Source organism: Massilioclostridium coli, from assembly GCF_900095865.1.
Taxonomy (GTDB): Bacteria; Bacillota; Clostridia; order Oscillospirales; family Ruminococcaceae; genus Massilioclostridium; species Massilioclostridium facile.
In genome coordinates, this window is the sequence record NZ_FMIZ01000005.1 from 115,343 (window position 1) to 173,013 (window position 57,671).

General features: G+C 39.1%; 52 protein-coding genes and 1 pseudogene (2 of these 53 running past the window's edge). 35 read left to right on the forward strand and 18 right to left on the reverse strand.

What is annotated here, in order from left to right:
* On the forward strand, positions 1 to 883 hold the 3' portion of the coding sequence (locus BQ2683_RS01070) for an AraC family transcriptional regulator (RefSeq protein WP_069986880.1). 128 nt of this gene lie to the left of the window's left edge; only the last 883 of its 1,011 coding nucleotides appear in the window; the start codon falls outside the window, past its left edge; it ends in the stop codon at positions 881 to 883.
* Positions 884 to 1,059: 176 nt separating this feature from the next.
* On the opposite strand, the gene BQ2683_RS01075 is transcribed toward BQ2683_RS01070, so the two are convergent.
* Both BQ2683_RS01075 and BQ2683_RS01080 read right to left on the reverse strand, forming a co-directional pair.
* Entirely contained in the window at positions 1,060 to 1,752 is a 693-nt protein-coding gene (locus BQ2683_RS01075; RefSeq protein ID WP_069986881.1) for a DUF2461 domain-containing protein, read from the reverse strand.
* A gap of 269 nt (positions 1,753 to 2,021) precedes the next feature.
* Positions 2,022 to 3,119 (reverse strand): glycerol dehydrogenase, encoded by a 1,098-nt coding sequence (locus BQ2683_RS01080; RefSeq protein ID WP_069986882.1) that lies wholly within the window; start codon positions 3,117 to 3,119, stop codon positions 2,022 to 2,024.
* A gap of 235 nt (positions 3,120 to 3,354) precedes the next feature.
* On the opposite strand from BQ2683_RS01080, the gene BQ2683_RS01085 reads away from it, so the two are divergent.
* From BQ2683_RS01085 to BQ2683_RS01165, 17 genes are all read left to right on the forward strand, one after another.
* Positions 3,355 to 3,831, forward strand: coding sequence for a deoxycytidylate deaminase (locus BQ2683_RS01085; protein WP_069986883.1), 477 nt, complete (start codon positions 3,355 to 3,357; stop codon positions 3,829 to 3,831).
* A gap of 331 nt (positions 3,832 to 4,162) precedes the next feature.
* Positions 4,163 to 5,530 (forward strand): hypothetical protein, encoded by a 1,368-nt coding sequence (locus BQ2683_RS01090; RefSeq protein ID WP_069986884.1) that lies wholly within the window; start codon positions 4,163 to 4,165, stop codon positions 5,528 to 5,530.
* A gap of 4 nt (positions 5,531 to 5,534) precedes the next feature.
* Complete coding sequence (locus BQ2683_RS01095; protein ID WP_069986885.1) at positions 5,535 to 6,236, forward strand: response regulator transcription factor; 702 nt, start codon at positions 5,535 to 5,537, stop codon at positions 6,234 to 6,236.
* 31 nt (positions 6,237 to 6,267) lie between these two features.
* Positions 6,268 to 7,737, forward strand: coding sequence for a sensor histidine kinase (locus BQ2683_RS01100; protein WP_235843871.1), 1,470 nt, complete (start codon positions 6,268 to 6,270; stop codon positions 7,735 to 7,737).
* Positions 7,738 to 7,742: 5 nt separating this feature from the next.
* On the forward strand, positions 7,743 to 8,681 hold the full coding sequence (locus BQ2683_RS01105) for a DUF1385 domain-containing protein (protein ID WP_069986886.1): 939 nt from the start codon (positions 7,743 to 7,745) through the stop codon (positions 8,679 to 8,681).
* Between the two features lie 5 nt (positions 8,682 to 8,686).
* Entirely contained in the window at positions 8,687 to 9,535 is an 849-nt protein-coding gene (prmC, locus tag BQ2683_RS01110) for a peptide chain release factor N(5)-glutamine methyltransferase (protein ID WP_069986887.1), read from the forward strand.
* A gap of 15 nt (positions 9,536 to 9,550) precedes the next feature.
* On the forward strand, positions 9,551 to 10,720 hold the full coding sequence (recA, locus tag BQ2683_RS01115) for a recombinase RecA (protein ID WP_076939101.1): 1,170 nt from the start codon (positions 9,551 to 9,553) through the stop codon (positions 10,718 to 10,720).
* The gene (locus tag BQ2683_RS01120) at positions 10,717 to 11,346 is read left to right on the forward strand and encodes a regulatory protein RecX (protein WP_069986888.1); all 630 of its coding nucleotides are present in this window, start codon (positions 10,717 to 10,719) and stop codon (positions 11,344 to 11,346) included. Before recA ends, BQ2683_RS01120 begins: the two co-directional genes overlap by 4 nt.
* 4 nt (positions 11,347 to 11,350) lie before the next feature.
* Positions 11,351 to 12,691 (forward strand): 30S ribosomal protein S12 methylthiotransferase RimO, encoded by a 1,341-nt coding sequence (gene rimO, locus BQ2683_RS01125; RefSeq protein WP_069986889.1) that lies wholly within the window; start codon positions 11,351 to 11,353, stop codon positions 12,689 to 12,691.
* Positions 12,688 to 13,251, forward strand: a complete 564-nt coding sequence (pgsA, locus tag BQ2683_RS01130) for a CDP-diacylglycerol--glycerol-3-phosphate 3-phosphatidyltransferase (protein WP_069986890.1) — start codon at positions 12,688 to 12,690, stop codon at positions 13,249 to 13,251. The genes rimO and pgsA overlap by 4 nt, the downstream gene beginning before the upstream one ends.
* Before the next feature lie 144 nt (positions 13,252 to 13,395).
* Positions 13,396 to 14,217 carry a Cof-type HAD-IIB family hydrolase gene (locus tag BQ2683_RS01135; RefSeq protein ID WP_069986891.1) on the forward strand — a complete coding sequence of 274 codons (822 nt, stop codon included), beginning with the start codon at positions 13,396 to 13,398 and terminating at the stop codon, positions 14,215 to 14,217.
* A 441-nt stretch (positions 14,218 to 14,658) separates the two neighbouring features.
* Positions 14,659 to 15,336, forward strand: a complete 678-nt coding sequence (epsC, locus tag BQ2683_RS01140; RefSeq protein WP_069986892.1) for a serine O-acetyltransferase EpsC — start codon at positions 14,659 to 14,661, stop codon at positions 15,334 to 15,336.
* A complete protein-coding gene (cysS, locus tag BQ2683_RS01145) occupies positions 15,333 to 16,730 on the forward strand; it encodes a cysteine--tRNA ligase (protein ID WP_069986893.1) in 1,398 nt (465 codons plus the stop codon). Before epsC ends, cysS begins: the two co-directional genes overlap by 4 nt.
* Before the next feature lie 49 nt (positions 16,731 to 16,779).
* A complete protein-coding gene (locus BQ2683_RS01150) occupies positions 16,780 to 17,727 on the forward strand; it encodes a 1-phosphofructokinase family hexose kinase (RefSeq protein WP_069986894.1) in 948 nt (315 codons plus the stop codon).
* 129 nt (positions 17,728 to 17,856) lie between these two features.
* Positions 17,857 to 18,588 carry a peptidylprolyl isomerase gene (locus tag BQ2683_RS01155; protein ID WP_083256318.1) on the forward strand — a complete coding sequence of 244 codons (732 nt, stop codon included), beginning with the start codon at positions 17,857 to 17,859 and terminating at the stop codon, positions 18,586 to 18,588.
* A 99-nt stretch (positions 18,589 to 18,687) separates the two neighbouring features.
* Positions 18,688 to 19,260, forward strand: a complete 573-nt coding sequence (locus BQ2683_RS01160) for a sugar O-acetyltransferase (RefSeq protein WP_069986895.1) — start codon at positions 18,688 to 18,690, stop codon at positions 19,258 to 19,260.
* 75 nt (positions 19,261 to 19,335) lie between these two features.
* On the forward strand, positions 19,336 to 20,826 hold the full coding sequence (locus BQ2683_RS01165) for a bifunctional ADP-dependent NAD(P)H-hydrate dehydratase/NAD(P)H-hydrate epimerase (protein WP_069986896.1): 1,491 nt from the start codon (positions 19,336 to 19,338) through the stop codon (positions 20,824 to 20,826).
* A 468-nt stretch (positions 20,827 to 21,294) separates the two neighbouring features.
* On the opposite strand, the gene BQ2683_RS01170 is transcribed toward BQ2683_RS01165, so the two are convergent.
* The 4 genes from BQ2683_RS01170 to ptsP all read right to left on the reverse strand — a co-directional run bounded on the left by BQ2683_RS01170 (position 21,295) and on the right by ptsP (position 26,358).
* Complete coding sequence (locus BQ2683_RS01170) at positions 21,295 to 22,065, reverse strand: DeoR/GlpR family DNA-binding transcription regulator (protein ID WP_069986897.1); 771 nt, start codon at positions 22,063 to 22,065, stop codon at positions 21,295 to 21,297.
* 410 nt (positions 22,066 to 22,475) lie between these two features.
* Positions 22,476 to 23,738, reverse strand: a complete 1,263-nt coding sequence (locus BQ2683_RS01175) for an AI-2E family transporter (RefSeq protein WP_069986898.1) — start codon at positions 23,736 to 23,738, stop codon at positions 22,476 to 22,478.
* A gap of 408 nt (positions 23,739 to 24,146) precedes the next feature.
* Positions 24,147 to 24,692, reverse strand: coding sequence for an inorganic diphosphatase (locus BQ2683_RS01180; RefSeq protein WP_069986899.1), 546 nt, complete (start codon positions 24,690 to 24,692; stop codon positions 24,147 to 24,149).
* 19 nt (positions 24,693 to 24,711) lie between these two features.
* Complete coding sequence (gene ptsP, locus BQ2683_RS01185) at positions 24,712 to 26,358, reverse strand: phosphoenolpyruvate--protein phosphotransferase (RefSeq protein WP_069986900.1); 1,647 nt, start codon at positions 26,356 to 26,358, stop codon at positions 24,712 to 24,714.
* A gap of 562 nt (positions 26,359 to 26,920) precedes the next feature.
* Between ptsP and BQ2683_RS01190 the strand changes: the two genes are divergently transcribed.
* The 7 genes and pseudogenes from BQ2683_RS01190 to BQ2683_RS01220 all read left to right on the forward strand — a co-directional run bounded on the left by BQ2683_RS01190 (position 26,921) and on the right by BQ2683_RS01220 (position 32,870).
* The gene (locus BQ2683_RS01190; RefSeq protein ID WP_069986901.1) at positions 26,921 to 27,181 is read left to right on the forward strand and encodes an HPr family phosphocarrier protein; all 261 of its coding nucleotides are present in this window, start codon (positions 26,921 to 26,923) and stop codon (positions 27,179 to 27,181) included.
* 21 nt (positions 27,182 to 27,202) lie between these two features.
* The gene (locus BQ2683_RS01195) at positions 27,203 to 28,018 is read left to right on the forward strand and encodes a PRD domain-containing protein (RefSeq protein ID WP_069986902.1); all 816 of its coding nucleotides are present in this window, start codon (positions 27,203 to 27,205) and stop codon (positions 28,016 to 28,018) included.
* Between the two features lie 283 nt (positions 28,019 to 28,301).
* Positions 28,302 to 28,784, forward strand: a complete 483-nt coding sequence (locus tag BQ2683_RS01200) for a PTS sugar transporter subunit IIA (protein WP_141720165.1) — start codon at positions 28,302 to 28,304, stop codon at positions 28,782 to 28,784.
* Positions 28,785 to 28,812: 28 nt separating this feature from the next.
* Positions 28,813 to 30,456 (forward strand): annotated as a pseudogene (locus BQ2683_RS01205) (PTS transporter subunit EIIC); the annotation flags it as partial.
* 257 nt (positions 30,457 to 30,713) lie between these two features.
* Positions 30,714 to 31,361, forward strand: coding sequence for a flavin reductase (locus tag BQ2683_RS01210; RefSeq protein WP_069986905.1), 648 nt, complete (start codon positions 30,714 to 30,716; stop codon positions 31,359 to 31,361).
* Positions 31,362 to 31,859: 498 nt separating this feature from the next.
* Complete coding sequence (locus tag BQ2683_RS01215) at positions 31,860 to 32,264, forward strand: Hsp20/alpha crystallin family protein (protein WP_069986906.1); 405 nt, start codon at positions 31,860 to 31,862, stop codon at positions 32,262 to 32,264.
* Between the two features lie 156 nt (positions 32,265 to 32,420).
* Complete coding sequence (locus tag BQ2683_RS01220; protein ID WP_338061259.1) at positions 32,421 to 32,870, forward strand: DUF6560 family protein; 450 nt, start codon at positions 32,421 to 32,423, stop codon at positions 32,868 to 32,870.
* 82 nt (positions 32,871 to 32,952) lie between these two features.
* Here the strand turns inward: BQ2683_RS01220 and BQ2683_RS01225 are convergent, their stop codons facing one another.
* Positions 32,953 to 36,198 carry a family 78 glycoside hydrolase catalytic domain gene (locus BQ2683_RS01225; RefSeq protein WP_069986908.1) on the reverse strand — a complete coding sequence of 1,082 codons (3,246 nt, stop codon included), beginning with the start codon at positions 36,196 to 36,198 and terminating at the stop codon, positions 32,953 to 32,955.
* Positions 36,199 to 36,388: 190 nt separating this feature from the next.
* Here BQ2683_RS01225 and BQ2683_RS01230 point away from each other — a divergent pair, with 190 nt between their 5' ends.
* Complete coding sequence (locus tag BQ2683_RS01230; RefSeq protein WP_069986909.1) at positions 36,389 to 37,372, forward strand: AraC family transcriptional regulator; 984 nt, start codon at positions 36,389 to 36,391, stop codon at positions 37,370 to 37,372.
* A 241-nt stretch (positions 37,373 to 37,613) separates the two neighbouring features.
* Here BQ2683_RS01230 and BQ2683_RS12790 read toward each other — a convergent pair whose 3' ends face one another.
* The 8 genes from BQ2683_RS12790 to BQ2683_RS01265 form a co-directional block, all read right to left on the reverse strand.
* The gene (locus BQ2683_RS12790; RefSeq protein WP_076939102.1) at positions 37,614 to 37,976 is read right to left on the reverse strand and encodes a DUF2752 domain-containing protein; all 363 of its coding nucleotides are present in this window, start codon (positions 37,974 to 37,976) and stop codon (positions 37,614 to 37,616) included.
* Positions 37,963 to 38,472 (reverse strand): DUF4234 domain-containing protein, encoded by a 510-nt coding sequence (locus tag BQ2683_RS01235; protein ID WP_069986910.1) that lies wholly within the window; start codon positions 38,470 to 38,472, stop codon positions 37,963 to 37,965. The genes BQ2683_RS12790 and BQ2683_RS01235 overlap by 14 nt, the downstream gene beginning before the upstream one ends.
* A gap of 118 nt (positions 38,473 to 38,590) precedes the next feature.
* The gene (locus BQ2683_RS01240; RefSeq protein WP_069986911.1) at positions 38,591 to 39,106 is read right to left on the reverse strand and encodes a heme-degrading domain-containing protein; all 516 of its coding nucleotides are present in this window, start codon (positions 39,104 to 39,106) and stop codon (positions 38,591 to 38,593) included.
* Positions 39,107 to 39,390: 284 nt separating this feature from the next.
* Positions 39,391 to 40,362 (reverse strand): P1 family peptidase, encoded by a 972-nt coding sequence (locus tag BQ2683_RS01245; protein WP_069986912.1) that lies wholly within the window; start codon positions 40,360 to 40,362, stop codon positions 39,391 to 39,393.
* A 91-nt stretch (positions 40,363 to 40,453) separates the two neighbouring features.
* Positions 40,454 to 40,852 carry a 30S ribosomal protein S9 gene (rpsI, locus tag BQ2683_RS01250; RefSeq protein ID WP_069986913.1) on the reverse strand — a complete coding sequence of 133 codons (399 nt, stop codon included), beginning with the start codon at positions 40,850 to 40,852 and terminating at the stop codon, positions 40,454 to 40,456.
* A gap of 24 nt (positions 40,853 to 40,876) precedes the next feature.
* Positions 40,877 to 41,305, reverse strand: a complete 429-nt coding sequence (rplM, locus tag BQ2683_RS01255; RefSeq protein WP_069986914.1) for a 50S ribosomal protein L13 — start codon at positions 41,303 to 41,305, stop codon at positions 40,877 to 40,879.
* 300 nt (positions 41,306 to 41,605) lie between these two features.
* Positions 41,606 to 43,027 (reverse strand): spore germination protein, encoded by a 1,422-nt coding sequence (locus BQ2683_RS01260; protein ID WP_069986915.1) that lies wholly within the window; start codon positions 43,025 to 43,027, stop codon positions 41,606 to 41,608.
* 407 nt (positions 43,028 to 43,434) lie between these two features.
* Positions 43,435 to 45,204 (reverse strand): LTA synthase family protein, encoded by a 1,770-nt coding sequence (locus tag BQ2683_RS01265; RefSeq protein ID WP_159427340.1) that lies wholly within the window; start codon positions 45,202 to 45,204, stop codon positions 43,435 to 43,437.
* 598 nt (positions 45,205 to 45,802) lie between these two features.
* Here BQ2683_RS01265 and typA point away from each other — a divergent pair.
* The 4 genes from typA to BQ2683_RS01285 all read left to right on the forward strand — a co-directional run bounded on the left by typA (position 45,803) and on the right by BQ2683_RS01285 (position 49,732).
* Positions 45,803 to 47,617, forward strand: coding sequence for a translational GTPase TypA (gene typA / locus BQ2683_RS01270; protein ID WP_069986917.1), 1,815 nt, complete (start codon positions 45,803 to 45,805; stop codon positions 47,615 to 47,617).
* Positions 47,618 to 47,686: 69 nt separating this feature from the next.
* Positions 47,687 to 48,406 carry a tRNA1(Val) (adenine(37)-N6)-methyltransferase gene (locus BQ2683_RS01275; RefSeq protein ID WP_069986918.1) on the forward strand — a complete coding sequence of 240 codons (720 nt, stop codon included), beginning with the start codon at positions 47,687 to 47,689 and terminating at the stop codon, positions 48,404 to 48,406.
* Entirely contained in the window at positions 48,406 to 49,236 is an 831-nt protein-coding gene (gene rsmI, locus BQ2683_RS01280) for a 16S rRNA (cytidine(1402)-2'-O)-methyltransferase (RefSeq protein WP_069986919.1), read from the forward strand. Before BQ2683_RS01275 ends, rsmI begins: the two co-directional genes overlap by 1 nt.
* Positions 49,237 to 49,297: 61 nt before the next feature.
* The gene (locus BQ2683_RS01285) at positions 49,298 to 49,732 is read left to right on the forward strand and encodes a PPC domain-containing DNA-binding protein (RefSeq protein ID WP_069986920.1); all 435 of its coding nucleotides are present in this window, start codon (positions 49,298 to 49,300) and stop codon (positions 49,730 to 49,732) included.
* A gap of 588 nt (positions 49,733 to 50,320) precedes the next feature.
* Here the strand turns inward: BQ2683_RS01285 and pyk are convergent.
* Entirely contained in the window at positions 50,321 to 52,081 is a 1,761-nt protein-coding gene (gene pyk, locus BQ2683_RS01290) for a pyruvate kinase (protein ID WP_069986921.1), read from the reverse strand.
* Between the two features lie 257 nt (positions 52,082 to 52,338).
* On the opposite strand from pyk, the gene BQ2683_RS01295 reads away from it, so the two are divergent.
* The 5 genes from BQ2683_RS01295 (at position 52,339) to BQ2683_RS01315 (ending at position 56,068) form a co-directional block, all read left to right on the forward strand.
* On the forward strand, positions 52,339 to 53,100 hold the full coding sequence (locus BQ2683_RS01295) for an ABC transporter ATP-binding protein (protein ID WP_141720166.1): 762 nt from the start codon (positions 52,339 to 52,341) through the stop codon (positions 53,098 to 53,100).
* Positions 53,090 to 53,905 carry an ABC transporter permease gene (locus tag BQ2683_RS01300; protein ID WP_235843874.1) on the forward strand — a complete coding sequence of 272 codons (816 nt, stop codon included), beginning with the start codon at positions 53,090 to 53,092 and terminating at the stop codon, positions 53,903 to 53,905. Before BQ2683_RS01295 ends, BQ2683_RS01300 begins: the two co-directional genes overlap by 11 nt.
* An 83-nt stretch (positions 53,906 to 53,988) precedes the next feature.
* Positions 53,989 to 54,990, forward strand: a complete 1,002-nt coding sequence (locus BQ2683_RS01305; protein ID WP_069986924.1) for an ABC transporter substrate-binding protein — start codon at positions 53,989 to 53,991, stop codon at positions 54,988 to 54,990.
* Positions 54,991 to 55,075: 85 nt separating this feature from the next.
* The gene (locus BQ2683_RS01310; RefSeq protein WP_069986925.1) at positions 55,076 to 55,291 is read left to right on the forward strand and encodes a hypothetical protein; all 216 of its coding nucleotides are present in this window, start codon (positions 55,076 to 55,078) and stop codon (positions 55,289 to 55,291) included.
* A gap of 108 nt (positions 55,292 to 55,399) precedes the next feature.
* Positions 55,400 to 56,068, forward strand: a complete 669-nt coding sequence (locus tag BQ2683_RS01315) for a Crp/Fnr family transcriptional regulator (protein WP_069986926.1) — start codon at positions 55,400 to 55,402, stop codon at positions 56,066 to 56,068.
* A gap of 230 nt (positions 56,069 to 56,298) precedes the next feature.
* Here the strand turns inward: BQ2683_RS01315 and trxA are convergent, their stop codons facing one another.
* Both trxA and eno read right to left on the reverse strand, forming a co-directional pair.
* Positions 56,299 to 56,607: a thioredoxin gene (trxA, locus tag BQ2683_RS01320; protein ID WP_069986927.1), complete on the reverse strand. Its 309-nt coding sequence runs from the start codon at positions 56,605 to 56,607 to the stop codon at positions 56,299 to 56,301.
* Positions 56,608 to 56,688: 81 nt separating this feature from the next.
* Positions 56,689 to 57,671, reverse strand: partial view of a phosphopyruvate hydratase gene (eno, locus tag BQ2683_RS01325; protein WP_069986928.1) — the 3' portion only. 292 nt of this gene lie beyond the right edge of the window; 983 of the gene's 1,275 nt are visible here — the last part of the coding sequence; its start codon lies beyond the right edge, outside the window — the gene reads right to left on this strand; the stop codon is at positions 56,689 to 56,691.

Below are 57,671 nucleotides of genomic sequence, written 5' to 3' on the forward strand. Positions count from 1 at the left end.
AGCAGTGTTTGGGACACAACGGATTTTTCGGGGAGACCATTTGAGGATTTATCTCCATCCTTATAACGCCCCTTTATATGGGCTTTCTCCAAAACACTACCATAATTATTTTGAAATGGGGTATCTATTTCGAGGAAAAGCTGTCAGTATCAGTGATGGGGTGGAAACAGAACTAAACGCAGGGGATCTGTTTATTTGTAATTTACAGTCCCTCCATCAATGTAAAACTTTTGGTACAGACGATTATCTATTTAATATCATGATTATGCCAAGTATGTTTGATGATAGCTTTTTGCAGATGATTGAAGGGAACCATCTGTTTACATCGTTTTTTATGAATTCCATCATGAATGTAAATAATGAGAACAGCTGTATGGTTTTTCATTTGCAGCCAGAAAGTTCCCTGCAGTTTTTCCTGCATAAATTGATGGTAGAATATCTGTCTCATCCAGAGCAAAAAGACCCTGTTTATTTACGGCTGCTATTGGCATGTTTTTTTCGGGAATTGGGGAGGAATTATGGGGACAAAATGGAACAGGAAAGCCAGCAGGAACAAAAAGATTTGTCTATTTCCCAGGTAATTTCCTACTTAACAGACCATTTTTCTACCGCTACCCTGCAATCTACTGCGGAACATTTCCACTATACTACTCGGTTTATGACAGGGTATATTTCCCGTTATACCAACCAGTCTTTTTCTGATATCATGAAAGAATTAAAGTTGCGAAAGACCTGTGAGTATATTTTGAATACTGATGATACTTTTGAGGTTATTGCGGAAAAAGTGGGATATAGTAGTAGCGGTTATCTAAACTCTGTCTTTCGCAAAAAATTTGGAATGAGCATGGGGGAATACCGAAAGTACCATCGTGGAAAAAAATAATGTTTTATGATATGTTCATCTTAGAAACTAATGAGAACAACTATTGAATTTATATACAAAAAGAGAAATCCGTAGAGTTGGATTTCAATGGCATCTTCAAAATGAATACCCTAGTAAGTATCTAAAGAAAAAACGCCCTATTTTTATAGGGCGTTTTTAAAGGTTCAGCTATAAAGTTAATCTTCCCGGTTGTTATGGCTTCTTCTCGTTTCCACTGCCATGAGAAAATCATAAACAGGTTTTAGTTGTTCAAAACCTTTGGCAATTGTTTGGTATAAATCTTCCGAGAAAACCAGGTCGAAATCTGTAATGGTATTGGAAACTCCAATCTGCTTCCGATCTAGCCAGTTTTTGATATCCTCTGGTTCATTTGGCGCTTTGCTCCGTTTCAATGGTTCCCCATATAAGGAGAAGATTTTTGCTTTTTCCACTGCCTGTTTTGCCTGTAAAAAAGCAGGTTCTTTCTTTAAAATCATATCCCGGTAGCACAGCATAGATTCACTGGATACTTTGTAGTATCCCACTCCATATTCAAGACCATTGGCGGAAATATCAGCAAAATATGCAGGTAATCCATGGTACAGTTTTTTATCTCGGATAAACAAAATCCACATATTATCTCGGTACAAAGATTTATCTTTGGAAAAACGAGTGTCCCGATAAATACGTGAAATCGCTTTTGTGGGCTTTGGAATTGTAATAAATTGAGGGTCAATTTTCAGTACAGTTGGAGTTAATTTTTCTACCAAATCGACCAGAGGGTCTAATACTAGTTCCTGATATTCCTGCTTGTGGGAATGGAACCATTCTTTGTTATTATTGAGTTTGTTTTCAAATAAAAAGTCCAGTGTTTGAGGGGTAAAACGCATCCAATCATTCCTCCTTAGAAGATCTGCCTCATCCAAAATAGAAATGGTACGATTGATAAGATTATTATACCGTTATTTTAGAAAAAAGACAAATCTATTTTTTCGACAATATCAGATTCTAGTATAGAAGGAATGGAAGATAGAAAAACAGAATGATCAAAATATAGGATAGATACAAGTATGAATTTTTGTAGATTATAGTAAAATAGAGTAAGGATTATATTTTAGTGTGATAAAAGGGTACAGAATGTTATCTGTACCCTTTTGGATTATTCTCCTAAGAAATAATGGCCATATGCGTCCGCTGCCAAAATAGCGGATTTTACTTTTTCCGGTGTTACTTCAAATGGCATATTATGTAGCGTATCATTTTCTGCACAGGCGGCTGTTGCTACTGCCATGATTTTTTCATCGGTTACTTCTTGGACACCCAACTGTTTTAAGGTGACAGGAAGGCCGACTTCAATACAGAAGTCAATAATATCCGCTAGTTCTTCCATTGGAATGTTTTCCAGAATCAATTGTGTAATCGTACCAAACGCTACTTTTTCCCCGTGGTACATATGGTGGCATTCTTCCAGTACAGTAAATCCATTATGAATTGCATGGGCACCAGCAAGTCCACCGCTTTCAAAGCCTAAACCAGAAAGTAAGGTATTAGCTTCAATCACCTTTTCAACGGATTCTGTACAAGCACCAGCTTCCAACGCGATTTTTGCTTTCACACCTTCTTCCATCAAGGTATCAAAACAGAGTTTTGCAAGTGCCATAGCAGCTCCAGTTGCCTTTCCGCCAGCACATGTAGCAGCATCGGAGCGTTGGCATGCCCTTGCTTCAAAATAGGTAGCCAAAGCATCCCCAATCCCTGCAACTGTTAAACGGACAGGGGATTTTACAATAATATCAGTGTCCATTAATACTAGGTTTGGATTAGAAGGAAGGAATAAATATTCCTCAAACACCCCTTCATCGGTATAGATAACAGAAAGGGCACTACATGGAGCATCGGTAGAAGCAATGGTCGGACAGATTAATACAGGTGTGTTTTTATAATAGGCAACTGCTTTTGCAGTATCAAAGATTTTTCCACCACCAATACCAATTACAAAATCACAGTTTTCCTGCTCCATTACGGCTACCAAACGGTTGATTTCGTTTTTACTACATTCTCCGTTGAACAAGTCAAATTGATAGGTGCAATCCTGGTTTTGGAAACTCGCTTCAATTTCCGCGCCAATTCGTTTTTTTCCACCACTGCTAATCAGGATTAAAGCTTTTTTTCCGTATCCAGCAGCATATTCTCCAATTTTTTTCATTTCTCCAGAACCCTGTATATATTTTCCAGGGCTAATTAAAACTTTTGCCATGATAAAAACCTCCTTACTTTACAAAAGACACGTCTTTTATTTATTCAAATTATAACATAGCCAAAAGATAAAATACAGCGATTTATAAAAATATTTTTCGGTTGTTTTGTAAAGAAGAGTCTGGATAAAATTTGTATAAAAAAGCAAAAATAACCTTCCTTTTTTCTTGCGGTTATGGGCTTTGTTGTGATATAATAAAAAATAAAAAGAATTGTATTTTAGGAGGCGAATCGGTTTGAAACGGAAGGACTACCTTTCTTGGGATGAATATTTTATTGGGATTGCAATGCTCTCCGCACAACGCAGTAAAGACCCTAATACACAAGTAGGGGCGTGTATTGTAGATGGGGATCATAAAATTTTATCATTGGGCTATAACGGCATGCCAGTAGGGTGTAGTGATGACCGGCTTCCTTGGAATAATCAAGGGGATGCTTTAAATACAAAATATATGTTTGTGTGCCATGCAGAACTAAATGCTATTTTAAATAGTGGGAAAGATTTAAAAGGTTCTACTATTTATACCACCTTGTTCCCCTGTAACGAGTGTGCCAAGGCAATTATCCAGGCAGGAATTCGGCATGTGGTATACTTATCGGACAAATATGCAGAGACTGATGCTACTATTGCTTCTAAAAGAATGTTTGATATGGCAGGAGTCACCTACCATGAATATAATCTTCATGGCAAGACGTTAGAGTTGAATTTATAAAATTAATTATCTTACTTTAATAGAAATTCTATCCCAATAGAAAGATAACTAGAACATTTTTCAAACAACGGTTTTTTGATTGGATTCCCTTAATATATCAATTGAAACAGATTTTAGAATCAATAGTATTTTAATGGTATAATGTAATAAAAATTGCCTATCTGAGTTCACAGATTCAGATAGGTTTTTTTATTTGTTTTGTTTGTTACAGTTTGGAAATAAATTATTCACTGGTTTTTTTGGCTGCCCGATTGTAAATTGGAAAGTAATATGATAAAATAAAAATGATTATCATGGATGATTATGTGGTTTTTCAGAGAGGGGGATAAGATTGAAAAGGATCATTGCGGTTATCTTGGCTTGTTTATGTTGTATTTCCTTAACGGGATGCGACTATGTCCAAACAGATATTGATAGCATGATCTCCCCACCGAAAATGACAGAACAGCAAGCGGATATTTACAAGGCAATGAAAAAGTCTTCCCTAGTCGAGGATGATGTTGTACTAAAATACCCACAGAATGGGACCAACCGCTCCGCAATTGTGATGCAGGATATTGATACCGAGATTTCTGAGGAAGCAATGGTATTTTATAAAAATGTAAGTAAAACAACATCCAGCGATATGGGGCTAAAAATTTGTTTGTTGGACCAGATAGATGGAAACTGGAAGGCAAAATGGACCGTTCCCCTCAGCGGGACCTCGATTGACCAAGTTTCTTTTTTAAAGGAACCGGATACTAACCAGAAATTTGTGATTGTAGGGACATCTGATGAGAAAAAAACGCAAAAGCAATATCAGGTATTCTCCTACACACAGCAGGGCTTTTACGAAGTATACACCAACTCTTACCAAGTGTTGGAAGTATATGATTTAAACCAAGATGGTAGAGATGAGATCATTACTGTAGTACAATCAGGGGATTTACAGGATAGCAAGGCCACTGTAAAAGAAAAAACACAAATTGAAACCATGGCGGTGGTAACAGAATATCTTGGAGGGCAATTCCATCAAACATACCAAACGCCCATGAATCAAATTGTTGCGGATTATATTAAAATTACAAAAAATGAGGATTCGTTTGGCCGGCCTGCCTTATTCTTGGATGAACTGATTGGAAGCTCTACTTATGCAACCGAAATTTTAACTTTTTCGGATGGACAACTGGTGAATTTAACCTATGGTTCGGATATTTTTAGCCAAACAGTAAGGACGCAAGTGCCTTCCTGTTATGATATTAACAGGGATGGGAAAATCGAGATCCCGAATACCAGCTTTATGCCTGGTTATAACGAGGAAAGTGAAAATCCAGTGTATTTGACAAAATGGTACCAACTGGAAAATGGAGTATTCCAACTGGTAAGTAACACCTATATTAACTACGCACAAGGATTTGGAATTATTTTGCCCCAAACCTGGGAGCAAACAGTAAGCGCCAACTCTGTTGTGGAAAAAGATGAGATCGATTTTTATATTTATCAGGATAATACAGAACAACAGGAAAAGATTTTTACTTTAAAAATGGATACTTCTGCCAACATCCGAAGTACCGGGATGCCAACGGGGTATTTTGAAATTATGACAATGGGGCAGATTGTATTTTTGGCGAAATTGTACCAAACTTCTGACCCACAATACAATTTGACAGAACAGCAATTAAAAGAAAATTTTATTGATTTACATTTAATGGGGGAATAGAAGGATGAAAAGAATTTTAGTCTGTGAGGACGAAGACGCAATCCGTGATTTTGTGGTGATTAATCTGGAGCGTTCTGGCTATACAGTAGTGGATGTTAGTTGTGGGGAAGATGCCCTGCGGGTATTTGAGGAGCAACATGGCGATTTTGACATTGCCTTATTGGATATTATGATGCCAGGAATTGATGGCTTTGAGGTATGCAAAAAACTCCGAGAAAAAAGTAGCACCATTGGGATTATTATGCTTACCGCAAAAACGCAAGAGATGGATAAGGTACGTGGCTTAATGTTGGGCGCAGATGATTATGTGGCAAAACCATTCAGCCCTTCTGAACTGGTTGCGAGGGTGGATGCTATTTACCGCCGTGTCAACATGATGGTAAATCAGCCTCAACAGATTAAAACCATTGTATCTGGTCCATTTGAATTGAATCCGAAAAGCCGGATTCTCAGTAAAAACGGGGTGCCGATTGACTTGACCCAGGTGGAATACCAGATTATGGAGATGTTTTTGAAAAATCAAAATATCGCTCTTGATCGCACTCAAATCCTCAACCAGATTTGGGGGGATAACTACTATGGCGATGTAAAAATTGTGGATGTAAATATACGCCGTTTGAGAATGAAGGTGGAGGATGAACCATCTTCCCCCAAATATATCCAGACTATCTGGGGTTTTGGGTATAAGTGGAGTAATGGAAACTGATTTTAACTGAAAAAATGAGGAGGTGTAATTTTTGTCTGTAAAAAAAAGCATCACCCAACGGTGGATGGTCAATACATTAGGGTTGATTTTATTATTGTTGATCGTCCTTAACATCGGGTTTGCGTACAGTATCAAAAATTATTACTACTCCGGAGTTCGGCAGGCGGTTATTTCCAGCGTGGATTCCAATTTCAAACTGATCCAGCTCTACTCGAATGATCCGACCAAAAATATTAGCAGTGAAATTAGAAACCTGGTGGAAAGCTATTCTGAAAAGGATACCATTGAATTGATGTCGATTGATTTTAATGGGAATATCACCTATACTTCCAGCGGATTCCCCTATATGGGGGAAAGCAATCCACCGGATTATGTGCAGGCATTGAACTCGGCGGATGGGAAGGGGTACCATGTAGGCAAACTGGAGACAGGGGAAAAATACATGGCAGTTACCTCGTTGATTACCGTAACCAATAATCAGTTTTCCGCCTTACGTTATATGGTTTCCCTGGAGCAGGTAGACTCCCTGCTGTTAAAGCTAGTGCTGCTGTTTATTGGGGTTAGCATTATTATTGTTTTATTTGTGATTATATCCGGTTCCTTTTTTATCAACTCCATTGTCCGCCCTGTGCGAGAAATGGGGGTTACCATGCGAAAAATCGCAGCAGGTGATATGAAAGTACGGATGCGGTGGGATTCCCAGGATGAACTGGGGGAACTTTGCGAAACGATTAATTATATGGCGGATGAGTTATCCAATTCAGAACAGTTGAAAAATGAATTTATTTCTAGCGTTTCTCATGAGTTGAGGACGCCATTGACTGCCATCCAGGGATGGAGTGAAACTATTTTAAGTATTGGGGTAAACGACACTGAAACCGTAAAAAAAGGCATGCGTGTGATCAGCAATGAAACCGAACGCCTTTCCGATATGGTGGAAGAATTACTGGATTTTTCTAGGATTCAAAACGGACGTTTTAAATTGGTAAAGGATAAAATGGATATCCTGGCAGAGCTGGAAGAAGCAGTATTAATTTATACCGAACGGGCAAAACGGGATGGGAAACAGCTGGTCTATGAGGATATGGAAATGTTGCCCATTATTTATGGAGATAAAAACCGAATTCGACAGGTGTTTATCAATATCATTGACAATGCGTTGAAATATTCTGATGCTGGCGATACCGTTACCGTTACCGCACAGGCGGTAGAACATAAAATAGTGGTGACAGTGGAGGATACCGGCTGTGGCATTGCGGAAAAGGATTTGCCACGGGTAAAAGAAAAGTTTTATAAAGCGAATAACACTCGCCGTGGCTCTGGAATAGGGTTAGCAGTTGCCAGCGAAATTATAGCCATGCACGATGGTACGCTTACCATAGAAAGCCAGGAGAATGTTGGAACAAAAGTGGTAATCACTTTGCCAATTGATCAGGGAACTAATGAACAAACAATTACAGATTTTCCACCAGAAACCGGTGGGATAACAGAAAAAGGGTGACAAAATTGAACAAACCAATTAAAAGCAAAATCGGAGGTCAGGCGCTGATTGAGGGCATTATGATGCGCGGGCTTGACAAAACTTCTATGGCGGTACGGCTGCCAAATGGGGAAATTGATGTAGAAAAATGGGATTCTGGAGATTTAGTGCATCCAAAGTGGTACCGGAAAATTCCACTTGTGCGGGGCTGTGTAAATATGGTAGAATCTTTGATTGTGGGCTATAAGTGCTTGATGAAATCCGCGGAGAAGTCCATTCCTGATGATGAGGAAGAGGAGGAACCTTCCAAATTTGAACAAAAAATAGAATCTATTTTTGGGGATAAACTGTTTAAAATTGTTGGAACAATTGGTACTATATTGGGCGTAGTATTGGCGTTATTGCTTTTTATGTACGTTCCAATGCTGATTGTAAAAGGTATTTCTTATTTGGTACCGCTGGGAGGATGGAAAACCGTAATAGAAGGTATTATTAAAATTATTATTTTTATATTGTACTTATGGGGGGTATCCCGTTTAAAGGATATCCGGCGTACCTTTGAATACCATGGTGCGGAACATAAATCCATTGCTTGCTATGAAGCAGGAGAAGAATTGACGGTGGAAAACATCAAAAAATACCGTCGTTTCCATCCTCGTTGTGGAACAAGTTTCCTTTTAATTGTTCTGGTCATTAGTATTTTGGTATTCTCTGTAGTGACCTGGAACAGCATGTTAATCCGCATTTTATTAAAAATCGCTTTGCTTCCTGTTGTGGTAGGGATTTCTTATGAGATTATTCGTATTGCAGGGCGTTATGATAATATTGTAACACGAATTATTTCCGCACCAGGATTATGGCTGCAACGGCTGACAACCCGTGAACCGGATGCAAGCCAGATTGAGGTTGCGATTGCCGCATTAAAAGAAGTCCTTCCAGAAGATCGGGATGTTGACCGGTGGTGAAATAGATGGATTTAAGACAACTGCAAATGGCAGTAAAAAATATTCTGTTAGAACATACAGGGGATTCCGCTGGATTTGAGGCGTTTTGTTTGGTGCAACTGGCAACAGGGAAAGAGCGTCAACAAATCCTGTTGGGAAAAGGGGAGCCTGTCCCACAGGAGCAACAACAAAAGGCTCTGGAGCTGGCACAACAACGCGCCAAGGGCTACCCACTTCAATATTTGTTGGGACAATGGGAATTTTATGGACGGGAATATTCGGTTGGGGAAGGGGTATTGATCCCTCGCCCTGACACAGAAACCATCTGTGATTGGGCAATTGAATGGATCAATGGACGTCAATTGCAGATTGTTGACCTTTGTGCGGGTTCCGGCTGTATTGGGATCACCCTGGCCTTGGAGTGTCCTGGCTGTATGGTGGACGCAGTGGAACTTTCTCCACAGGCGATCCCCTATTTGTCTAAGAATATCGTCCGCCATCATGCGAATGTCACCCTGATAGAAGGGGATGTGTTGCAGGAGCAGCTGGTTCACCAGGTAAGAACATTTGATCTTATTGTGAGCAATCCCCCTTATTTGACCGCCCAGGATATGGAGGAATTGCAAAAGGAAGTAACATATGAGCCGGCAATGGCTTTATATGGCCAACAGGATGGATTGTACTTTTACTGGGAAATCACAAGGTTATGGAAAGAAAAATTAAATCCTGGTGGAATGGTCGCCTATGAAATTGGAATGGATCAGGAACAGGATGTAATAAAGATATTGCAGGAGCATGGTTTTGTACAGATTGGGTGCCGTCAGGACCTCAATCATATTACCCGTGTGGTGTATGGAATGAAACCAGCTGATTGAGGAGGTTTTCGATAGATGGCTAAAAAAGAGGTAGGAAAAAAACAGTTTAATAAAAAAGACTTAATTGCGGATAAGAAAAAAGCGCTGGAAACCGCTTTGGAACAGATTGAACGCCAGTTTGGACAGGGAGCTGTGATGAAATTGGGGCAGTCTGCCGCCATGAATATTGAAGCGATTTCCACCGGTTCCCTGGGCATGGATATGGCATTGGGAATTGGCGGTGTACCAAGGGGAAGGATTGTAGAAATTTACGGTCCGGAATCTTCTGGTAAAACCACTGTTGCCCTTTCCATTATTGCACAGGCGCAGAAAGATGGCGGTGAAGCTGCTTTTATCGACGTAGAACATGCGTTGGACCCAACTTATGCGGAAGCTTTGGGGGTTGACATTGATTCGTTGCTGGTTTCCCAGCCAAGTTCTGGAGAACAGGCATTGGAAATTGCGGAGGCATTGGTGCGTTCTGGTGCGATAGATGTCATTGTTATCGACTCTGTTGCTGCGATGACTACAAAAGCGGAAATTGAAGGGGAAATGGGGGATACCCACGTTGGTCTGCAAGCCCGTTTGATGTCCCAGGCGATGAGGAAGCTCACAGGAATTGTAGGAAAAACCAATTGTGTGGCGATCTTTATCAATCAGGTGCGTGAGAAAATTGGCGTCATGTACGGGAACCCAGAAACTACTCCAGGTGGCCGTGCCCTGAAATTCTATGCGTCTGTCCGGATGGAAATCCGACGTTCCGAAGCGATTAAAAATGGTAGTGCAATTATCGGTAACCGCACAAAATGTAAAGTGGTGAAAAATAAAGTGGCTCCTCCATTTAAAGAGGCGGAGTTTGATATTATGTATGGGGAAGGGATTTCTTATGTTGGGGAAGTCCTGGATATGGCAGTTAGTTTGGATATTGTAAAACGTTCCGGTGCCTGGTTCAACTACAATGGGGAACATTTAGGCCAGGGACGTGATAATTCCAAAAAATATTTAAAAGAACACCCTGAAGTATTAGAAGAACTGGCTAGCTTGATTAAACAGAACCAAGAACAGCTGGAACCTCCAAAAAAGAAAAAGACAGCGGTAGAAAAAGCGGTTTCCAAAGCGGAAGAAAAAGCGGAACCGGTCACTGCTAATACAGTGGCGGAACCCAACCTGGATATCAAACCGGATGAGGCTGATTTTGAAGGATGAGAATCACAGGGATTGAAAAGGCAAAAGGCCGGAGCTACAAAATTTTTGTAGATGGGGAGTACTGGTATATCCTGCATGCCGAATTGGTAGTGGATCATAAACTAAAAGAAGGGCTTTCCGTTACAGAGGAACAGCTGGAAGAAATCCGTTATGAGGCGGATTATCGGAAAGCTAGGGAACGTGCCCTATACTTGCTGGAATACCGGGACCATTCCCGAAAAGAATTAATTGATAAACTGCTCCGTTCGGTAAATAATCTCCATATTGCGGAAGAAATAGCGGATAAAATGGAGGAATACGGTTTTTTAGATGACGAGCGGTACGCAAAAAAACTGGCGCGGGATTTCCTGGAACGGAAACGTCTAGGAAAACGGCGCGCCGGTTTTGAAATGATGAAAAAAGGGGTTTCCCGTGATCTGGCACAACAAGTGTTGGAGGAATACGAGATTGACCCCCAAGAGCAGTTGGTTTCTTTGCTGGAACGCAAATATGCCCGTTATTTAGGGGATGAAAAAGGCAGACGTAAAGTGGTAAACGCTTTGTTGCGTTTAGGTCATCCTTATGATGAGATCAAGCAGGCATTGCAGCAATTTGAAGACCAACAGGAATATGATGAGGAGTTTTAGACGGATGACAATAAAAGTTGGAATGGTATCTCTGGGATGTCCCAAAAACCAGGTGGATGCGGAAATGTTGCTCAGCAATATGTCAAACTATGGCTACGCCATTACATCCAATCCAGAAGAAGCGGATGTTGTTGTAATTAACACCTGCGGCTTTATTGAAAGTGCCAAACAGGAATCCATTGATACCATATTGGATTTTTGTGAACGGAAAGGGCAAGGCAATCTAAAATGTGTGGTAGTTACAGGTTGCTTGGCGGAACGGTATCAGCAGGAGTTGGCAAAAGAGATTCCAGAAACCGATGTTGTGTTGGGGATTGGAGCAAATGGTGAAATTGCAAAAGCCATTGAACAGGCGTTAGAAGGGAAAAAGGTAGCGGCGTTTGCACCAAAATGCGAGCTTGCGTTGAATGGGGACCGCATGTTGACCACACCGCCTTACCTGGCTTATTTAAAGATTGCAGAGGGCTGTAATAACTGTTGTACGTATTGTGCTATCCCATCGATCCGTGGGCCATACCGCAGCCGCGAAATGGGGGATATCCTCAAAGAGGCGAGATGGTTGGCAGAAACCGGTGTGAAAGAACTGGTTGTGGTGGCGCAGGATACCACCCGTTATGGGGAGGATCTATATGGAGCTTCCAAATTACCGCAGTTATTAGAGCAGCTCTGCGAAATCGAGGGATTCCACTGGATCCGTGTGTTATACTGCTATCCAGAGCGGATTACAGACGAACTGCTGGATGTTATCGCAACCCAGCCAAAAATCGCAAAATATTTGGATGTTCCTATCCAGCACATCAATACATCTGTGTTAAAACGGATGAACCGCCGTAGTACTAAGGAAGAAATTTTAGATGTAATCCAAAAAATTCGCACAAAGGTACCAAATATCACATTGCGTACCTCCTTGATTGCTGGTTTCCCAGGGGAAACAGAAGAACAGTTTGAAGAATTAGTGGAGTTTGTAAAACAAGTGAAGTTTGACCGGATGGGATGCTTCGCTTACTCTCAGGAAGAGGGCACTCCAGCGGGAAGGATGCCAGAACAATTAGAAGATGCTGTAAAACAACGCCGTGCAGAACTAGTGATGTTGGAACAGCAAACCATCAATGGGGAACACAACCGTGCTTTGCTGGGAAAAACAATCGAGGTGCTGGTAGAAGGCTTTGATTATGATAATAGCTGCTATTATGGGCGCAGCGAGGCGGACGCTCCAGAAATCGATGGAACAGTACTTTTTGTATCCGAGCAAGAACACGATGTAGGGGAATTTGTCACTGTTAAAATCATTGACGCAACAGAATACGACCTGATGGGTCAGGTAGTACAGGAGGAAACAGAATGAACACACCAAATAAATTGACGGTACTGCGGATTTTGCTGGTTCCATTTTTTGTAGCGTTTTTGTTGATAAAACAGATTCCGTACAATTACCTGTGGGCAACTTTGATTTTCGCGATTGCCTCGATTACCGATACCATTGACGGGAAAATGGCGCGTAAATACAATCTGGTCACCGACTTTGGAAAATTTATGGATCCATTGGCGGATAAAATTCTAGTTACCTCCGCTTTGGTTTGCTTTATTGAACTGGGTTTTGTCAACTCGATTATGGTCGTTATTATTCTGGCACGGGAGTTTATGGTAACCTCTTTGCGGCTGATTGCCAGCGGAAAAGGCAAAGTGATTGCAGCCAGCATGTGGGGAAAGGTAAAAACGGTTTCCCAAATGGTTGGGATTGTAGTGATCCTATTATTGCAGACGGTATACCAGTTCACTCCATTTGCAAGTATGGATCTCATCGTAATGATTGGTCAAATTCTCATGTGGATTGCCACCTTGTTGACTTTGATTTCCGGTGCGGAGTATATGATTTCCAACCGTGGATTTTTAAACGATAAATAGCAAAGATGGTACAACAGCAGCCTACCTGGAAAGCAATATCTTTGATAAGTTTTGCAGGAGCAGTTATAGTTGTGCGATTTACCAATTGAAAACAGCTTGAAATAGCCATGAAAATGGCTATTTTGTGGCATTTAGGAGATAAAAATGATTCGGCTTGTGGCAATGGATTTAGATGGAACCCTTTTTAATAGCAAACGGCAGGTTGGGTTAATGACCCAGGCTGTTATCCGGCGTTATGCAAAAAGCGGGGTGATATTCGCTTTTTGTACAGGCAGGATATCCAATGAATTGCAGGATGTCATTACTATTTTACCAGAAGTACAATATGCAATTTCTTGTAATGGAGCCTATGCGGTGGATTTATGGTCGGGCAAAGAGCTTTATCAAAATACGCTTTCCATGGAGGATGTTAATAGGATTTATCAGCATTTTTCCGGCTTTCCCATGATGTTTGAACTGTTTGCGGACGGTGTGGTTTTAACCGACCAGAACTGTTTGAATTATCTGGCGCAATTCCAGTTGCGGGAGTTAGAGGGACATATCCGTAAAACAAGGAAAGGGGTTCCTGATTTTGCGGATTATTTAAAAGAGCGAACAGACCCAGTGGGGAAAATCAACATCTTTTTTGCTGGGCAGGAAATCTTGTTAAAAGCCAGGGAATGGGGAAAACAACTTCCTTACGATATGGCATACCAGACCAAAAGCAATCTGGAATTCAACCAGATTGGTGTAAAGAAAGGGAAGGGCTTAGCCCATCTTGCCCAACGGTTAGGGATATCCAAAAGTCAGGTGCTGGCAATTGGGGACAATAATAACGACCTTTCCATGAGGGAAGCAGTAGGAACACTGGTGGCAATGGAAAACGCCTGCGAGGATTTAAAAAAGATAGCCAACTGGGTTACAGCCAGCAACGATGCGGATGGGGTGGCAGTGGCGCTCAAACAGTTCCTGCCTCCTTTGGAGTGATTCACAACTAAGATTGATTTCTGTTTTTATTTCTGGTAATTTATGCTAAAGAAAGCCAAAACAGAAACCTGTGATCAAAAATATGGTTGCAAAAAAAGAATGGTTTGTGTATAATAATACTAATCTTGATTAGATCAAATGCGTTGGAACAGGAAAGAGTAAGTTGCCAGCCAGGCAACCAGAGAGCACCTGCCATTGGCTGAGAGCGGTGCGGTTTTGGCAGCAACCCAAGTGCGTCCTGTCAGCACAAAGGGACAAACACGGTTGTGGAGTATCCTTTTGCGGAATGCCACCGTTATCCGGCAATGTGAGTGAGAAACAAGAGTGGAACCGCGGATTATTCGCCTCTGTCAAATGTGTTTGACAGAGGTTTTTTTATTTGTTTAAAAAATTTCCGTATTTTTGCCTCACTTTTTGAATAAAATGGAAAGGGAGTTGCGTATGTTTCGACGTATACGGTATGATATCAACGCGTATAAAGAACGTGACCCAGCGGCACGTTCTGGTTTGGAAGTGCTGTTGCTCTACCCTGGTTTACATGCTGTCATCAACCATCGGGTAGCACATTTTCTTTACCGGCACAAACATTTTTTTACCGCCCGTGCTATCTCCCAGCTTTCCCGTTTTTTCACTGGTATTGAAATCCATCCCGGTGCTAAAATAGGAAAAGGGCTGGTAATCGACCATGGGTCTGGCGTTGTGATTGGAGAAACCACTGAAGTGGGGGATGACTGTACCATTTATCAGAACGTCACGTTGGGTGGTACTGGAAAAGAGAACGGAAAACGCCATCCAACTTTAGGGAACAATGTACTGGTAAGCTGTGGCGCAAGGGTATTGGGTCCATTTAAAGTGGGAGATAATGCCCGAGTGGGCGCAAATGCCGTGGTGCTGGAGGAGATTCCTCCTAATGCGACGGCGGTAGGCGTACCTGCCAAGATTGTCCGGATTAACGGCCAAAAAGTGCAAAATGCCAACAAAGAGCTGGATCAGGTTCATCTGCCCAATCCAGTGGAACAGGAAATCCAGGATCTAGTAAAACGCATTTGCGCTTTGGAACGGGAATTAAATAAGTTTACAAAACAGGATATCAAGGAAAAAGGAGCGAAAACAGAATGAAAATATATAATACTTTAACCAGACAAAAAGAGGAGTTTAAAACGATTGAACCAGGTAAAGTAACCATGTATGCCTGCGGTCCAACCGTTTATAATTTTATCCATATTGGAAATGCCCGTCCCATCTGCCTGTTTGACTGCCTGCGCAATTATTTTGAATTCCGTGGTTATGAAGTAAAATTTGTGCAAAATTTTACTGATGTGGATGATAAAATCATCAACAAGGCAAATGAAGAAGGGGTAGACGCTTCGGTTATTTCCGAACGTTATATTAAAGAATACGAAACCGATGCCCGTGGGATGAATGTTCGTCCAGCAACCATTCACCCAAAAGTAACCCAGAGTATGGATATGATTATTGATATTGTCAAACATCTGGTAGACAATGGATATGCGTATGAAGTGAACGGGGATGTATATTTTAGTACGACAAAATTTGCGGATTACGGAAAACTCTCCCATATGCCTTTGGAAGATTTGGAAGCTGGCGCCCGCATTGAAGCAAGCGACATCAAACAGCATCCAATGGATTTTGCTGTTTGGAAAGCGGCAAAACCAGGAGAGCCATATTGGGAATCTCCATGGGGAAAAGGGCGTCCAGGCTGGCACATTGAATGTTCCGCCATGGCAACCAACTATCTTGGCAAAACCATCGACCTGCACTGCGGTGGTCAGGATTTGATTTTCCCACACCATGAAAATGAAATCGCACAAAGTGAATGCGCTACCGGTGTCCCATTTGCCAACTACTGGATGCACAACGGCTATATCAATGTGGATAACCGAAAAATGTCCAAATCATTGGGGAACTTCTTTACAGTAAGGGAAGTTGCCAACAAATACGGCTATGAGCCAATCCGGTTTATGATGTTGCAAGCGCATTACCGCAGCCCAATCAACTACAACACTGAGGTCATTGAACAATGCCGTGCGGCGTTAGACCGTATGTATAAATTTAAAGAAAATCTGGATTTTGCTTTGACCAAAGCCCAGGATGGCGAATTTACCGAAGAGCAGAAAAACGCTATTTTGGCAAGGAAAGAACAATTCATCCGTGTAATGGATGATGATTTTAACACCGCTGATGGTATTTCCGCCATTTTTGAATTGATCCGCGATGTCAACCCACTGATTAGCGGGGATTCCTTGGCAAGTAAGCAGCACTTGTTATTCGCGAAAGAGATTTTTGACCAATTAACCGGCGTGCTGGGGTTATTATACGAATCCAAAAAAGAGGATGAAGTTCCAGCGGAAGTAATGGCGTTGGTAGAACAGCGCGCGGCAGCCAGAAAAGCAAAAGATTTTGCGTTGGCGGACAGCCTACGTGACCAAATTAACGAAATGGGATACCTCATTGAAGAAACTCGTCAGGGAACAAAATTGACAAAAAAATAAATATCTGGTAATCTAACAATTGTAAATTGGTAAAAGGGGGGAGTTACACATGGGAAAACCCCAGGTAATTGCTGTTACGTTAAATCCGGCTTTGGATGTTACGCTTTGGGCAAAAAGGCTTGATTTTGACGAGCCGGTAAAAGCCATATCCGAAACGGTCTATCCTGGTGGAAAAGCGGTAAACATCGCTTGTGTACTGCACTCTTTAGGAACAGAATGCCAATTGTTAGGGGTTGCGTGTAGGAATAATTTGGCCAGTATGGAACAGCTACTACAGCAAAAAGGGGTATCCTATCAATTTGTTTCCCCGCCAGGAAGTATCCGGGAAAACTTGACCCTTTGTTTGGAAGATGGTAAAGTATTAAAGGTAAACCGTACCGGAGAAAAGATTGCCCCAGAAGTGTTGGATCAGGTATGCCAGATGATTCGTAAAAACCTGAAATCTCCACAGGATATTTTGGCTTTTTCTGGCGGAAAGCCGCCGAACCTTAGTGTGGAGCAGTATTTCCAAATGGTCCGGTCATTCCATGATTTACCCAATCCGATTACGTTGGATAATGATTTGTTTTCCTTGGAAATGGTCGCCCAAATCCATCCTTTTGTCATCAAACCCAACTATGTTGAGTTTTTACATTTAACAGGATACTCCAGTTTGGAGGGAGATGAGCTGTTGTGTCAGATTGCAAGGGTTGCGAACTGTACAGACCATCTTTTGTTGAGTATGGGGGCAGATGGGGGATATTATGCGAACCAATCTGGAATTTGGAAAATAACAACCCCATCTGTACCAGTCAAGTCCACTGTTGGGGCAGGGGACACCTCCTTAGCCTGTTTTCTGACAGCGATTTTGCAAGGAAAACGTCCGGAACAGGCTGCGTTGTGGGCATTCGCCGGAGGGACAGCTTCAGTCCAGCTGGATGGTACAGGTACAATCACCCCAGAGCAGTGGCAAAAAGCCGCTACACAAACACGTTGTGATCAATTCGATCAAATATAAATTCAAAACAGGTATCCGTTTGTATGGGATGTTTGTGGCGTGTTACTGGAAATAGGCCATATTACATGCCGTAATAACTGATTAATAGAATCCCCGTGCGGATGGAACCCAGGAAAGGAAAAAATAACCATGAAAAAATTTCTCAAAGTTGCTGCAGCTGCTTTGGCAATGGTAATGACCCTTGGCTTAGTAGGTTGTAGCGGAGGCGACAAAACTGCTTCTACCAAAGAATCCAGTTCTTCCAAAACAACATCATCCCAATCTTCCAGTAAAACAACTAGTTCAAAACAGGAAGATAAATTTAGTGTACAAAGCGCAAAACCAGCGGACGCGCAAAATCCAGTTGTTACCATCACCATGCAGGATGGCGGTGTGATTAAAGCAGAATTATATCCAGATATCGCACCAAATACCGTAAACAACTTTATCTCGTTAATCAACCAGAAATTCTATGATGGTTTGACCTTCCACCGTATCATGGACGGCTTTATGATTCAGGGCGGAGATCCAAAAGGAAACGGTACTGGTGGACCTGGGTATGAAATTCCAGGAGAGTTTTCCAGCAATGGTTATGCGAAAAACGATTTAAGCCATACCAGGGGCGTTTTATCCATGGCAAGAAGCTCCATGCCGGATTCTGCCGGTTCCCAGTTCTTTATTATGCACGCAGATGCGAACTACTTAGATGGGGAATATGCCGCATTTGGTAAAGTAACCGAAGGAATGGAAGTAGTAGACCAGATTGTTGCTAATGCACAGGTTACAGATAACAATGGTACTGTAGCGAATCCTCCAGTGATTGCGACAATTACTGTGGATACCTTTGGGGTTACATATCCAGAACCAGTAAAAACAGAATAAAGAGAAAAAGGGTTGCTTCGGCAGCCCTTTTTTGCTGGAACATTCCTTGTCAAATATGTTATACTAATCATAAGAATGCTGAAAGAGAGGGTCCTACCTATGGAAATGAAAGAATTTATTGCTTTTTGTAAAGAAGGAAATCCAATTGCAGGGGAAGACAAAGAACTACATGGATTATTAACGCAATGTAGCCAGGAGGCAATGAAAATTACAGCTGAGTTAAATGGTAGTTATCATGAACCGGAACAAGTGCGAGAATTATTTTGCCAGCTAACAGGTACAGAAATTGATTCAAGTTTTCTGTGCTTTCCGCCTTTTTATACCGACTTTGGAAAGAATATTACAATTGGTAAAAATGTATTTTTGAATACAGGTTGTTCCTTTCAAGACCGTGGAGGAATTGTAATTGGAGATGGTACCCAAATTGGAATGAATGTTACCATGGCAACACTGAACCATGGTTTTGACCAAGCAACTCGAAACACAACCTATCCATTTCCTATTATTATTGGAAAAAATGTATGGATTGGCTCTAATGCTACTATTGCACCAGGCGTAACCATTGGAGATAATGCGGTAATTGGTGCAGGTGCGGTTGTGACAAAGGATATTCCGGAAAACGCTGTGGCAGTTGGAGTGCCAGCAAAAGTAATCAAATATGTACAAGAGTAAGAGGAATGTGTCCAATAGAGAATCTACCATTACAGTATGGCAATGCCAATCGTTCATTAGGGAGGGAATATTTTAGTGGAAGTATTGAATCAAAATCAAATGTATCAGGCGGATCAAATGACAATTGAGACTCTTGGTATTCCAGGGGAAACTTTAATGGAAAATGCAGGCCAAGCAATTGTGTCCGAAATAGCAAAAAATTGGGGAATCTCAACTCAAATAGTGGTATTGGCAGGTACAGGAAACAATGGTGGGGATGGAATTGTGATTGCCCGCCGTTTGTTAAACTTGGGGTATCAAGTTCAATTGTGGTTAATTCCTCCAGAGGAAAAGGTGCGGGATGCTGCAAAGGTACATCTGGAGCTTTATCACAGGCATCAGTATCCTGTATTCCATTATGGAGAAGAGTTATATCCTGCGATTCAGCAGGCAGACGTCATTGTAGACGCCCTTTTGGGGATTGGCATGGCAGGGGAACTGCGCCCTCCATATGACAGAATTGTACAGGAGGTTAACCAATCCAAGGCAAAGGTGGTTTCAGTGGATATTCCAAGTGGGGTAAACGCGGAACAGGCTACAGTATCCCAGGCAGTACGAGCGGATGTCACCTATATGGTGCAGTATCCAAAACAATCCGCTTTTTTATACCCTGCGGCTTGTTATTATGGAGAATGGAAGGTTGTGGATATTGGAATCCCACCACAAACGACAGATTCCCTGGAATACCATAAATATACCTGGGGAGAAAAAGAGTATCAATCTACTAAGATAGAACGCAGTCCAAATAGCCATAAAGGAAGTAATGGGAAAGGGCTTATCATTGGGGGAAGCTTCCATATGATAGGGGCACCGATTTTGGCGGCACAGGCTTGTATTGCCTCTGGAATTGGGCTGCTCAGCTGTGCATTCCCAAACCATATTCTTCCAGTAGCAGCACAAAAAGCAACCGAAGCTACTTTTTTGCCTTGTAGGGAACAGGATGGAAATTTAGTACAGGTAGAGATACCGGATTCCATTCAGGTGGTTGCTATCGGAATGGGATTAGGCAGGACAGAACAAATTCGCCAATTGGTAAAGAATATATTAGTACAAGATAAGCCTACGATTATTGATGCGGATGCTTTATTTTATTTGAATGAAATATGGGGGATTGTTGACAACCGTTCTTCTGTCACTGTAGTTACTCCGCATATGGGGGAAATGGCACGACTTTGTGGTGTACCAATCGAGGAGATCCAGAAAAACCGTTTTGCGGTAAGCCGCAAATTAGCAATGCAACATGGAATTTTCGTGGTATTGAAGGGTCCATATACAATTGTCGCAACACCATCTGGGAATCAGTATGTCAATACTAGTGGAAACGCAGGGCTTGCCAAAGGTGGTTCCGGCGATGTATTGAGCGGAATGATAGCAGGACTGCTGCCACGGTATCAAAATCCGCAAGAAGCAATTTCCAACGCAGTCTATCTACATGGTTTGGCTTCTGAAAAATTAGTGGAAAAAGGTTATTCACTGGATGGAATTTCCGCAGAAAAACTGATTGAAATCCTGCCATTTTTGTCATAAATAAGTTATATTTATATTTTAAGTAAATATTACGTGATAAACCAGTGTGGAGTGGCAGATCTTGCCCATCTAAATTTATTCAGGAGTAGTTTATTTGAATTTTCAGAAACTATGATTGAAAGAAACAATAGTATCACTTGTATAAAACTAACCTATTTATTTTGTTGTATGATTTTAAGAGTATTTTTTCTTTAGCTGGATAAGTATGAAAGATATGAGTTCTAATAAAACTATTATATATAAAAAGATAAATTAGACAATTGGTGAAGAAAGATACTGTTACCAGTTTAGTTCTTAAGAAAGCTTTACTATCCAATTTGATAAAATATATAATTGGTGTTGTTATCAGTTACTAATATTTCTTAATATTATTCATCAGAGATCCTAAGCTGTTTCTACATTTTCATTATCTAAAATAGATTAAAAAGAGTGCTTACTGTAAAAGCAATAAGCACTCTTTTGGATGTTTTATACTACGGTTGGATATACAATTTGTACTTGATTTTCTTCAAAACAAGCAATTGTTTTATCATCTGGTTTTTGGTCGGTAACAATTGTATGAATCTGTCTTGGTTGCGCAAATGTAAATGGCAACACTTGTCCAAATTTGGAGTGGTCTAATAAAACAACAATATGCTGTGCCATCTGTATGACGGTTTGTTTTAAAATACATTCTTCAATATAAGCGTTGGTAAAACCACTTTCCGGAGAAAAACCACTAGCGGATAAAAACGCAATATCAAGATTAATTTGTTTTAAATTTTCCAGAGCCATTGGCCCTGTAACCGAAAGGGTACGGGGATTTACTGGCCCCCCTAATGAAATTGTTTGAATTTCTGGATGTTTACAGAGCTCAAGTGCAATGTTAGGGGCGTTGGTAACCGCATGTAGCTTATATTTTCCAATTTGTTTTACCAACTCCATAATTGTACTGCCTGCCTCGAAATAGGCCGATTGGTTTGCAGGGATCATATGCCGGGACAACTGTGCAATAGTAGTTTTTGCAGAAAGATTAAGATGGGAACGGGATTCAAAATCGTATTTATGTGGTACTACTTCAGGCACACGCCGGGCCCCACCATGGGTACGAACCAGTAAACCTTGTTCAGCCATTTCATCCAAATCTCTGCGTACGGTCATTTCTGATACTTCCGGAAGAGCTGCATGGATTTCTGTGATTCTGATTTCGTTTTGCTGGCGCAATTTTCTTAAAATAAACTCTTGTCTGTCCTGCTTCAAAATAATCCCTCCTTTTTCGTTTGTTTTTGTAGTGAAAATGGGTCTCCCTTTTCCATTTTAGTATAACAGATTGTAGCATAAAAGGAAAGGAACTATTTAAAAAATTATGCACATTTTAGTTAAATTTGTTAAATTTATACGAAAAACAACAAGTGATATTTGGAATCCAATTGTTTGAAATGGCTTTACTATTACAAGTAAATGTGCTATAATATTACAAGATGCTGTAATATTATAGCATTATCCTCAAAAGTAGAGCAATAACAAGATGCAAAAAGTCTATCTGTCAGAGATAGGAAAGAGAATTGGAAGAAAACAAAAAGAGCGGGATTGCGCTGTTAGGCATCCCGCTCTTTTGTTTTTTCGCATAGTTACTACCACATTGCCTAACCACCAAATGTACAATTGATTTATTGGTCCGCTTTTGCGTTGTTAGTAGGGTTTGATTCCTCAGAATTTTCCGCCGGTTTTATTGGTGGCTTCCCTCCCTTCATATAGAGGTAATCCGCTGTATTGATCGAGAAACCTTTTTTGCTTAACCGGTTATTGATGAAACGACTGACTAAGGTATAGATAACAGCAAATACTGGCACACCAATAAACATACCAACAAAACCAAATAAAGTGCCAAACGCTAAGATAGCAAAAACAACCCAGAATGCGCTTAACCCTGTACGGTCTCCTACAATTTTAGGAACTAATATATTGCCGTCAAATTGCTGTAGGGCAATAATAAATATAATAAAAATCAAACATTTTTTCGGGTCTATCAGTAGCAATAAAAACGCACTTGGAATTGCGCCAATAAATGGCCCGAAAAATGGAATGACATTTGTGGTACCCACAATAGCGCCGATTAAAATGGCGTAGGGTTTGTAGATAAAAGAGGTTCCAATGGTACATAAAATTCCCACAATAATTGCGTCAATAATCTGCCCACGGATAAATCCGCCAAATACCGTATTGGTTTCTTTAATAAGATTGATAAAGGAAGTGGCAAAAGAGGATGGAAACAATGCTACCACTACTTTTTTGCTCTGTGCAATAAAACGCTCTTTCGAGTATAAAACATAAATGGAAATGATAATTCCCACCAACATATTTTTTAATACACTGATAAAATCAATTACACCCGAAGTTAAATTACCTAATAATTTTTGTAAACTTGGCAGAATAGCATTGGATAGCTGCTGTATATAGGTCATAATTCCTTCCAATTGTGCATCAATAAAATTGGCAATGGAAGGATTGTCATGCAATAAGCTGGTAAAATAGTCGCTGGCTTCCCTGATATAACTTGGTGCATTGTTGAATAGGCCAATAATACTGATTAACAATTGTGGCAACAACAATGTCAACAGTCCTGCGAAAGCCGCAATAGCAATAATCATTGAGATAGAAAGAGCCAATACTCGAATCAGCGTTTTTTTGTGTTTAAAATCTTTTTTTACAAAAAGTCGGTGGAATACCTTTTGTTCAAAAAAATCTACGATTGGGTTGAGTAAATACGCAATCGTAAACCCAACAAAGAACGGCATTAATATTCCAATAATAATTTGCAGAAAATTGCCGATTTCAAATGTATCAATACATTTTTGAAACAACACGCAGGCTGCAAATGTAAGAAAAATCATAATACCAAAGGAAAAATATTTATGGTTTTTCAGTTTCATATGATTTCTCCTTTACCTTTTAGAATGTTTATCAATACCATTATACCTGTTTTTACATGAGATTGCCATAGGTTTTTGATTTGTTTACAGTTTACTAGAAAATAAATTATATTTATCTAACTTGCCGTTTAAAAATGAAAACCCTAACGAAAAGATTTATGTAGAGGATGTTCCCATCTCTATCCTTAACAAAAAACAGAAAACAGTAAATATTATTCATAATACAGTAATTTACTTGATAAAAAAACGCTATATAAACTATGTTTTTATGCTTATATCTAATTTAGAAGGTAATTACATGGGGAACAGTGTATTTGTTTTGGGTTTTTAGAACCACAGAAATGTCCCTATTTTTAGTTTCTTACCATAAAAACGAGCCTATCCTCCTAATAGATAGGCTTGTTCTTACTATTGTTCCTCTTTTTTGACTCCAAATTTTTGATTATAACGTTGAATGCACTCATAGATAATTTTAGTTGCCACCTGCCAGTTTTGGACTTCGTCCACAACAGTTTCTTTGTGTTCCAGTGCTTTATATACACTGAAAAAATGGGACATTTCACTAAAGATATGTTTTGGCAGCTGATTGATATCAGTATATTCTCGGTAAGTGGGTTCGTTATAGGGGATGGCAATGATTTTTTCATCCCTTTTACCACCATCCATCATGCTGATTACTCCAATCGGGTAACAGCGAACCAGAGTTAATGGTTCAATTGGTTCTGTGCAAAGTACCAATACATCCAATGGGTCTCCATCATCCCCATACGTACGGGGAATAAAACCGTAATTAGCAGGATAGTGGGTAGAGGTATATAGGATACGGTCTAGAATAATCAAACCGGTTTCCTTATCCAGTTCATATTTTTTCTTGCTGCCAGATGGGATTTCAATCACCGCGATAAAATCGGAAGGTGAAATCCGTTTAGGATTAATATCATGCCAAATATTCATTGTAAGCCTCCGTATTCTTTTATCCTTTTGGTATTACTTTGGATACATCTGTTTGCCTTATTTTTTGGCGTAGTTTGAGCACAGAAGAAGGGGAAACAGAGAGTTCGTCAATGCCCATTGCTAAGAATGTTTCTGTCATGTCCAAATCTGCCCCTAATTCACCGCAAATACCGATCCATATTCCATTTTTATGGGCATTATCCGCTGCCATACGGATCAGGCGTAGGATTGCTGGGTGATGTGGCTGGTAAAAGCGGTCCAGTTTTGGATTTTGGCGGTCAATCGCCAATGTGTATTGGGTTAAATCATTGGTTCCTACACTGAAGAAATCCACTTCTTTTGCCAATTGGTCACTGATCACTGCGGCTGCTGGAGTTTCAATCATGATTCCAAGCTCAACGGATGGGTCAAAAGGTACACCAGCCTCTTTCAATTCATTTCGTACTTGTGCAGCAATTTCCTTTATCTGTTTTACTTCTTCTACTGAAGTTATCATTGGAAACATTATTGCGATTTTTCCAAATGCGGAAGCGCGGTATAAAGCGCGTAATTGGGTGTGGAACAGTTCTGGCCTGGTTAAACAAATTCGGATTGCCCGATAGCCCATAGCGGGATTATCCTCTTTTGGCAGTTGGAAATAATCAATGTTTTTATCAGCCCCAATATCCAGGGTACGGATAATTACTTTTTTCCCTGCCATGTTTTCCGCTACAGTGCGATATGCTTGAAACTGTTCTTCCTCAGTGGGATAATCCTGGTTTTCTAAATAGAGGAACTCACTGCGGAACAAGCCAATCCCTTCCGCATCGTAGTTTAAAGCGGCAACGGTATCGGTGACACTTCCTATATTAGCATATAAATGGATAGTTTGTCCATCTAAGGTAATGCTTGGTTGACCTTTTAATTCCGCCAACAAAGAATTTTCCCGATCCAGCTCCATTTTTTTCAGGCGCATTGTATCAAAAGTAGCAGTATCCGGATTGATATAAACATTACCTGTTTCTCCATCTACAATAATGTCTTTTCCCTCAAAATCTGGTTTTAGTTGATCCCCTACACCAATAATTGCGGGGATATTCATTGTTCTTGCTAAAATAGCGGTATGGGAATTTGAAGAGCCCTTTCTAGTGACAAACGCAAGCACTTTTGTCTTATCTAACTGGACAGTTTCGCTGGGGGCTAGGTCATCTGCCGCGATAATACATGGTTCTGTAAACGAGTAACTTTGCTCAGTGTTTCCCATTAAAATATGGATTAATTTTTCAGAGATGTCCTTTACATCAGCAGCCCTTGCCTGCAAATAAGGGTCATCCATAGAGGAAAACATGGCAGAAAAATTATCCGCTGTTTTGGCGACAGCATACTCTGCGTTTACCTGCTGGGAACAGACCATATTGGTAATGGATTCGCAATAATCCAAATCTTCCAGCATCATCTGATGGATTTCAAAAATCATGGCATTTTCTTCCCCTACCTCTGATAACGCTTTTTGATATAAAATTTGGAGTTGTTCCATTGCCTGTTTTCTTGCTTCTTCAAATCGCTTTAGTTCAGCGGAAGTATCCTGTACCTTGTGGCGTTCTACCTGCTGTTGCGTTTTTTGGAAAAAAGACAATTTCCCAAATGCCACTCCTTCTACAACGCCTTTTCCTTTGATGGTAATCATGTCTGATTAAACTCCTTTCCGTTGGCTGTTCTAAAATAGAAAAACCCAAACAAAAAGGGTCAGCCTGTTCACCTACCTTTTTGTTTGGGTTATTGCTTAACTAAATAATAACACGCCCAAAATATTTTGGTTTTCACCTAGATTATAGCAGAGAAGCCTTTTTTTGTCCATTGTTAAATTGTTGCAAAATTTAAATTTAGATTGGTGAATCTGCTAATAGTATATGTTGCTTTTTCAATTTTATAGGAATTGGACTGGAGTTAGCCGGAAATCGGTTTAAAGTTTTTGAAAGAGAGCTGATTTGTAAAAAATAAAACAAATCGTAGATTTTAACAATTAATGCGATTACTATTTGTAATAACTTCCAAAATTATTAAAATGCTATTGACTTTATAGATGGTATGCCCCATAATAAAAGCATAATTAAAATTCAGTGTGTTACTGATTCGATCAGGCATGAACTGAAACATGCACGGCTATCCCCTGTGCTTGTTTTATGTTCATGCCTTTTTTGCTGTGTTAGTAGTAAAAATAATGCAATGTGAATTAGGAGGTTATTATTATGAGAGCGTTTCAGTATGTAATCAAAGATGAAAATGGTATTCACGCACGACCAGCTGGATTGTTGGTAAAAAAAGTTTCTGTTTTGGAAGATTGTATGGTAACAATCCAAAAAGGGGAACGTTCTGCGGATGCCCGCAAATTATTTGCACTTATGAGTCTTGGTGTAGTATGTGGGGATGAAATTACAGTAAAGGTAAACGGTGGGGATGAAATTGCCGCTGAAAAAGAGATAAAAGAATTTTTTGAACAAAATCTATAGAACAAAAAAAGGAGGAAGTCCATGGAATACCAGGTGGTTAAGGCGATTAACAATAATGTCATACTTGCCAAAGAAGTTGGTTCAAGTGAGCAGGTAATGCTGATGTCAAAAGGCATTGGTTTTCATCGAAAATCAGGGGATTCCATTTCTGATCAGATGGGTTCCCAGGAAATCTTTAAATTTTGGAATAAGCCAAATATGATTTCCCATACCAGTTATGATTTCAATCAATTGGAACAGGTGGTGCGTCAAATTGTAGAGCAGGTCCACCAACGTATGGGAGTAGAACCGGATTTGCTTTATCAACCTTTGTTGGATCATATTTCTTTTTCGTTGGACCGTATTAACTTTGGACTTCCTCTGGACAATCCTTATGGTACGGAAATTTCGGTTCTATATTCAATGGAGTATTCCTTTGCGAAACTGGCAGTAGAACATATTAGAAAAGAGCTGGGAGTAGATTTAGGGGAAAACGAAGTCGGTTTGATGGCATTGCATTTTAATACCGCTCGAAAACGTCGAACGATGAGTGTGACAATGGAACGTGTTAATCTTTTTAATGCCATTAGCACAATTTTAGAAGAACAGTTGGAATTATACGGTCAGGAACGGGAATTGGAGTTAAGGATTTTTCTTCTCTCATTAAATAATATGCTCCATCGCTGCTCCAATGGGGAAGTGTATTTGATGCCATGCAAACGTCAGGTTTTTGTTTCCATGAAAGAGAGCTATGAAATTGCAAAGGAAATTTCTACTTTGATTGAAGCAAAAATTGGAATCCATTTAAATGACGATTGTATTGCATATTTGACAGTAGAAGTACAAAAAATAGTGTGAAATACCATGTTTCGCTTATTTTCACACATGTACTACCTTGTAATTAGTGTTACAATTGAATTTTTGTGTATTTTTATTTTGCTCTATTGACATACTAGTGTTATCTGTAATGTTTTCATTCCTAGTTTTATCATAAGTAGTGCTAGTGAAAACAAAAGTTTATCTGCTATAAAAAAGAAATTTTTGATTAAAAGCTATAAATGGTTCTATTTTATTTTACTATGGCACGTTTCGGTGCTTTGTAATTAAAAATTGACAGGATGATCATGAAAGGAAAATGAATATGTTTGGTTTTGGTAAGAAAAAAACAGCAAAGGAAATTCTAGCAACACAAAGTGGGAGTTTAGTTCCCATGGAACAAGTACCAGATGATGTATTTGCACAAAAAATTTTAGGAGACGGCATTGCAGTACTACCTACAGATGGAAAGGTAGTTTCTCCAGTAGACGGCGTAATCTCTAATGTGACTGATACCCTTCATGCCTATGGGATTGCTTCTGATGATGGACTGGATATTTTGGTTCATATTGGTGTAAATACCGTAGAGTTAAAAGGGGAGGGTTTTCAGGCCTTGGTCAAAGAAGGAGACCATGTAAAAGCTGGAGACCCTTTGGCGCAGGTGGATTTGGAACTGGTTGCGTCAAAAGGTTATCCGCTGCATACGCCCATTATTATTACCAATATGGATGAGATTACAGATCTTCACTTTGAGCAAGGGGATACTATTGCTGGAGAAACCGTAGTGATGACTTACCATCATGCGTAGATAAACAATAATAGAAAGAAGGATTATAATGGCTGAACATAGTCTGAAAAAAGACCGCTCTGTTTTTTCGCTCTTACAGCGGATTGGACGGTCATTTATGTTGCCAATTGCACTGCTGCCTGTAGCTGGCTTGCTGTTGGGGATTGGCGCATCGTTTACGAATGCAACCATGATCGAAGCTTATGGATTGGAAAATATCCTGGGCGATGGCACCGTATTGCATGCAATTTTACAGGTAATGAATTCCGCTGGTCAGGTTATATTTGATAACTTGCCAATTTTATTTGCCATGGGTGTTGCCCTTGGAATGGCGGAAAAAGAAAAAGAAGTTGCAACATTATCCGCTGCAATCGCTTATTTTGCGATGAACGCCACCATAAACGCAATGCTTAAAATTTCTGGGCAAATCCTACCAGATGGAAGTATTTCCCCTGATGTTATGCAAGGCGCAATTGGCTCCGCTACTGGTATTATGTCCTTACAGATGGGTGTCTTTGGTGGTATTATTGTTGGGCTTGGTGTTGCCGCATTACACAACCGTTTTTATAAAATAAAATTGCCAACTGTATTGTCTTTCTTTGGAGGAACCCGCTTTGTCCCTATTATTTCCACTGTTGTTTATGTTTTAGTAGGTGCTTTGATGTTCTTCCTGTGGCCATTTATCCAAAAAGGGATTTACGCATTAGGAGGATTAGTACTCAGCTCCGGCTATGCGGGAACTTTTATTTATGGTGTGTTGGAACGTGCTTTGATTCCATTTGGTTTGCACCATGTGTTCTATTTACCATTCTGGCAGACTGGCTTAGGCGGAAGCATGATGATCGACGGTGTGAACATTATGGGTGCGCAAAATATTTTCTTCGCACAATTGGCTTCCCCAACTACGCAAGAATTTAGTGTGGAAGCAACCCGCTTTATGACAGGTAAATTCCCATTGATGATGTTTGGTCTACCAGGTGCGGCGTTGGCGATGTATTCCTGCGCAAAATCTAGCAAGAAAAAAATTGTGGGTGGTTTGTTGTTATCCGCAGCTTTAACAGCATTTTTAACCGGTATTACCGAACCGTTGGAATTTACCTTCCTGTTTGTTGCACCAGCTTTATATGCAATCCATTGTGTATTTGCTGGGTTGGCTTATATGTTGATGCATCTCCTCAATGTCACCATTGGCATGACTTTTTCTGGTGGTGTAATTGACTTCCTGTTGTTTGGCGTTTTACAGGGGAATGAAAAAACCAATTGGTTATTGGTCATCCCTGTTGGTATTGCCTATTTTGTCATTTACTATTTCCTATTCCGGTTCTTAATCAAGAAATTTAATTTAAAAACTCCAGGACGGGAAGACGATGGGGAAGAAACCAAACTATTTACCCGTAAAGATGTGGACGCAAGAAAAAATCAGGAAAAGAATGTAGATAGTAAACAAGCTACGTCATCCGGCTCTGAAACATCCGCTCTTATTTTAGAAGGGCTTGGTGGTATGGAGAATATTAAAAACTTGGATTGTTGCGCTACCCGTTTACGTGTTACTGTAAATGATAGCGGAAAAGTACAGGATAGTTTATTAAAACAGAGTGGGGCAGCAGGGATCATTCACAAAGGCGATGGTGTTCAGGTGATTTATGGACCACGTGTTACAGTAATAAAAAGTGAACTAGAAGATTATATTGACCATTTATCTTAGATTTTGTCTCCATTCCTGTATCTGATAAACAGGAATGGAGCTTTTCATATAATAAAAACCTATTTCAAAATCACCAATGTTCCGCACAAATAATCAGCAATATTGCTAAAAAGAAGAAATTACCATAGAATCTCTTGACAATACCAATTAGCTTGATATAATAAAATTAAGAATAATTATCAATTTGATAGTTGATATCTATATTGTAGCAATCAACTATATTGGAACAAGGGGGAGGTCTTGTTATGGATTTAAAACCGTTAATGCAACTTTCTTATGGAATGTATGTTGTTGGAGCAGACGACAATGGCAAACCAGCGGGATGTATCGTCAACACAATTTCTCAAATTACCAGCGAAAACCCGATTGTAGCGCTAAGTATGAATAAAAACAATTATACCCACGATGTAATCCTCAATTCTGGAAAATTTAGTGTTAGTATTTTATCAGAACAAACAGACCCAACTGTCATTTCGTATATGGGATTTTCCTCCGGGCGAGATACCAATAAGTTTGAACAGGTTGCTTATCGTATGGTAGAAGATATGCCTGTTTTGACGGACCATATTTCCGGGGCATTCCTCTGCAAAGTAGTGGGCAGTTATGAAGTGGAAACACATACGATTATTTTAGGCAGGGTAGTGGATACCTTTAATTATAACGATGATATCCCTCCAATGTCTTACCGTTATTACCATCAGGTCGTAAAAGGAAAAGCTCCTAAAAATGCGCCTACTTACGTAAAGGAAGAAGTAACAGCAGAACAGCCAGAAGAAGAAATTTATGTCTGTACTGTTTGCGGTTATGTTTACCATGGGGATTTAACAAAAGAACCGGATGATTATGTTTGTCCAATTTGTAAGCAGGGAAAAGATAAATTTGTAAAAAAATAATTTCGTTTTATGAAAAAACAGGCATCCAATAAGATGTCTGTTTTTTTGTTCTGATTTAAAGTGATGTTAATTTTTGGATTTAAATTAGATACGCAACAAAAATATTTAATATAAGGTTTTCCAAGGTAAAGCGGGATTGTATAGCACAACTGTATTACAAAGGTTTATATTACAGGAAAAGGGCTGTAAGAAACTTCCTTTGGAGAGGAAATTTATTATTTCAAATTCGAATCAATTATCTATTCATAAGTGTTTTTATTTCTTAGTAGAATGGATAAAAGATGAAAAAGATTTGAAAATATCTTTATAAATAGAAACCAGATAGAAAATATTAGATACTTGTAATATATTATAATTTCCATCTTTTTGGATATCAAAATAGGTACAGGAATTTATGAATGGTGTAATTCAAAATATAGAAAATGGTGGTTGATTTTTCACTCAATGGGAAAATATTTCATACCATAAAATGAAAACCAACGAAAAGAGGGGCAACCAATGTTTGAACTAACTCCATTTGAACAGGAAAGCCAAAGTTTTTATCAATATTTAGAACAAAATCTATTTGATTTAGTTGGACTTTCCCATTACCACACAAAAATACAGGAAACTGAGAAAACCTATGAAATACAAATAGAACTGCCAGGGTTTGAAAAAGAGGATATTTCAATTACAATTCAGCAGAATAAAATGGTCATTGAAGCAAAGCAGCATAAATTAATACAGGAGCAAACGGCTGATTACCATACTAGTAAAAATGAAAGCCGGGCATTTGTAAGAAGTTTTGACGTTTCCAATGTGGAAACGGATCAAATTACAGTGGATTATCGGCAAGGGCTATTACGGCTTTCCCTTCCCAAAAAAGAACCATCCTCTATTCCCATAAAGAAGATTGAATTATAAACTGTAGAAAGGTAAAATAAAAACTGGTTTTCTTTTTTAAGATGACCAGTTTTTATTTTGTTTTACCAGGTCAAGGCGTTACTGCCATAAAGGTTTGACACTAACAGCATGATCGGATACAATCAATGATATAGTAAGTTACTGCTGGAGGATATAATTGCGATGAAAAATTCGTTTGCAGTATGGGTATCAGAGTTGCTCAAGGAGATGACAGAAGAAGAGAAATTTACAAATACGGTATATCTATTGAGTTATTATCCAATTGTTTTCCATATTTGTGCAGCGGCGTTCGCTGTTATAGAACTTATAGCGATATTTACAGGTAATCTTGTTTGTATCATCTTTTTTGCTGTTTGCGTCTTGTTAACAGAATTTTGTGTATGGATGTGCCGCAGGCATAAAGTTGTGATCGAAGGTGATGTTTTGCATTTAACACCTATGATCGGAAGATCAAGGACGGTTCGTTTTAGCGATCTCACTTCTTTTAAGGAAATACCGAAAATTGGAGTGAAACTTTATGTGCGTACTAAAAAGGTTTGTACCGTATCTTGCGATTGTGTTGGTTACAAAGAATTTTTACAAATGTTAAAAAACAGGGTCATTTAGAATTGAAAAATTCCCATCTATGAATTTAGATTCATAGATGGGAATTTTTAGTTCGTTTAGTTAGGATAAGAAGAATAACACTTTATCTTTTGATTTTTTTCATGATATAAACAGCACCTCCGGCAATTGCAAGTACTGCTACTCCAGCGATTGGAAGGGCAACATCTCCTGTTTGTGGAGCGTCTTGTGAGCTGTTGCCAGAAGGGTTAGAGCTAGGTTCTTCTGAAGGGGTAGAAGGGGTTTCAGATGGTGTTTCAGAAGGCTCCTCGGATGGGTTAGATGGAGTTGGTTCTGTATTATTTGTTACATATCCATCAGCCACAGAAACATTTAGTTTATCACCATCTATAGTAAAGTCATATCCACCAGCTTGTACAGTAAAGGCTGCTACCGTTTCACCATTGTTTTCTTCCATACCAGTAAAGGCGATTCCTTCTACATTAATAGATTTTGCCATTTCTTCTGTTACTGGCAAATATAGAGTAGCAGAAGTGTTAGCAGGGATTTCAGCATGATAGGAAGACATAGTTCCATCATTAGCTGTCCAGTTGGAAACAATATTTCCGTAAACAGAGTCATAGCTGCCGTTTGCGTAGGTAATGCGACCACTCTCATCAACAGTAGGTTGTAAGATAATCGATTGGAAACCAGGGTTATCTTCATCTGCGTTGATACCGGACATGTATTCATACATCCATTCCAGACAAGCACCATAAGAATAATGGTTAAAGGAGTTCATACCAGAATCACCAAAGCTGTTTTCCACAGAATAGGAGTTCCAGCGTTCCCAAATGGTAGTAGCACCATTTTTCACAGAGTATAACCAAGAAGGCATACTGTCTTGTAACAGAAGGTCATAAGCAACATCCTGGGCACCGATTTCGGTCAAAACAGGGAGGATAACATTAACACCCAGGAAACCAACATTTAAGGTGTTTTCATCGTAGCCTTCTCGGATGGAACCATCTTCATTTTTGATGTTAGTAATCAGATTAGCGATCATAGTATCTCGTTGTTCAATAGAATCATATAAACCACATTTTAAAGCCCACAATAAAGCTGTTTGGGCATTATCCACAACAGGATAGCCGTGTTGAGAAACAGTAACACCATCTGCGGAAGAAGATAAAACGTTGTTGTTTTCATCCACGTATTTTTCTAGGAAAGCAATTTTTAAAGCATCATATTTAGCGTCATATTTTTGTTTTGCTTGTGTATTGCCAATGGCGTCCGCCATTTTGCTCATCAGTTGGGTGGTGTAAACCTGATAAACAGCATTCATATATGGGATAGATGCTCCATTAAAGGATAACCAATCACCAAACTTATCTGTAGCATATCCTTGTTCATCAATGACATCCATATAAGCATCCATTTGGTCATAGTATTCTTGAATTAAGGTAATATCACCAGTTTGCTGATAGAGTACCCATGGAATAATAATTCCCGCATCGCTCCAGCCACTTGCGATTTTTCCCGCAAATAATGCTACAAAACTAGAAGGCATGATAGCACTATAAGCATTATCATGTTGTGCAGCATGTTCCTGCATGATTTCATTATAGTTTTCTAGGAAGGAAAATACATCATAGTTGTAAACACCGGTTTGTGCAAACAATTGGGCATCCCCAGTCCAACCTGCGCGTTCCCCACGTTGTGGACAGTCGGTTGGAATAGAGAGATAGTTTCCCTTTTGGCTCCAAAGTGTGTTGCTGACAAGCTGATTAATATCCGCATTGGAGGTTTCCAAATGTCCGGTTTGTTCCCCAACGGCGGTAATTACTTTTCCTTCAAGATTATGGATAGTAATATCCTGGTCAGCTGTAATTTCTACATAGCGGAAACCATGGTAGGTAAAGGAAGGTTGGAAAGTTTGGGTTTCCTCATTAGAGAAGGTATAAATATCAGTTACTGTAGAAGGAACTACAGCATTTGTAATTGCCTTCATATATAGAGTATCTTTTGGACCATCGCTTCCACCAGCTTCAACAGTAGGATTCTTTTTACCATCATTGAGCATTTCCGCATGGCATATTGACATCGTTGCCCCTTGTGGACCACTGACGGATAGGCTTGTAACCCCTACCATGTTTTGACCCATATCCACAATTAATTTATCACCAGCTTTTAAAGTGATGTCTTTGGAAATATCCACATCGTGTTTGGTAACAGCGCCAAAATCGTTTCCAGCTTGTTCCGGTGTTAATGTTTCACTATCATTATAGGTAAAGGCGGACAAAGGATGTTGGGTATATTCTTCTGCTACTCTTGCAACCGCTTTTGTGCTAGAACGTAATTCTCCGACATAGTTGCCTTCTATCACATTGGACCAGTTGGAAGTATCATATCCAACATTGTTCCAACCATCTACCTCTTTTGCGATATTTGCATCGTAACTTTCTCCGTTAAAATAATCGTTTTCGGTAACTGGACTGTGATCACTGGATTTCCAATCGTTTTGGTTGGTGTTGATCACCTGAGTGGAGCCATCTGTGTAAGTGATTGCTAGTTTTGCAATCAATGCTAGTTCGTTGGTTGCGCCTTCTCCAGAATCACCAATCACATCTTGATAAGCACCAACATTACCAATTTTTCCAGCATACCAGCCTTTGCCCAACATAACTCCCATTGCAAGGCTGTCCCCAGAAATATAGTTGGTAACATCATAGGTTTGATAATTGGTATAATATTTGTAATCCGTCCATCCTGGATTGAAGATATCGTCTACAGTTTCTCCGTTTTGTTCCGCTTTTACTTCCTGTCCATTTAAATATGCGGTGTAAATTCCCAAGGAAGAAATATAAAGTTTTGCGGAAGCTACTTCTTTACCAGTTAATTTTTGTTCGGTGCGTAGCATAGGAGCGCCGTTTTCCTGGCTGGTAGGCATAATCCATTTGGCATCGCCAAAATCACATCCAGTGTCAAAATGGGCGGGCTCTGAAGTGATGGATTTACCTTGTTTGTCCACTACGGTAACAGTCCAGCAGTAATGGGTTTCATTTTTTAGTTGATTGCCGTTATAGGCAATTCCACTGGATTGGCTGCTGGATACAACACCAGAATCCCAAATTGGATTTCCTGTTGTGTTGTCCTGATACAATTTAATTTGATAGGATTGCTGCCCTTGTCCAATTAGGTTGGAATCCATATTCCAACTGAATCGGACTGCATCCTGGAAATCTACTCCCAAAGGGTTTACCTGATAATTGACCGTTAAATCACCGATTGAGGTATAAGAATCTTGGGCAAATGCGGGTAGGGAGGATAACCCCACAGTAGTAGCCATAGCTGCGGCAATGACAGCAGCTAACATTTTTTTCGACTTCATAAATGATCTCTCCTTGTCTTGAAAGTGTAAGATTATTTTATAGATGATAGTTTTTATTTTAAAAGGAATCCATCCAATAAACAATAACCTGTTGCTACAGGATTCGTAACATAATCTAACATCAACTAATTAAAATGTTGAAATATAGGAAATGATTTAGTATAATATATACAAAAGGGAGGGGATAGGTATGGAACAGAAAAAATTTTTTGAATTAGTCCAAAGGAATTTTAATCATAAATTAAACTCCTCCGATGATACGGGGAATTCTAGTAGAGCTGGATGGGATAACGAAGTCCAAAAACAGGGATACTATATCCTTACAAAAGGAAACTGGTTTCGCCATGCACATATTGCAGTTAATTTCCATATCAATATACCAATTGCTTTAGCCCCACATCGACATGATTTTTTTGAGATTGTGTATGTATACCAAGGAGAAATTACCAACAAGATAGATGGAAAACTGATTGAGATGCACCAAGGGGATATTTGTCTGCTCAATGCCAATGCCATCCATCAAATTGGAAAAATGCAAGAACAAACAATTGTATTAAATATTTTGATTGAAAAAAGCCTGTTTGAAAATGCTTTTTTCTATGTGCTAAATGGGAATGAACTTATTTTTAATTTTTTTGCCAATTCCTTGTATAAAAAGAATCAGGAGCAGAATTATATGCTGTTTCCGCTTATGATGTATCAACATACAGACGCTTTGGAGATGTTACAAAAAATTATAGCAGAATCTTTTACCAAACAAAGTAATTATCAAACCGCAACAGAACTCACGATAATACTATTATTTTTAGAATTAACAAGGGCCTACCGTTCCTATCAGGAACGGGAAAGCGCTAGGGAATTAAATGGCCCCGATATTTCCCAAATTGTCCAATATATTGGAGAGCATTATCAGGATGTTACAGTAGAGTCTACCGCAAAGCAGTTTAACTACCACCCCAATTCTTTATCCAGAATATTAAAAAAATATACAGGCAGTACATTTTCTGATATTATCCAAAAATTCCGTATCAATGCGGCAAAGGATTATTTGGAACATACTACGATGTCCATTGATGAGATTGTATCTTTGGTAGGATATGCGAATAAAAGCTATTTTTATCGGATTTTTCGGGAGGAAACAGGAATGTCTCCGGCAGAGTTCCGAAAAAAATAGTGTACCTATTGTTTTATTATTGGAATCGATAAGAATGGACAGGGCATTAAACAGAAACTGAATTCATTTATAATCATAAATTTCTATATAAAATAAAAGCAGGCGAAGACATTACAACGCCTGCTTTTTATAGTTTTTTGTTAAACTTTATCAGAAAAAAAGGTTTAAAATACAGGAAAAGAAACGCAATAATTACATATTGTAATGTGGTGCTTTTCCATATTGAAGTTATATCGTATAATTATGGGGATAGAACATTGCGTAGTATTCCGAAAACAATTAACGCAATACTATACAATAAGAGTAAAATCTGATTCCATTTTGGCAAAGTCTTATTGTTACAGCATTGAACAAAATAGAGAATCAGTTCTACTATAAGCAGAGGACCAGTGATAAATAAAAACTGATTTGCTTGATAAGCACCAACCAAATCCCCTTGGGACAGATGTAGGATTAATCTGGTAATACCGCAACCTGGACAAAAAAGTCCAGTGACGGTGTGGAAGAAACAGGGGATTGCGGTCCCAGTAAGCTGTATCCATACCAAGTACAGGAACCCAATACAGATGAAGCCTACCATTGGTTTTATTTTATATCTGTCCATGAATTCTTTTGTTAATCGTATCTTGGATTAGAATAAAGTTGACAATGCCCAAACCAAAAAGGGATAGTATCAAAAATACAATATGAAATGTAGGGGCCTGCCTTTTGATACAATCCACTTTTTCGCCAGCCCGATAAGACCAGTAAATAAAATAAATATTACAGGTTACTAAAGTCAATAATAAAACCATTCCACCGGAAAAGGCATTCCTATCCCCAGTAAGATCATTAAGGTCATTGTTCAATACAACGAGCCAGTAAAATGGATAAATACCGCATGTAATAATGGAAAGAATAATGCACATTACAATATTTCTTTCTTTAAAGCATCGGTGTGGACCATTATTTGTAGTGGTATATGGATTATATGGCATGGAAGGATCTTGTGGAGGTGGTGGAGGTTGGTGTGTTGATACCATTGGGAGTGGATTTCCACAATTTAGGCAAAACTGCATACTGTCATCGCAGGCAGCACCACATCGTTTACAATATATCATCTTTTTCTCCTCGCAAATCTGCTCAATTAAGATAGCATTATTATATCGTATTTTATAAAGTGATGTCAATTGGAATCAAATCAGAAAAAGCCCGCATGACCATGCGGGCTGAGGTTTTTTATTCATAAGATAATGTTAAGTCCAGATCAGGCACATCTTCCATTTTGAGCCATTCTTTTAGACCTTTTACGATGAAGTCATGGTCTAATTGATGTGGAAAATTGGATACTGTCAATACTGCAACGATTTCACCTGTTTTCAGGCGGATTGGAAAACCGCCTCCACACAGTACATAATCAGAATCACTTAAACCATGGGTACTGATTTTTTCTCCAGTGAGGAAGGAGGATGCCCATGCCCCTAAAGAGCTTCTTTCCATTAAACATACGGTGTTGAATTTTCGGTTCATCCAGTTTTGGTTGTTCTGGTTGGTATTCCCTACAGCATGATAAAATACCATAGTACCGTTTAATTTGCGGATGGCTACTGCAAGGGACTCATTACTTTCATATACTTTGTTCACTAAAAAACAGCCTAAATCCCAAGCGTCTTTGTTGGAGAAATGGGGAAATACCAGCATTTCTTCCTGCTTTAAAATGGTCTCATTTATTTTGGTGTAATTTTGTTTGTCCATCGTCACAACCTCCTAAATAAACTTCTGTTTTTTTAAGCAACAACAGCTTATACAACTATTATAACATTTTTGTGCAAAAACTGCTATTATGATTCCAAAAATATTTTTTATGTTTTTAGAAAAAAGAATTGAAGAATTTTTTATAGAAATATCAAAATGCCTTTCATTGAATAGCCAATTTTATATTTTTGTCGTGATGAAGTATGTCAGTGTATCGAAACAAATAGTAGCTTATTCACTTATGGTATAAGATAAGCTTGATATCAGTGATAATAGGAATATAGTTACTTTGACAACATAGTTTGTGCTGATTTTAGACCATACGCTGGTTCCGCGGAAAGGGCGGCACGGTTAACAGCGCGTGCCATTATTTCAGTAGCCATTGTATTGAATGCATCAGGGGATACTTCTATTTTTCCATTTGCCATAACAAATATAGTATCGCCATCCGCTGTGGAGTGTGCTGGACAGATGGTTTGTGCAAAGGCGTTATGCACAATGCTTGCCGCCTTATTACACTGGCATTTATCCAATTTCGCATTAGTAATTACACAGCCAATTGTTGTATTGCCATTCCATAGGTTTCTGTTTTGTTCTATTTCTTGGTAGAGACACTTCTTAGTATCCGCAAAACCAGTATGGTCTTGATTCAAAAGCCCTGCCAGAATTCTTCCAGTATCGTAATCAACTACATCACCTAAGGCATTAACAGCGACAATAGCCGCACATTTTACATTACCAATTTGTGCGGCATAGATTCCTAGCCCGCATTTCATCATATCTGCAGTGTTATGCAGCTTCCCTACAGTTGCTCCAGTACCTGCTCCAACATTCCCTTGCTCTGGCTCAGGATTTATATATGCGTTTTTGCAGGCTTCATACCCCATTTTTTTATCCGGTCTACTATGAAAGTTAACCAGTTCCAAATCAAATAGGGAAGCTCCACAAACAATGGGAACACGACCGATTCCTACATCAAAACCAACGCCTTTTTCCTCCAAAAATTGCATTGCTCCATCTCCTGCTTCCAGACCAAATGCGCTTCCACCTGAAAGCATTACACAGTGGATTTGCTGCACTGTATTTATTGGTTTCAGCAACTCTGTTTCCCTGGAAGCTGGGCTACCACCACGAACATCTACTCCTGCCCATGCACCATCTTCACAAATAATAGCCGTACAGCCTGTTGCGTTGGCTTTATCCTGTGCGTGGCCAATTTGAAAGCCTGGAATCTCGGATATTTTAATTTCTTTCAACGGTAGTCCTCCTTTTAATAAGCCATTTGTATATTACAAAAAACCTCCCAGGGTATTCTGGGAGGTTTGATCAGTTTTTAATAAAATAAAACTAACGTTTCGAGAACTGTGGAGCTCTACGAGCAGCTTTAAGACCGTATTTCTTACGTTCTTTCATTCTTGGGTCACGGGTCAAGAAGCCTGCTTTTTTCAGAATTGGACGCAATTCTGGATCAAACAGCAACAGTGCACGGGAGATGCCGTGACGGATTGCACCAGCCTGGCCAGTTACACCGCCGCCTGCCACGTTACAAACAATATCAAATTTACCGTTTGTATTGGTTAATTCCAATGGTTGACGAACGATTAATTTTAATGTTTCCAGACCAAAGTATTCATCAATATCACGGTTGTTGATAGTGATTTTACCTGTACCCTGGTATACACGAACTCTAGCTACAGAACTTTTTCTTCTGCCTGTACCGTAAAAATATGGTTTAGATTCATACATAATAAGTGTGCCTCCTTCCTTTCATTAAAACTCGAGGTTTTCTGGTTTCTGAGCATCGTGGGAATGGTCAGCACCTTTGTAAGTTCTTAAACGACGAGCAGCTTGTCTTCCGATTACAGTGTCAGGAAGCATACCTTCGATAGCAAGTGTCATTGCTTTTTCTGGGTTGGTTTTCATTAAAGTATCGTATTTGATTTCTTTTAAATTACCAATCCAGCCTGTGTGCCATCTATAATATTTATTTTGCAGTTTGTTACCAGTCAGAACAGCTTCTGCGCAGTTGATAACAATAACGTGGTCACCACAATCTACATGAGGAGTAAAAGTTGGTTTATGTTTACCACGAAGAATAGCAGCAGCTTTAGCAGCCACACGACCCAGTGGTTTGCCTGCTGCGTCAATTACATACCATTTACGGCTTACTTCATTCGCCTTTGCCATATAAGTTGACATGGTTGTTACCTCCATTTAAAATACAAAACTAAAAAAGCCCGATCAGCTTTTTCTCACCTAACCTATTATATCTAGATCAAAATGGTTTGTCAACACCTTTTTTTGAGAATTTTAATTTATATTTTTTTATCTCTTATTTTCGATTGTTTTCTTTTATTATCTCTCGTTTTCTAAATATCTATTTTTAAAAAATAAAAATAGGAATTTTGATGAAAATCAAAATGGAGTTTATTTAATAGAAAATAAAAGATAATACAAACGTATTTTAAAATAATAGAAAAAAACCGCTGATTTTAACAATCAACGGCCTTTTTTGGTGGAGTGGTTTTTGATGTTCATACGAAATAGATGGCGTTTTAGCACCTGCCAATTAAATGGAACCAAAGGATATAAATAGCATTTTCCTGTGACAGTTTTGTTGCACACCAATACAATTAATAGGAATAGTACCCCAGCGACAAATCCCCATATTCCAAATGCTCCGGTAACAATTAAAAGAAGGATACGGAAGAACTTCAACGCATATCCCAATTCAAATCCTGGTTGGGAGAAATTTGCCAATGTGACAAACGCTTGGTAGAGTAGCGCCTGAGGAGAGAACCATCCAGACTGTACTGCATAGTCTCCAACAATAATCGCCGCAATGATACTAAGGGGAGTTGCAAGCATATTTGGAGTATTTAAAGATGCCAGCTGTAAACCGTCAATGGCAACTTCTAACATTAAAAGCTGTAGCAGTAAAGGGACGGAGATATCCTCGGTAATTAAAATAAATTTTAACCATTCCGGAACAATATCTGGGTATTGGGTCAATAAAATCCAGACAGGTGTTAAGAAAATAGCTACAAATAAAACGGCAAATCGGCTCAATCTTAGATAAGCGCCTGTTAATGGGGGAAAATAATAGTCGTTAGCTTCCTCCATTAAATGAAAAATAGTAGAGGGAAGAATGATGGCGGAAGGGGAGTTGTCCACTAAAATAGCAATGTCTCCTTCTAATATTTGGGCGGCTGTGGTATCAGGACGTTCGGTAAATTTTACTTTCGGGAAGGGGTTATACCATTTTCTTTTTAATAATACTTCTACTAAACTTTCCTGATTCATGGTCAAGGATTCCACATCTGCTGATTTTAGTTTTTGTACAATCTGATTTAGCAGTGTTTGGGATACTTTATTGTTCATATAACAGATGGAAACATCAGTATGAGAAATTGTACCGATTGATAGATGTTGCATACAAAGTTCTGGAGAACGGATGCGTCGCCGGATTAATGCGGCATTCAGCACCAGTGTTTCTACAAAACCATCATGGGAGCCACGGAACACCTTGTCTTTTTCCGGCTCTGAAGTAGTCCTTTGTGGGTAGGTTCTGGCATCAATTAAAACTGCCCGGTCAAACCCATCCAACATCATCACAATTTGTCCAGAAAGTAGTGCAACAAATAGTTTATCAAGGTCATCTTCCAATCCAATTTCCCCATAGGAAATACAGGATTTTGAAAAAGTATAAGCATCTGTCAGTAATTTTTGATCTTGTATTTTAAAAAAGGCGTCCATCATTTTTGTCATGATTTCATCTTTCGCAAATCCATCTACAAAAAAGAAACAAGCCGTTTTATCCATAATCTTTATGGTGCGATACACAATATCAAAATTTTTATCACAGTGTAGCTGTTCTTGAAACGTTTTGATGTTTTGATCTATGTTTGTACTGATTTTCATACAGCATCCTCGTTTCTGTAAAAGTTATAGTACACTATTACTATGTGCTATTTTTTTGGAATCATGCAAAAACAAGGTAAAACTGTGATAAAAATGAAAAAGGGATGTTCTATATTCTGTTTGTTTGACATAACAATATGTTAAGCAAAATAGTTGGGAGGCTGATTCTTGTTAGGACAATACCATATTTTCCGATGGCTAATTGGTTTGTTTCGGAGAAAATAATAGGATCTTTCTTTACAAAGACAATCGTTTCATAAAATAGTGGCTTTAAAAGCAGCTAAAATGAAAAAAGCTTGTAGAATTTTCTACAAGCTTTTTCTTTTATCTCATTTTATCGAATAAGACCACGAAGTGCATTCTAATGAAAACAAAATTCATATAGAGGTGCCGTATTAGTCAGAAGGTTAAGGATTATTTACAAAATCCCTAGAATAAATTTTTCCTAATACACGGTCATAGGTTAAATCGTCCAACACCTTATTGTTCTCTATTTCTACTGAATAATTGCTAGAGTAAACCGGTGTTGTCTGCATCTGGTCCAACATTGTGGAGATAAACGGCGTTTGTTCCCCACCGGTTAGCTGGACAATTAAATGAGGCAGGTAAAAGGCAGAAACAGTCTGTTCTACATTCCTAGATGCACCATAATTATTCCAAATAACAAACGGCTGTTGATACAGGACATAGGCATTTTCTGTGCTAATATCCGCTAAATCATAGGAATCTGAGCTATCAGTAAAATAAGGATAATGGTCTCCCACAAATAACACAATAGTTGGCTCATCCAATTGTTTTAACTGTTCCATTAGCATAGCCAAGGCCTGGTCTGTCTGCTGAATCCCCGCCATATAATATTCAAATTCTGTCATACCAGAATCCAAATTATAGGGCTGGTGGTTTTGCATCGTAGAAGTATAAACATAGGCAGGCTGTTCGCTCTGTTTTAAGCAGGAAATAATTTCATTAAAATCGCTTTTATCATCAATGTATTGGCGAAATTTTGTTGTATCTGTCTTAAAATCATCTTGAAAACGGAGTTCATCAAAGTTGTAGTTGTTATAAATCTGATCCCTATCATAAAAGCTATTGAGGAATGGGTGAATATAGGTGGTGGAATATCCTTGCGATTTATAATAATCCGCAAAGGTAGGCTGGGAAGTTTCCCGTTCTGGCAGCATCTTTTGTGGAGAAGTACTGTCATTTAAACTTTTCATTGGCAGCCCAAACATCAATTCAAATTCGGTTCTCACGGTAGTGTTACCAAAGGTAGGAACAACACAGTTTCCGCAAATACCTTCTTTTGCAAACTGGTCAAAGTTCTGATAATATTCATCCAAGTTTGGTATACCATCTAATCTGCGGAAATCCGCAAAGGATTCTGACATAATCATAACAACATTCGGCTTCTGGTCGGAAACTGCCGGTTTAGCTGGCTGTAGTTCCTTTCGGATTTCATTTTCAGAATAGCTTTCTGGTTCTTCCGGAGAGTTGAGAATCTGTTCCGTAGAGGTTTGTGCTAAATATGCGATCAAATTATTCTTTTTAAATTTATCGTCACATTCATAGTTGTTGGAAGCTTCCTCATTATCCAGTGCAAATGCGGAATATACAAAATTGGAAACGGGAGTAGCTACAATAATGCTGACTGTTAATACACAACTTACAGCTGTAACTAAACGTTTCAGCGGTTTTTGGGCAAAACGAATTCTGGGATTAAACCAGAAGATGACTGCAAAATATGTGATAAAAATCAAAATATCTATGATAAAATAAGCGTTTAATTGTACTCCGGCAAACTTCATTAGTTGAGAAGTGTTCCCCGCCATAAATAAATCGGTTAGTACAAAATGAGAACCACTGGATTGGTATTTATAATATTCCACGAACGAAATAATAAACAAAAATAATCCCGGAACAAAAGTAGCAATAAAACCACTTTTGACAAGGCACAATACTGTTAAAATGACAGCACCTAATAACAAAGTATCAAACAAAATAACAGAAAAATCATGGACAATAAACCCAATTAATGCTCCAAAGTCCTGTAGATGATTAAATTCACACAGCAGGATTAGAAATAAAGGCGATGTCCAAAGAAATACCTGGTTTAATTTGTAGTATTTTGTTGTGTTTTCTTTTCGTTGTAAACGGAACCTTTTGACTACTTGCTTCACGGTTTGCACCGTCCTTTCTCCGGTTCGGATACAGTTAAAAAAGTTTGATGATTTTAGCCAAACGTTCATATTCGCTTTATCATCTTCGTATTTGATTCATCAGTAGATAGGTACCATAGTTTATAAAATGTGCTTTATACTTTAAAGTATATTGCAAAATTCAACTCTATTTTATCTAGTATAATGAATAAATAAAAAGATACAAGTAAGTTTTTATGAAAAAATAGAGAACATATGTGAAATTAGATAATTTGTGTATATAAAGTATAAATAATTATGATTTATTAGATAAATTGCTTATATGTGTTTTTATTTTATGCCATATGTTATTTGAATAGCAAATTTATTTTTTGTAGGAACTCCCAAAAATAAGGTAAAAAAACTATCAATATGATCAATTTCTAAATCATTGTGAACCACTTATTTGGGTATTTCCCTATCTTGATTCTGGTTTTGAGGTATGATAAGATATTATAGGATTATTAGAAAAATGATAGTAAATAGGATGTTAACAGAAAAAATTCTTTTTTTGTTGGAAAAACATTGGAATAGAAGGAAAATTGCGGTTCCTTCTCAATAGCTGACGGGAGGCTTTTTTGTGATAAGAAATGATTTGAGAAACATTGCGATTGTTGCCCACGTAGACCATGGTAAAACCACCCTGGTAGATGAAATGCTAAAGCAGGGCGGCGCTTACCGTGAAAACCAGGTAGTGGAAGAAAGGGTAATGGACTCGAACGACCTGGAACGGGAACGTGGTATTACCATTTTATCAAAAAACACTGCTGTATATTATAAAGATACCAAAATTAATATTATTGATACCCCTGGACATGCCGATTTTGGCGGTGAAGTAGAGCGTGTATTAAAGATGGTAGACGGGGTTATTCTGTTAGTTGACGCTGCGGAAGGCCCTATGCCGCAAACACGTTTTGTGACCCAGAAAGCTTTGGAACTGGGGTTAAAAATTATAGTAGTAGTAAATAAAATTGACCGTCCAGACGCCCGCCTGGATGAAATCCCAGATGAAGTATTGGAATTATTGTTGGATTTAGATGCTTCTGAGGAACAATTGGAAAGCCCAATTTTGTTCTGCTCTGGACGTTCCGGTACTGCTTCCCTCTCCCAATACGAGGAAGGAAAAGATTTAACCCCATTATTTGAAACAATTTTGAATCATATTGACCCTCCTTCCGGAGATGAAACCAAAGATACCCAGGTATTGGTTTCTGCCATTGATTACAATGAATATGTAGGTCGTATTGCTATTGGTAAAGTGGAAAGCGGTGTTGTAAAACAAGGGGAAGATGTTACCGTTTGCGATTATCACGAAAGCAAAGACCCATACCGTGGCAAGATTGTAAACTTATATCAGATTGACGCATTTGGTAGAACTCCTATTAAAGAAGCAACTGTAGGGGATATTGTTTGTTTTTCCGGTATCGAAAAAATTACAATTGGGGATACTATTTGTAAATTGGGGAATGTAGACCCATTGCCATTTGTAAAAATCAGCGAACCTACGGTAGAAATGACTTTTGGCGTAAACGATAGCCCATTTGCGGGGCAGGAAGGTAAGTTTGTCACCTCCCGCCAGATTCGGGAACGGCTGCAAAAAGAACTGTTAAAAGATGTTTCTTTGCGTGTTTCGGACACAGATTCCACCGAAAAATTCAATGTATGTGGACGTGGAGAAATGCACCTGTCCATTTTAATTGAAAATATGCGTCGTGAAGGATTTGAACTCTCGGTAAGTACTCCTAGAGTTCTGTTTAAAGAAATTGACGGCAAAAAATGCGAACCAATTGAACGGGTAGTAATTGATGTTCCAGAAGAATCTCTGGGTTCTGTTATGGAAAAAATGGGCCAGAGAAAAGGAGAACTGGTTCAGATGGCTCCACAAGGTAGTCGTATGCGGGTTGAGTTTTTAATTCCATCTCGTGGGTTGTTTGGTTATCGAAATGAATTCCTTACCGATACCAAAGGCGAAGGGATTATGAACACCATTTTCGATAGTTATCAGCCTTTTAAAGGAGAAATTCCAACCCGTTCCACCGGAAGTTTGGTTTCCTACGAAACAGGTACCGCTGTTACCTATGGTTTGTACAATGCCCAGGAAAGAGGAACTCTGTTTATTGGTGCCCAGACCCCTGTTTATGAAGGGATGGTTGTTGGTTGTTCTCCAAAACAGGAAGATCTGGTAGTAAATGTTTGTAAGAAAAAACAGCTTACCAACACCCGTGCTAGCGGGTCAGATGATGCTTTGCGCTTAACTCCACCACGTGTGATGAGTTTGGAAGAATCTTTGGAATTTTTGGCGGAAGACGAGCTCTTGGAAGTAACACCAGAATCTTTGCGTATTAGAAAACGCATTCTAAGTAATGTACAACGCGCAAAACAAAGAAATAAATAATAAAAAAATTGGGCTGCTGCCATGTTGATGCAAATCAAATCGCAGCGCCCTTTGTATTTAGAGGAAACGATGTTTGAATATCAGCTAGAACGGTTAAATCAGAATATTGTAGTATGCGTTACCCCAGAGCACAAATTCGGTACAGATGCTTTTTTGTTGGCAAACTTTGCTTCCCCAAGGCGGAAAGATTTGGTCTGTGATTTGGGGACAGGCTGTGGGATCATTCCATTCATTTGGTGTAAACGCCATAAGCCAAAGGAAATTTGGGGGGTGGAAATTCAGCCTCAGGGGATTGAGCAGTTCCAAATTGGACTGGATCATTCCACTGTGGAACCAGTAATCCATCCAGTTTGTGGGGATTTAAAGCAACTATCTGGTATGCCATTCGGACAGTTTGACCTGGTAACCTGTAACCCACCTTATTTTTCGAATGGGGCTGGATTCTTAAGCGAAATGTCTGCGGAACAGGTGGCACGCCATGAAACAAGGTGTACCATACTGGATGTTTGCCAATCGGCGGCAAAACTGTTAAAATATGGAGGGAAGCTCTGTATTTGTCAACGTCCGGAACGCTTGGCGGATACCATTTGCAGCATGCGGGAAGCTGGTTTAGAGCCAAAACGACTACGGATGGTGGCAAAATATCCGGATTCTACACCATGGCTGTTTTTGTTGGAAGGCAAAAAAGGAAGCAAGCCGTTTTTACAAGTCATGCCGACATTAGGAATTTATGAAGGGGAAGAATTTTCCCAGGAAATGCAGAAAATTTATGATTGGGAGGCAGAGTAGTGGCAGGTATCTTGTATGTTGTTGGAACGCCAATTGGGAATTTATCCGATTTTTCACCTAGGGCAGTGGAAACACTGCAGCAGGTGGATTTTATCGCTGCGGAAGATACCCGGGTAACTTTAAAGTTACTCAACCATTTTGGCATTAAAAAACCGATGGTCAGCTATTATGAACATAATCTTCGCCAGCGTGGGGAGCAGATTATCCAGCGCATTTTAGCTGGAGAAAATTGCGCGATTGTTTCGGATGCCGGAATGCCTTGTATTTCTGACCCTGGAGAGGATCTAGTAAGGCTGTGCGCAGAATATCAGATTGAGACTAGGGTAGTACCTGGGCCAAGCGCAGTGATTTCTGCTTTATGTGTCAGCGGACTGGTGACATCCCGTTTTTCCTTTGAAGGGTTTTTAAGCACCAACAAACGGAGTCGCCTGGAACATCTCACTTCCATCCGGAAGGATACCCATACCTTGATTTTTTATGAAGCGCCTCATAAACTGCTTTCTACCCTAAAAGATCTTTATGAAACGTTGGGGGACCGAAAAATCTCTCTGGTGAAAGAGATTACCAAACTACATGAATCAGTCAACCGGACAACATTGGCACAAGCGGTGCAATATTACACGGAAAATACGCCAAAAGGGGAATTTGTGCTTGTGCTGGAAGGGGCTGTTATTGCGGAAAACAATGAGGAAGAAATGACATTAGAACAGGCAGTACAACTGGCAAAAGAACTGATGGAGCAAGGGCACCGTCCAAGTGATGCGGCAAAAGAGGCGGCAAAACTGACCCAGTTCAAAAAAGCCGAGATTTATAAACAATTAATTGATTAATTGTGGAAAAACAGTTTGGTTTTTAGAGGTAACTGTTGAAAAATAATTAGGAGGTAGTGTTATGGAGTATCGTAAATGTGGAACTACTTATGTAGTGCGGTTAGATGTTGAGGATGAAATCGTGGAATCCTTACAGCGACTTTGTGAAGATGAAAAAATTGATTTAGCTCAGGTTTCTGGGATTGGGGCATTAAAACAGGCAGAAATTGGAGTGTTTGATACCACGACAAAGCAATATCATAGCAATACTTATACTGGCGTTTACGAGATTGGAAATTTAACCGGAAATATTTCTACCATGAATGGGGTACCATACTTTCACCTGCACATTACTATCGGCAATATTAACCACCATGAGTGTTACAGCGGGCATTTAAACAAAGGTGTGGTTGGTGCCACAGCCGAATTATTTGTTAACGTCATTGACGGAAAAATCGACCGGGAATTCAGTCCAGAAGTGGGATTAAATATTATCCGATTTGTTGATGAGAATTAGTAGCCAACTAGGAAAGGGCTTTGTTTCTGAGATAATTTTTTTGAATTTTGCAATGATAACCATCAAGATTTTGATGGTTTATCTAGAGACTCTAAGTTAATAAAAACGGATTTTTACTTGTTATAGGTAGTAAAAGAAATTTTTTACTTCTTTTCCGTAGATAGTGTATTTACTTTTTTATTGTTGTTTTTTGCCAATTGTATTACTGTATTACGATATATTGCAAAAAGGCTGGTCCTATAGGAACCAGCCTTTTGTATAAGAGAGAAAATAGAATCAATAGTAACTTTCAAGAAGTTGTTCCGGTGTTCTTTAGCATATCGATATCTGTAAGATATTAAAAGATAAAATAAGTAAAAATTCGGATGATGTATTATTATAAAGATGATTAGAAAATATTTGTTATGAAAAATAACTTCTCTTCTTAATAGGGATATCAATGATTGTTTCGGTTTTCAGGACAGGAGCTATTTTGGAAAAATTTTTAGTAAAAAATATTATGTGACATTATCCCAATACCGAAAATCTATACAAAAAAACGTGGAATCATAATCGATTCCACGTTTTTTATTAAATAATAAATCAAAATTAGTGTTGATGAGTGCTGCTGATAATACCGCGTTCCGCATCCATCTGTACGGTAATACCATGTTTTAACACTTTCGTAGCATCGTGTGCGCCAATGATAACTGGAATATCCAAAGCTAAACCAGCAATTGCCGCATGGGAGTTCAATCCGTCCTGTTCTACAATAATACCAGAAGCATCTCGGATTACATCAATTAAAGTATTATCTGTTTGAGGAATTACCAAGATATCGCCCTTTTTAAATTTTTTCTTTGCTTCTTCCGCATTACGGCATACACAAAGATTGCCACACATGTTACCGTGGGAAATTCCTGTACCAGAAATCAATACATTTCCCACTACATGGACTTTAATCATATTAGTAGTACCGGAAATACCCAGAGGAATACCAGCTGTGATTACAACCAGATCTCCACTGGAAAGATAGCCGGCCTCGGTTGCAACATCTACTACATGGTCAAACAGCTCGTCCGTTGTATCTTTTTCCTGTAAAAATACAGGATAAACACCCCAGGAAAGGTTCATCTGGCGGTATACTCTTGGATCTGTAGATCCACCAATAATTGGAACATTAGGGCGGAACTTGCTAATTTCTCTTGCGGTCATACCGGATTTTGTCACTGTAATAATCGCAGTCGCCAATAGGTTGTGGGCTGTTGTAACGGTAGCTTTGGAAATTGCGTTTGTAACATTTGTTGTTTCTTCTTCGCTGGTAGCTTCTCTTGTTGCAAACCGTTTTTTATAGTGGATATTTGTTTCGGTTTCTTCTGCGATTCTCGTCATTGCTTTTAAGGCTTCGACTGGATATTTACCAGCAGCTGTTTCACCAGAAAGCATAATGGCACTGGTACCATCATAGATAGCGTTTGCCACGTCACTGGTTTCCGCTCTGGTTGGGCGTGGATTTTGCATCATGCTGTCCAGCATTTGGGTTGCTGTAATCACCTGTTTCCCAGCTCGGTAAGCTTTTTTAATTAACATTTTCTGAATAGGTGGAAGCTGTTCAAAGGGAATTTCTACTCCCATATCGCCACGGGCAACCATAATACCGTCTACTAGGCGCAAAATTTCATCAATATTCTCCACACCTTCCCGGTTTTCAATTTTTGCGATAATCTTCATCCAGTGGCAGTTGTGCTTATTAAGAATGCTGCGGATATCCATAATATCCTGGGCAGAACGGGTAAAAGAAGCCGCAATAAAATCAAACCCGGTTTCAATCCCAAATACAATGTCGGATTCGTCCTTCTCACTTACATAAGGAAGTGAAAGGCTAATGTCAGGGACATTGATACTCTTACGATCAGAGATTTTTCCACCATTTACAACAGTACAGACAATCTTTTCATTATCAAAAGAAGTTACTTTTAGTTCAATTAAACCATCATCAATTAAAATTCTTGTTCCTAAGGCAATATCTTTTGGAAGGTCTTGGTAGGTAATGGAAACACCGGTTTCATCTCCGATACGCTCTTTGGTGTAAAGGGTAAAAGTGTTTCCTTCTTTTAAAATAGCTTTGCCATCTTTTAAGGTATGGATACGGATTTCAGGACCTTTGGTATCCAATAAAGTTGCAATGGGAAGCCCTAATTCCTCACGCATATTCACAATTTTGTCAAAACGCTGTTTGTGTTCTTCGTGAGTCTGGTGAGAAAAGTTAAAACGCGCTACGTTCATACCAGAGAGCATTAATTGACGCAATACTTTATCGTCATCGGTTGCTGGGCCTAAAGTGCAGATGATCTTTGTTTTTCGTAGCATAGTGAAATCAACCTCCAAAATATCGGAATAGCAGTATAGCGCTACTACCATCTTAATCAATATACGACCAAACATTGATTACAATGATGAGGTCGTTTATTCTTTTAAATTATACTATAGACAATTTCAAATTACAAGCGTGATGATGCAAAGATTGCATAAATTTATTACAATTTATTTGTTTAATCTCCACTATTAATGCACAGGATAAAAACAATTTTCATATGATACAAAAGATAGGAATTGAGGTGAGACCATTGCAGGAATTTGTGAAAATTAAAAATATAATAGAACAATATCAAGCAGATAATGGCGAAGTACTGGCACTGGATGGGGTAAGCCTTTCGGTAGCGCAAGGGGAGTTGGTCAGTATTGTCGGCCCTAGCGGCTGCGGAAAATCCACCTTGCTTTCCATCGTGGCAGGATTGGAACAGCCAACCCACGGCAGTATTGAGGTAAATGGGAAGGAAATTACAAGAGTATCTTCCCAAATCGCTTATATGCTGCAAGATGATAACCTGTTAGAGTGGCGGTCGATCTATAAAAATATATTATTAGGTCTTGAAATACAAAAAAAGAAAACACCGGAAAATATTGCTTATGTTAACCAGCTAATTGATAATTATGGATTAGGGGAGTTTAAGCAAAAATATCCATCACAGCTTTCTGGCGGAATGAGGCAGAGGGCTGCTCTAATTCGTACTTTAGCAATTAAACCGGAGTTGCTTTTATTGGATGAAGCTTTTTCCGCACTGGATTATCAAACTAGGTTGCAGGTAACAGATGACGTCCGTCAGATCCTACGGAAAGAAGGGAAAACCACAATAATGGTTACCCATGATATTCCAGAGGCAATCAGTATGTCTGACCGGGTAGTAGTATTATCTGCACGTCCTGGTAAAGTCAAAGCAGTGCATACTCTGGATTTTGGGGAGGATTTAAAACCGTTAGAACGGCGGAAGCAGCCAAAGTTCAGCGAATATTTCAATGAGATTTGGGGTGAGTTGGTTGAAAAATGAATCAAATCAGCTTTCGGCTGAACGCCAAAACTATCTCAAACGGAAAAAGCGGAACCGTAATCTGGTTAGGGTGACACAACTGGGCATTTTGGTTGTATTAATTGCCCTTTGGGAGATTCTAGCGGATATTGGCGTTATCGATAGCTTTATTATGAGTAGCCCTTCCCGTATTTTAAAAACATTTGGTAACTTATCTAATAATGGAATTTTAACTCATTTAGGGGTTACTTTATATGAGACATTAACGGGATTCTTTTTAGGGGTTATTTTGGGGATCATCATTGCGATTATTCTATGGTGGTCTAAATTTTTATCCAAAGTAAGTGAGCCATTTTTGGTGGTATTAAATAGTTTACCCAAAATTGCGTTGGGGCCAGTTATTATCATTTGGGTAGGGGCAGGAACAGGTGCAATTGTTTTTATGGCAGTAGCGATTTCGTTAATTGTTACTGTACTGGAAATGCTCAATGGGTTCCGCAGTACCAACCCAGAGATGATACGGATGGCGCAGAGTTTTTCCGCTAGTAAAGCGCAGATTTTTACTAAAATTGTATTTCCATCCAATCTGCATACCTTGTTTAACTCATTAAAAGTAAATATAGGGCTATCCCTAGTTGGGGTAATTGCAGGAGAATTTTTAGTATCCAAAGCGGGGCTTGGTTATTTAATTGTATATGGCGGCCAGGTCTTTAAATTGGATTTGGTTATGGCAAGTGTCATTATTCTTGCGATAGTAGCGGCAGTTTTATACGAAGTTGTTGTGTTAGGTGAAAAATTGGTGAACCATTTTGTAAGCCATCACTAAAATAGAATAGGAATCTAGGATTCTATTATGCGGCAAGAAATTCCCCCAGCGGGGTTTCATTTTATTTTTTCAGGAGGGACAGTATGCGTTATTGGAAGAAAATACTTAGTGTTCTATTGGCTGGTATTATGTGTTGCCTGGTAGCGGCAGGATGCTCTAGTGAAAAAGAGGAAGGTTTGACAAAATTAAATGTTTGTGAAGTAACCCATTCGTTGTTTTACGCTCCCCAATATGTTGCTATTTCGGAAGGATTTTTTGCGGAAGAAGGCTTGGAGCTAGAATTGAGCAATGGTGGTGGAGCAGATAAAGTTATGGCTGCGATTCTGTCAGGGGATATGGATATTGGGTTGGCAGGCCCAGAGGCAAGTATTTATGTATATAATGAAGGAAAAGAGGATCATCCACAAGTATTTGCCCAATTGACCAAACGGGATGGCTCTTTTTTGGTAGCAAAAGAGGATATACAGGATTTTACATGGGATGATATTAAAGGAAAAACAGTGATTCCAGGTAGAAAAGGTGGAGTGCCTTACATGACATTGGAATATATTATTAAAGAAAATGGAATTGACCCAGCAACTGAGACTACTTTAGACGACAGCATCCAGTTTGATTTAATGGCTGGGGCGTTCTCCAGTGGTACAGCGGACTTTGTTACTTTATTTGAGCCTACTGCATCTATGATTGAACAGGAAGGTAAAGGACATATTGTATGTTCTATTGGTACAGAGAGCGGTGAAATCCCTTATACCGCTTACTGTGCGAAACAGAGTTATATGGAAGAAAACCCTGAGATTATTCAAGGATTTACCAATGCAGTGGCAAAAGGGCAGCAATGGGTAAAGGAACATACCGCAGAAGAAATTGCGGAGTCCATTGTGGATTTCTTCCCAGATACAGATGTAGAAACTTTATCAAGAGGTTTACAAAGCTATATTGATGCGGATGCTTGGAATGCTACCCCTGTTATGAAAAAAGAAGCTTTCCAACGTTTGCAAGATGTTATGATTTCCGCAGGGGAACTATCTGAATATGTTCCATTTGAGGAAATTATCAACAACAGCTATGCGGAAAAAGTAAACTAAGCAGCCATTTGTTCAAAATTAGCAAGAAAAAAGTTACAATTGGTATTTTTGCGGCTGCATAGGATAAAGGGAAGGAGTGTGAAAGATGAAATTTACCTTTGATATGACAGTAGGGCAATTACTGGAAAATCCAAAATCCCGTTCGGTTTTTGAGAAGTATACTCCACAACTTGTGCATCATCCTATGATTGGAATGGTAAAACATTTTAAACTAAAAGATTTGATGCAGTATGCTAGAAAAGCAAATATTTCTCAAGAAACTGTGAAAAAAATCCAAACGGAATTGGAATCTTTGTCCTAGTAAAAAATAGGCTATCCTGAAAGGATAGCCTATTTTTACTGTTGTTTTAGGTTGTTTTTTCCTCTATTTAGTGGTACAATACAACCAAAAAGTTGGGAGGGAAAATAGATGGAAAAAATTGAATTTTTACAAAAAAATCTTTCTTTTTGGAACCGGCTAACTAAGACAGAACAACATCTGTTGGAACAAAATGCAATCGAAAAGTCTTTTTGTAAAGGGGAAGTTTTACATAATAGTTCAGAAGGTTGTTTGGGAATGGTACTAGTAAAAAGCGGACAGATTAGGGCATATCTGTTATCGGAAGATGGAAGAGAAATTACATTGATGCGGCTTTTTCAAGGGGATATCTGTGTTTTATCCGCTTCTTGTATTTTGGATGCGATTACCTTTGAAGTTTCGATTGATGCGGAAGAAGATAGCCAGGTTGTTATCCTTCCCTCTAATTTAATGCACCAGTTGATGGAACAAAATATTTATGTAGAAAATTTTACCTATCAGTTAATTGCAGCAAGTTTTTCGGATGTTATGTGGACGATGCAGCAAATTCTATTTATGAGTTTTGATAAACGCCTAGCTATTTTTTTACTGGATGAGGTGGCAAAAAACCATTCAGATGCTTTAAAAATTACCCATGAGCAGATTGCAAAGTACATGGGAAGCGCACGGGAAGTTGTTTCCCGCATGTTAAAATATTTTGAAGGGGAAGGAATTGTGGCACTTTCCCGAGGAGGAATTCAAGTATTGGATAAGAAAAAATTAAAAGGACTATTGAACTGATTCGATTTCTCCAATTTTTGAAGAATCCTATTGGACTTCTACTCAGAAAAGCATCCAATTATAGACCAACAAGAGGTTTCGGTATACAAACAAAAAATCCAGGCAAATTATTTGCCTGGATTTTTTGTTGAACGGATTTGTGCCGAACGATAACAACCGCCATATGGTAAACTACATATATTGTTTTGGATATTCTCCATGATTAAGTCAAAAATTTTATTGTATAGGTATTATCCTAACATTTCTAAAATAGCGGTTTTTGGTTGGACGCCGACAGAAGTGGATTGTTTCTGTCCATCTTTGAATACCATGAGGGTTGGGATACTCATGACCTGGAAAGATTGTGCCAATTCCATTTGTTCATCAATATTAATTTTACCTACTTTTACTTGTGGATTTTCTGCAGCAATTTCATCAATAACTGGCGAAAGCATTTTACATGGCATACACCAATCAGCCCAAAAATCCAATAATACTGGGCGGTCGGATTGTAATACCTCTTGTTCAAAATTTTCTTTTGTAATATGCAATACTGACATTTGTCAGGACTCCTTTCTGTTTGATCTGGTTTCAGTATACTCTATGTTTGTTATTTATTCTGTAACCAAGTCACACAAGGACTATTTTTTAAATAGTTGGGAGCCAGGATAGTAAGCATTGCAGCCAAGATAGGATTCAATTTTTAACAGCCTATTGTATTTCGCAACCCGTTCGGTACGGGAAGGGGCACCTGTTTTAATCTGGCCTGCGTTGGTGGCAACTGCTAAATCCGCGATGGTTGTATCCTCTGTTTCCCCGCTACGATGGGAAATAACAGCATGATATCCATTTTCCTGTGCCAGACGGATAGCGTCCAATGTTTCACTTAGGGTACCAATTTGATTTACCTTAATGAGGATTGCATTTCCTGCTTGTTGGGAAATCCCTTGCTGCAACCGTTTTGGATTTGTAACAAACAGGTCATCCCCCACAATCTGTACCCCTTTTAAACTGCGGGTAATTTGGGTGAATCCATCAAAGTCTACTTCAGATAATGGGTCCTCAATAGAAACAATTGGATATTGCTGGCACAATTTTTCAAAATAGGAAATTAACGACTCAGTTGTGTGAACCTGGTTCTTTTTGGGCAATACATAGCAATTTTCTTGATACCATTCACTGGAAGCCGCATCCAAAGCAATGCAAATATCTGACCCTGGTTTATAGCCACATTGTTCCGTTGCCTGTAAAATCAATTGGATTGCCTGTTCATCTTCTTCTAGGTTTGGGGCATACCCTCCTTCATCTCCAACGGAGGTGGAAAGTCCTTTTTCCTTTAAAATAGAGCCGAGTTTGTGGAAGATTTCCACACACATTTGTAAGCCGCGGGAAAAGCTATCCGCACCTACTGGCATAATCATAAATTCCTGAATATCAATATTGTTTGCCGCATGAGCTCCACCGTTTAAAATATTCATCATGGGTACAGGGAGTTCCATTGCACGAACCCCACCTAAATAACGGTATAATGGTAATTCACAAAAATTAGCGGCTGCTTTTGCGTTGGCAAGGGAAACTGCCAAAATTGCGTTTGCCCCTAAACTGCTTTTGTTTTCTGTACCAT

Coding starts and splice junctions, on each gene's coding strand:
- BQ2683_RS01275 (WP_069986918.1), top strand. CDS start 47,687: ATGTTTGAATATCAGCTAGAACGGTTAAATCAGAATATTGTAGTATGC.
- BQ2683_RS01195 (WP_069986902.1), top strand. CDS start 27,203: ATGGAATACCAGGTGGTTAAGGCGATTAACAATAATGTCATACTTGCC.
- trxA (WP_069986927.1), bottom strand. CDS start 56,607: ATGTCAGTATTGCATATTACAAAAGAAAATTTTGAACAAGAGGTATTA.
- BQ2683_RS12790 (WP_076939102.1), bottom strand. CDS start 37,976: ATGGACAGATATAAAATAAAACCAATGGTAGGCTTCATCTGTATTGGG.
- pgsA (WP_069986890.1), top strand. CDS start 12,688: ATGAACACACCAAATAAATTGACGGTACTGCGGATTTTGCTGGTTCCA.
- BQ2683_RS01210 (WP_069986905.1), top strand. CDS start 30,714: ATGGATTTAAAACCGTTAATGCAACTTTCTTATGGAATGTATGTTGTT.
- ptsP (WP_069986900.1), bottom strand. CDS start 26,358: ATGATTACCATCAAAGGAAAAGGCGTTGTAGAAGGAGTGGCATTTGGG.
- rplM (WP_069986914.1), bottom strand. CDS start 41,305: ATGTCAACTTATATGGCAAAGGCGAATGAAGTAAGCCGTAAATGGTAT.
- BQ2683_RS01075 (WP_069986881.1), bottom strand. CDS start 1,752: ATGCGTTTTACCCCTCAAACACTGGACTTTTTATTTGAAAACAAACTC.
- BQ2683_RS01190 (WP_069986901.1), top strand. CDS start 26,921: ATGAGAGCGTTTCAGTATGTAATCAAAGATGAAAATGGTATTCACGCA.
- BQ2683_RS01215 (WP_069986906.1), top strand. CDS start 31,860: ATGTTTGAACTAACTCCATTTGAACAGGAAAGCCAAAGTTTTTATCAA.
- BQ2683_RS01175 (WP_069986898.1), bottom strand. CDS start 23,738: ATGAAACTGAAAAACCATAAATATTTTTCCTTTGGTATTATGATTTTT.
- epsC (WP_069986892.1), top strand. CDS start 14,659: ATGTTTCGACGTATACGGTATGATATCAACGCGTATAAAGAACGTGAC.
- BQ2683_RS01240 (WP_069986911.1), bottom strand. CDS start 39,106: ATGGACAAACAAAATTACACCAAAATAAATGAGACCATTTTAAAGCAG.
- BQ2683_RS01080 (WP_069986882.1), bottom strand. CDS start 3,119: ATGGCAAAAGTTTTAATTAGCCCTGGAAAATATATACAGGGTTCTGGA.
- BQ2683_RS01160 (WP_069986895.1), top strand. CDS start 18,688: ATGGAAATGAAAGAATTTATTGCTTTTTGTAAAGAAGGAAATCCAATT.
- BQ2683_RS01260 (WP_069986915.1), bottom strand. CDS start 43,027: ATGAAAATCAGTACAAACATAGATCAAAACATCAAAACGTTTCAAGAA.
- prmC (WP_069986887.1), top strand. CDS start 8,687: ATGGATTTAAGACAACTGCAAATGGCAGTAAAAAATATTCTGTTAGAA.
- BQ2683_RS01235 (WP_069986910.1), bottom strand. CDS start 38,472: ATGATATATTGTAAACGATGTGGTGCTGCCTGCGATGACAGTATGCAG.
- BQ2683_RS01285 (WP_069986920.1), top strand. CDS start 49,298: ATGGAGTATCGTAAATGTGGAACTACTTATGTAGTGCGGTTAGATGTT.
- rpsI (WP_069986913.1), bottom strand. CDS start 40,852: ATGTATGAATCTAAACCATATTTTTACGGTACAGGCAGAAGAAAAAGT.
- BQ2683_RS01315 (WP_069986926.1), top strand. CDS start 55,400: ATGGAAAAAATTGAATTTTTACAAAAAAATCTTTCTTTTTGGAACCGG.
- rimO (WP_069986889.1), top strand. CDS start 11,351: ATGACAATAAAAGTTGGAATGGTATCTCTGGGATGTCCCAAAAACCAG.
- BQ2683_RS01225 (WP_069986908.1), bottom strand. CDS start 36,198: ATGAAGTCGAAAAAAATGTTAGCTGCTGTCATTGCCGCAGCTATGGCT.
- BQ2683_RS01180 (WP_069986899.1), bottom strand. CDS start 24,692: ATGAATATTTGGCATGATATTAATCCTAAACGGATTTCACCTTCCGAT.
- pyk (WP_069986921.1), bottom strand. CDS start 52,081: ATGCTACGAAAAACAAAGATCATCTGCACTTTAGGCCCAGCAACCGAT.
- cysS (WP_069986893.1), top strand. CDS start 15,333: ATGAAAATATATAATACTTTAACCAGACAAAAAGAGGAGTTTAAAACG.
- BQ2683_RS01120 (WP_069986888.1), top strand. CDS start 10,717: ATGAGAATCACAGGGATTGAAAAGGCAAAAGGCCGGAGCTACAAAATT.
- BQ2683_RS01310 (WP_069986925.1), top strand. CDS start 55,076: ATGAAATTTACCTTTGATATGACAGTAGGGCAATTACTGGAAAATCCA.
- BQ2683_RS01200 (WP_141720165.1), top strand. CDS start 28,302: ATGTTTGGTTTTGGTAAGAAAAAAACAGCAAAGGAAATTCTAGCAACA.
- BQ2683_RS01155 (WP_083256318.1), top strand. CDS start 17,857: ATGAAAAAATTTCTCAAAGTTGCTGCAGCTGCTTTGGCAATGGTAATG.
- BQ2683_RS01305 (WP_069986924.1), top strand. CDS start 53,989: ATGCGTTATTGGAAGAAAATACTTAGTGTTCTATTGGCTGGTATTATG.
- BQ2683_RS01095 (WP_069986885.1), top strand. CDS start 5,535: ATGAAAAGAATTTTAGTCTGTGAGGACGAAGACGCAATCCGTGATTTT.
- BQ2683_RS01230 (WP_069986909.1), top strand. CDS start 36,389: ATGGAACAGAAAAAATTTTTTGAATTAGTCCAAAGGAATTTTAATCAT.
- recA (WP_076939101.1), top strand. CDS start 9,551: ATGGCTAAAAAAGAGGTAGGAAAAAAACAGTTTAATAAAAAAGACTTA.
- BQ2683_RS01150 (WP_069986894.1), top strand. CDS start 16,780: ATGGGAAAACCCCAGGTAATTGCTGTTACGTTAAATCCGGCTTTGGAT.
- BQ2683_RS01135 (WP_069986891.1), top strand. CDS start 13,396: ATGATTCGGCTTGTGGCAATGGATTTAGATGGAACCCTTTTTAATAGC.